Annotated in this window: 47 protein-coding genes (2 of these 47 cut by a window edge); 29 read left to right on the top strand and 18 right to left on the bottom strand. The window is 74.1% G+C overall.

All coding sequences use genetic code 11. The features are described 5' to 3' along the window. Positions 1 to 927 carry the 5' portion of an AMP-binding protein gene (locus ACPC54_RS25365; RefSeq protein WP_498967932.1) on the bottom strand. The gene continues 522 nt to the left of window position 1, outside the view, so 927 of the gene's 1,449 nt are visible here — the first part of the coding sequence; the start codon lies at positions 925 to 927; its stop codon lies off the left edge, out of view. A 98-nt stretch (positions 928 to 1,025) separates the two neighbouring features. Then, a complete protein-coding gene (gene acnA, locus ACPC54_RS25360; protein ID WP_498967931.1) occupies positions 1,026 to 3,686 on the bottom strand; it encodes an aconitate hydratase AcnA in 2,661 nt (886 codons plus the stop codon). Between the two features lie 48 nt (positions 3,687 to 3,734). Here acnA and ACPC54_RS25355 point away from each other — a divergent pair, with 48 nt between their 5' ends. Beyond that, positions 3,735 to 4,778, top strand: a complete 1,044-nt coding sequence (locus ACPC54_RS25355; RefSeq protein WP_498967929.1) for a hypothetical protein — start codon at positions 3,735 to 3,737, stop codon at positions 4,776 to 4,778. A gap of 40 nt (positions 4,779 to 4,818) precedes the next feature. On the opposite strand, the gene ACPC54_RS25350 is transcribed toward ACPC54_RS25355, so the two are convergent. Beyond that, entirely contained in the window at positions 4,819 to 5,940 is a 1,122-nt protein-coding gene (locus ACPC54_RS25350; RefSeq protein WP_498967927.1) for a hydroxymethylglutaryl-CoA lyase-like TIM-barrel protein, read from the bottom strand. Positions 5,941 to 6,191: 251 nt separating this feature from the next. Here ACPC54_RS25350 and ACPC54_RS25345 point away from each other — a divergent pair, with 251 nt between their 5' ends. The 8 genes from ACPC54_RS25345 to dxr all read left to right on the top strand — a co-directional run bounded on the left by ACPC54_RS25345 (position 6,192) and on the right by dxr (position 15,223). Further along, positions 6,192 to 7,022 (top strand): isocitrate lyase/phosphoenolpyruvate mutase family protein, encoded by an 831-nt coding sequence (locus tag ACPC54_RS25345; protein ID WP_498967925.1) that lies wholly within the window; start codon positions 6,192 to 6,194, stop codon positions 7,020 to 7,022. A gap of 60 nt (positions 7,023 to 7,082) precedes the next feature. Next, the gene (locus ACPC54_RS25340) at positions 7,083 to 8,204 is read left to right on the top strand and encodes an isocitrate/isopropylmalate dehydrogenase family protein (RefSeq protein WP_498967924.1); all 1,122 of its coding nucleotides are present in this window, start codon (positions 7,083 to 7,085) and stop codon (positions 8,202 to 8,204) included. A gap of 29 nt (positions 8,205 to 8,233) precedes the next feature. Then, the gene (locus ACPC54_RS25335; RefSeq protein WP_498967922.1) at positions 8,234 to 9,061 is read left to right on the top strand and encodes an AAC(3) family N-acetyltransferase; all 828 of its coding nucleotides are present in this window, start codon (positions 8,234 to 8,236) and stop codon (positions 9,059 to 9,061) included. Further along, complete coding sequence (locus tag ACPC54_RS25330; RefSeq protein ID WP_498967920.1) at positions 9,058 to 10,374, top strand: FrbG; 1,317 nt, start codon at positions 9,058 to 9,060, stop codon at positions 10,372 to 10,374. The genes ACPC54_RS25335 and ACPC54_RS25330 overlap by 4 nt, the downstream gene beginning before the upstream one ends. Further along, complete coding sequence (locus ACPC54_RS25325; protein WP_498967918.1) at positions 10,371 to 12,257, top strand: aminotransferase class I/II-fold pyridoxal phosphate-dependent enzyme; 1,887 nt, start codon at positions 10,371 to 10,373, stop codon at positions 12,255 to 12,257. Before ACPC54_RS25330 ends, ACPC54_RS25325 begins: the two co-directional genes overlap by 4 nt. Then, positions 12,244 to 12,864: an NUDIX domain-containing protein gene (locus ACPC54_RS25320; protein ID WP_498967916.1), complete on the top strand. Its 621-nt coding sequence runs from the start codon at positions 12,244 to 12,246 to the stop codon at positions 12,862 to 12,864. Before ACPC54_RS25325 ends, ACPC54_RS25320 begins: the two co-directional genes overlap by 14 nt. Beyond that, positions 12,857 to 13,876 carry a TauD/TfdA family dioxygenase gene (locus ACPC54_RS25315; protein ID WP_498967915.1) on the top strand — a complete coding sequence of 340 codons (1,020 nt, stop codon included), beginning with the start codon at positions 12,857 to 12,859 and terminating at the stop codon, positions 13,874 to 13,876. The genes ACPC54_RS25320 and ACPC54_RS25315 overlap by 8 nt, the downstream gene beginning before the upstream one ends. Positions 13,877 to 14,008: 132 nt before the next feature. Continuing rightward, positions 14,009 to 15,223, top strand: a complete 1,215-nt coding sequence (dxr, locus tag ACPC54_RS25310) for a 1-deoxy-D-xylulose-5-phosphate reductoisomerase (RefSeq protein ID WP_498967913.1) — start codon at positions 14,009 to 14,011, stop codon at positions 15,221 to 15,223. A gap of 111 nt (positions 15,224 to 15,334) precedes the next feature. On the opposite strand, the gene dhaL is transcribed toward dxr, so the two are convergent. Then, positions 15,335 to 15,994, bottom strand: coding sequence for a dihydroxyacetone kinase subunit DhaL (gene dhaL, locus ACPC54_RS25305; RefSeq protein ID WP_498967912.1), 660 nt, complete (start codon positions 15,992 to 15,994; stop codon positions 15,335 to 15,337). Positions 15,995 to 16,561: 567 nt separating this feature from the next. Between dhaL and ACPC54_RS25300 the strand changes: the two genes are divergently transcribed. From ACPC54_RS25300 to ACPC54_RS25240, 13 genes are all read left to right on the top strand, one after another. Continuing rightward, complete coding sequence (locus ACPC54_RS25300) at positions 16,562 to 17,953, top strand: nitrate/nitrite transporter (RefSeq protein WP_498967911.1); 1,392 nt, start codon at positions 16,562 to 16,564, stop codon at positions 17,951 to 17,953. Between the two features lie 41 nt (positions 17,954 to 17,994). After that, positions 17,995 to 18,978 (top strand): 2,3-diaminopropionate biosynthesis protein SbnA, encoded by a 984-nt coding sequence (gene sbnA / locus ACPC54_RS25295; RefSeq protein ID WP_498967910.1) that lies wholly within the window; start codon positions 17,995 to 17,997, stop codon positions 18,976 to 18,978. Positions 18,979 to 19,034: 56 nt separating this feature from the next. Beyond that, a complete protein-coding gene (gene sbnB / locus ACPC54_RS25290) occupies positions 19,035 to 20,036 on the top strand; it encodes a 2,3-diaminopropionate biosynthesis protein SbnB (RefSeq protein WP_498967985.1) in 1,002 nt (333 codons plus the stop codon). After that, a complete protein-coding gene (locus ACPC54_RS25285) occupies positions 20,033 to 21,709 on the top strand; it encodes an amino acid adenylation domain-containing protein (RefSeq protein WP_498967909.1) in 1,677 nt (558 codons plus the stop codon). The genes sbnB and ACPC54_RS25285 overlap by 4 nt, the downstream gene beginning before the upstream one ends. Continuing rightward, positions 21,706 to 22,923, top strand: coding sequence for an acyl-CoA dehydrogenase family protein (locus tag ACPC54_RS25280; protein WP_498967908.1), 1,218 nt, complete (start codon positions 21,706 to 21,708; stop codon positions 22,921 to 22,923). Before ACPC54_RS25285 ends, ACPC54_RS25280 begins: the two co-directional genes overlap by 4 nt. Before the next feature lie 155 nt (positions 22,924 to 23,078). After that, positions 23,079 to 23,645: a GAF domain-containing protein gene (locus ACPC54_RS25275; protein WP_498967907.1), complete on the top strand. Its 567-nt coding sequence runs from the start codon at positions 23,079 to 23,081 to the stop codon at positions 23,643 to 23,645. 25 nt (positions 23,646 to 23,670) lie between these two features. After that, positions 23,671 to 23,904, top strand: a complete 234-nt coding sequence (locus ACPC54_RS25270; RefSeq protein WP_498967905.1) for an acyl carrier protein — start codon at positions 23,671 to 23,673, stop codon at positions 23,902 to 23,904. Between the two features lie 24 nt (positions 23,905 to 23,928). Next, positions 23,929 to 24,669 (top strand): thioesterase II family protein, encoded by a 741-nt coding sequence (locus tag ACPC54_RS25265; protein WP_498967904.1) that lies wholly within the window; start codon positions 23,929 to 23,931, stop codon positions 24,667 to 24,669. Then, positions 24,666 to 25,529: a PAS domain-containing protein gene (locus ACPC54_RS25260; protein ID WP_498967902.1), complete on the top strand. Its 864-nt coding sequence runs from the start codon at positions 24,666 to 24,668 to the stop codon at positions 25,527 to 25,529. The genes ACPC54_RS25265 and ACPC54_RS25260 overlap by 4 nt, the downstream gene beginning before the upstream one ends. Before the next feature lie 66 nt (positions 25,530 to 25,595). After that, a complete protein-coding gene (locus tag ACPC54_RS25255) occupies positions 25,596 to 27,677 on the top strand; it encodes a molybdopterin oxidoreductase family protein (RefSeq protein WP_498967901.1) in 2,082 nt (693 codons plus the stop codon). Beyond that, positions 27,674 to 29,116, top strand: a complete 1,443-nt coding sequence (locus tag ACPC54_RS25250; RefSeq protein WP_498967899.1) for an FAD-dependent oxidoreductase — start codon at positions 27,674 to 27,676, stop codon at positions 29,114 to 29,116. Before ACPC54_RS25255 ends, ACPC54_RS25250 begins: the two co-directional genes overlap by 4 nt. Positions 29,117 to 29,133: 17 nt before the next feature. After that, positions 29,134 to 29,697: an NADPH-dependent FMN reductase gene (ssuE, locus tag ACPC54_RS25245; protein ID WP_498967898.1), complete on the top strand. Its 564-nt coding sequence runs from the start codon at positions 29,134 to 29,136 to the stop codon at positions 29,695 to 29,697. Between the two features lie 232 nt (positions 29,698 to 29,929). Further along, positions 29,930 to 30,718 carry an IclR family transcriptional regulator gene (locus ACPC54_RS25240; protein WP_498967896.1) on the top strand — a complete coding sequence of 263 codons (789 nt, stop codon included), beginning with the start codon at positions 29,930 to 29,932 and terminating at the stop codon, positions 30,716 to 30,718. 22 nt (positions 30,719 to 30,740) lie between these two features. Here the strand turns inward: ACPC54_RS25240 and ACPC54_RS25235 are convergent, their stop codons facing one another. Next, a complete protein-coding gene (locus tag ACPC54_RS25235) occupies positions 30,741 to 31,484 on the bottom strand; it encodes an AraC family transcriptional regulator (RefSeq protein ID WP_498967894.1) in 744 nt (247 codons plus the stop codon). Positions 31,485 to 31,537: 53 nt separating this feature from the next. On the opposite strand from ACPC54_RS25235, the gene ACPC54_RS25230 reads away from it, so the two are divergent. Next, a complete protein-coding gene (locus ACPC54_RS25230) occupies positions 31,538 to 32,734 on the top strand; it encodes an MFS transporter (RefSeq protein ID WP_498967892.1) in 1,197 nt (398 codons plus the stop codon). Further along, positions 32,734 to 32,976 (top strand): hypothetical protein, encoded by a 243-nt coding sequence (locus ACPC54_RS25225; RefSeq protein WP_498967891.1) that lies wholly within the window; start codon positions 32,734 to 32,736, stop codon positions 32,974 to 32,976. Before ACPC54_RS25230 ends, ACPC54_RS25225 begins: the two co-directional genes overlap by 1 nt. A 69-nt stretch (positions 32,977 to 33,045) precedes the next feature. Here the strand turns inward: ACPC54_RS25225 and ACPC54_RS25220 are convergent, their stop codons facing one another. The 5 genes from ACPC54_RS25220 to ACPC54_RS25200 are packed head-to-tail and all read right to left on the bottom strand — an operon-like array spanning position 33,046 to position 43,334. After that, positions 33,046 to 35,049, bottom strand: coding sequence for a YehQ family protein (locus tag ACPC54_RS25220; protein WP_498967890.1), 2,004 nt, complete (start codon positions 35,047 to 35,049; stop codon positions 33,046 to 33,048). Next, positions 35,046 to 36,188: a VWA domain-containing protein gene (locus ACPC54_RS25215; protein WP_498967888.1), complete on the bottom strand. Its 1,143-nt coding sequence runs from the start codon at positions 36,186 to 36,188 to the stop codon at positions 35,046 to 35,048. The genes ACPC54_RS25220 and ACPC54_RS25215 overlap by 4 nt, the downstream gene beginning before the upstream one ends. Further along, complete coding sequence (locus tag ACPC54_RS25210; RefSeq protein WP_498967887.1) at positions 36,185 to 38,581, bottom strand: DUF5682 family protein; 2,397 nt, start codon at positions 38,579 to 38,581, stop codon at positions 36,185 to 36,187. Before ACPC54_RS25210 ends, ACPC54_RS25215 begins: the two co-directional genes overlap by 4 nt. Further along, on the bottom strand, positions 38,581 to 39,693 hold the full coding sequence (locus tag ACPC54_RS25205) for an ATP-binding protein (RefSeq protein WP_498967886.1): 1,113 nt from the start codon (positions 39,691 to 39,693) through the stop codon (positions 38,581 to 38,583). Before ACPC54_RS25205 ends, ACPC54_RS25210 begins: the two co-directional genes overlap by 1 nt. After that, complete coding sequence (locus tag ACPC54_RS25200; protein WP_498967884.1) at positions 39,690 to 43,334, bottom strand: WGR and DUF4132 domain-containing protein; 3,645 nt, start codon at positions 43,332 to 43,334, stop codon at positions 39,690 to 39,692. Before ACPC54_RS25200 ends, ACPC54_RS25205 begins: the two co-directional genes overlap by 4 nt. A gap of 289 nt (positions 43,335 to 43,623) precedes the next feature. On the opposite strand from ACPC54_RS25200, the gene ACPC54_RS25195 reads away from it, so the two are divergent. From ACPC54_RS25195 to ACPC54_RS25185, 3 genes are read left to right on the top strand one after another with little or no spacing between them, the layout of a single operon-like run. After that, complete coding sequence (locus ACPC54_RS25195) at positions 43,624 to 43,905, top strand: polyprenyl synthetase (RefSeq protein WP_498967882.1); 282 nt, start codon at positions 43,624 to 43,626, stop codon at positions 43,903 to 43,905. Next, positions 43,898 to 44,950, top strand: coding sequence for a polyprenyl synthetase family protein (locus ACPC54_RS25190; protein WP_498967880.1), 1,053 nt, complete (start codon positions 43,898 to 43,900; stop codon positions 44,948 to 44,950). Before ACPC54_RS25195 ends, ACPC54_RS25190 begins: the two co-directional genes overlap by 8 nt. 60 nt (positions 44,951 to 45,010) lie before the next feature. Further along, positions 45,011 to 46,174 (top strand): oxygenase MpaB family protein, encoded by a 1,164-nt coding sequence (locus tag ACPC54_RS25185; RefSeq protein ID WP_498967879.1) that lies wholly within the window; start codon positions 45,011 to 45,013, stop codon positions 46,172 to 46,174. Between the two features lie 27 nt (positions 46,175 to 46,201). On the opposite strand, the gene ACPC54_RS25180 is transcribed toward ACPC54_RS25185, so the two are convergent. After that, positions 46,202 to 46,810, bottom strand: coding sequence for a TetR/AcrR family transcriptional regulator (locus ACPC54_RS25180; protein WP_498967877.1), 609 nt, complete (start codon positions 46,808 to 46,810; stop codon positions 46,202 to 46,204). A gap of 50 nt (positions 46,811 to 46,860) precedes the next feature. Between ACPC54_RS25180 and ACPC54_RS25175 the strand changes: the two genes are divergently transcribed. After that, the gene (locus ACPC54_RS25175; protein WP_498967876.1) at positions 46,861 to 47,379 is read left to right on the top strand and encodes a GNAT family N-acetyltransferase; all 519 of its coding nucleotides are present in this window, start codon (positions 46,861 to 46,863) and stop codon (positions 47,377 to 47,379) included. A gap of 131 nt (positions 47,380 to 47,510) precedes the next feature. Here the strand turns inward: ACPC54_RS25175 and ACPC54_RS25170 are convergent, their stop codons facing one another. Both ACPC54_RS25170 and ACPC54_RS25165 read right to left on the bottom strand, forming a co-directional pair. Then, entirely contained in the window at positions 47,511 to 48,476 is a 966-nt protein-coding gene (locus ACPC54_RS25170) for a LacI family DNA-binding transcriptional regulator (RefSeq protein WP_498967874.1), read from the bottom strand. Positions 48,477 to 48,750: 274 nt separating this feature from the next. Further along, positions 48,751 to 50,691 (bottom strand): DUF8189 domain-containing protein, encoded by a 1,941-nt coding sequence (locus ACPC54_RS25165; RefSeq protein WP_498967872.1) that lies wholly within the window; start codon positions 50,689 to 50,691, stop codon positions 48,751 to 48,753. A 435-nt stretch (positions 50,692 to 51,126) separates the two neighbouring features. Between ACPC54_RS25165 and ACPC54_RS25160 the strand changes: the two genes are divergently transcribed. Next, a complete protein-coding gene (locus ACPC54_RS25160; protein WP_498967871.1) occupies positions 51,127 to 53,064 on the top strand; it encodes an FG-GAP-like repeat-containing protein in 1,938 nt (645 codons plus the stop codon). A 406-nt stretch (positions 53,065 to 53,470) separates the two neighbouring features. Here the strand turns inward: ACPC54_RS25160 and ACPC54_RS25155 are convergent, their stop codons facing one another. The 5 genes from ACPC54_RS25155 to ACPC54_RS25135 form a co-directional block, all read right to left on the bottom strand. Beyond that, the gene (locus tag ACPC54_RS25155) at positions 53,471 to 54,589 is read right to left on the bottom strand and encodes a class I SAM-dependent methyltransferase (RefSeq protein WP_498967869.1); all 1,119 of its coding nucleotides are present in this window, start codon (positions 54,587 to 54,589) and stop codon (positions 53,471 to 53,473) included. Further along, positions 54,586 to 55,788, bottom strand: a complete 1,203-nt coding sequence (locus ACPC54_RS25150) for a glycosyltransferase (protein ID WP_498967867.1) — start codon at positions 55,786 to 55,788, stop codon at positions 54,586 to 54,588. Before ACPC54_RS25150 ends, ACPC54_RS25155 begins: the two co-directional genes overlap by 4 nt. Then, positions 55,785 to 56,636 (bottom strand): alpha/beta fold hydrolase, encoded by an 852-nt coding sequence (locus ACPC54_RS25145; protein ID WP_498967865.1) that lies wholly within the window; start codon positions 56,634 to 56,636, stop codon positions 55,785 to 55,787. Before ACPC54_RS25145 ends, ACPC54_RS25150 begins: the two co-directional genes overlap by 4 nt. 2 nt (positions 56,637 to 56,638) lie before the next feature. Beyond that, entirely contained in the window at positions 56,639 to 56,893 is a 255-nt protein-coding gene (locus tag ACPC54_RS25140; protein ID WP_498967984.1) for an acyl carrier protein, read from the bottom strand. A 68-nt stretch (positions 56,894 to 56,961) separates the two neighbouring features. Next, positions 56,962 to 57,671, bottom strand: the final stretch of a protein-coding gene (locus ACPC54_RS25135; RefSeq protein ID WP_498967864.1) for a beta-ketoacyl synthase N-terminal-like domain-containing protein. The gene runs 3,832 nt beyond the window's last position; only the last 710 of its 4,542 coding nucleotides appear in the window; its start codon lies beyond the right edge, outside the window; the stop codon is at positions 56,962 to 56,964.

Below are 57,671 nucleotides of genomic sequence, written 5' to 3'. Positions count from 1 at the left end.
GGCGACGAGCAGGACGGACGTCCCGGGCAGCGGGTCGCCCAGGGAGACCGCCTCCGGGTCCTTCACCAGGGCGGCGGTCGCCCAGATCGTCGCCTCGGTCGGGCCGTAGAGGTTCCACAGCTCGCGGCCGGCCGGGAGCAGGTCCGCCGCCAGCGCGGGGGAGAGGGCCTCGCCGCCGGACCAGAGCCGGCTGGCCGGGGAGCCCGGCCAGCCCCCGGCCAGGGCGAGCCGCCAGAACGAGGGCGTGGCCTGGACGACGTCCGGCCGGTGGTCGGCGAGGAAGGCGATGAAGGCCTCCGGGTCCACCCGGGCCATCGGCGGGGCGACGATCAGCCGGGCGCCCACCGTCAGGGGCAGCAGGGTCTCGGCGAGCGAGATGTCGAACGACAGGGCGGTCATCGAGACGACGGACTCGCCCGCCGTCAGCCCCGGCACCCGGGCCAGCCCGGCCAGCCGGTCCAGCAGCGCGGTGTGCGGGACGGCGACGCCCTTGGGGGTGCCGGTCGATCCCGAGGTGTACATCACGTAGGCGGTGCCGTCCATGCCCGAGTCCCTGGGCACGACCCCCGGCTCGGACCCGGGTTCGGCGAGTGCGAAGCCGCCGGTCCCGGTGTGACGGATCGTCAGCGCCGGTCGCGCGTCGCGGAGCACGGCCGCGCGGTGGGCGGCCGGGCTCTCCTGGTTGAGCGGCAGGACCGCGCAGCCGGCCCGGGCCGCGGCCAGGAAGGCCACCGCCCCGGCGAAGCCGTCGGCCGCGTCCAGGGCGAGCAGCCGGCCGGGGCCGGTCGCGGCCGCGATCGCGTCGCCCAACTCGGCGGCGAGGCCGGTCAGTTCTCGATAGGACGTGAACCCGTCCCCGCGCTGGACCGCGACGGCCGTGGGGTCGTGGTCGGCCTGCTGCCGCACGACGTCCCAGATAGTGCTCATCTGTCTACTCCACAGGGTGCTGACCACCGGTCCACGCGGGAGCGAACTCCGGTGACCGGTGTCGGGTGGTCTGTCGGCCCGGACGCGGCCGCCGAGGGTCAGGCGTCGGCGTCGAGCAGGTCCGACGCCACCGAGCGCAGGAACCCGCCGCGCCGGACGTACTCCAGCTCGCCCGCGGTGTCCACCCGGGCCAGCATCCGCCACTCGGCCAGCAGCGTGCCGTCCGCGGAGTGGGCGCGGACGGTCACCGTGCCGCGCGGCACCAGCCCGTCCAGCCCGATCACGTCCAGGGCCTCGTGGCCGGTCAGGCCGAGCGTCCCGGCGTCCTGGTCGGGCGGGAACTCCAGCGGCACGATGCCCATCCCGATGAGGTTGCTGCGGTGGATCCGTTCGAAGCTCTTCGCGAGCACCGCGCGGACGCCCAGCAGCGCCGGGCCCTTGGCGGCCCAGTCGCGGGAGCTGCCGAAGCCGTAGTCCTTGCCGCCGACGACCACGACCGGGACGCGGTCGGCGGCGTAGGCGAGCGCGGCCTCGTGGATGCTCATCCGCTCGCCGGAGGGGACGTGCAGGGTGCTGCTGCCCTGGACGTCGGGGGTGAGCAGGTTGCGGAACTTCGGGTTGGCGAACGTCCCGCGGACCAGGACCTCGTGGTTTCCGCGGCGGCAGCCGTAGGAGTTGAACAGCGCCGGTTCGACGCCCAGGGCGCGGAGGTAGCGCCCGGCGGGCGAGTCGACCCCGATGGCACCGGCCGGCGAGATGTGGTCCGTCGTGGTGGAGTCGCCGGTGAGCACCAGGACGCGGGCCGCGGCGAGGTCGGACAGCGGCGCGTGCGTGAGCCCGTCGAAGAACGGGGAGCGCAGCAGGTAGTCGGACTCGCCCGGCCAGTCGTACACCGGGCCGGAGGGGTGCTCCAGGGAGGTCCATTCGGCGCCGCCGGTGAAGAGCGACTCCTTCTCCGACACGAAGTGCTCCCGGGCGACCCGGCCGACCGCCTCCTCGATCTCCTCGGCGGTGGGCCACAGGTCCGAGAGGAAGACCTCCACGCCCTCCGGGTCGGTGCCGACCGGACGGCTGGTCAGGTCGGCGAGCACCGTCCCGGCGAGGGCGTACGCGACCACCAGGGCCGGCGAGGCCAGGTAGGCCGCGGCGACGTCCGGGTGGATCCGGCCCTCGAAGTTGCGGTTGCCGGAGAGCACCGCCGCCAGCCGGACCCCCTCGGTGCGGGCCCGCTCCTCGGCCTCGGGGGCGAGGCCGCCCGAGTTGCCGATGCAGGTGGTGCACCCGAAGCCCGCCACCGAGAAGCCGAGCTTCTCCAGGTCGGGGAGCAGGCCGGCCGCCTCCAGGTAGTGGACCACGGCCCGGGAGCCCGGGGCCAGGCTGGTCTTCACCCAGGACGGGACGGCCAGGCCGCGCTGCACGGCCTTCCTGGCCACCAGACCGGCGGTCACCATCGAGTGCGGGTTCGCGGTGTTGGTGCAGCTGGTGATCGCGGCGATGGCGATGGCGCCGTCGGCCAGCTCGCGCCGGCCCTCGGCGGCCCGCGCGAGCGCGGCCCCGGACGGCTCGGGGAAGCTGGCCGGGACGGTGGCCAGCGGCAGCCGGTCCTGCGGCCGGCGCGGCCCGGCCGCACTCGGCTCCACGGCGGAGAGGTCGAAGTCGAGCACCCGGGCGAAGTCCGGTTCGCCCGCCCCGGCGACGCCCGCGAACAGGCCCTGTTCCTTGCAGTACGCCTCGACCAGCCGGATCTCGTCGGCACCGCGCCCGGTCAGTTCGAGGTAGCGCAGGGTCGTGTCGTCGACCGGGAAGAAGGCCACCGTGCAGCCGTACTCGGGCGCCATGTTGGACAGGGTGGCCCGGTCGGGGACGGAGAGCGTGGAGACGCCCGGCCCGAAGAACTCGACGAACCGGCCGACCACGCCGACCTGCCGGAGGAACTCGGTCATGGTGAGCGCGAGGTCGGTCGCGGTGCTGCCGACCGGCAGCTCACCGGTCAGCCGGACACCGATCACCTGGGGGCTGAGCAGCGAGACCGAGTGGCCCAGCAGCACGGTCTCGGCCTCGATGCCGCCGACGCCCCAGCCGAGGACGCCGAGCGCGCCGACCATCGGCGTGTGGGAGTCGGTGCCGAGGACGGTGTCCGGGGCGATCAGCCCGTCGCCGTCCGGCATCACGACCCGGGCCAGGTGTTCGAGGTGCATCTGGTGCACGATGCCGCGCCCGGGCGGCACCACCCGCAACCCGTTGATCTCCTGCTGGGCCCAGCGCAGGAACCGGTAGCGCTCCCCGTTGAGTTCGTACTCGCGGCGCATGTTCAGGGTGAGCGCGTCGGGCCGCGCCCAGGAGGCCACCTCGACCGAGTGGTCGACCACCAGGTCGACCGGCAGCGCGGGCCGGGCCAGCCGCGGGTCGAGGCCGCGGTCGGCCATGATGGAGCGCAGCGAGGCCAGGTCCGCCAGCACCGGAATACCCGAATGATCCTGCAGGACGAGTCGGGTGGGCCTGAATTCGACCTCGCTGACCGGCCCGTTCGCGGTGGCCGCCGAGATCAGGGAGTTCGCCGACAGAACGGCCTGTCGAAGGGAATCCTCCGCACTTCCGACCTTTGCTGTCGCAGCTGCCCTTAGGGTATTCTCCACCAGCACCCGGAGGCTGCGCGGTGCGCTGGATATGCCGACCAGCCCAATTTCTTCCGCGGCCGAGAGACTGACGAAGCGGGCGTCCCGATCGGGCAGTCCCAGGTTCCGTAACAGGTCGTGCATGTCTGAGTCTCTTTTTCTCTTCGGATCTTCAACGAAATCGAGGGTGAGATGACTGTTTCGCAGAACGTGGACGTCGCCGTCTGGAGCGATTCGGCGAGCCCGGAGGCCAGCGTGCTGCCGGTCGCCCTGGAGCTGCTGGAGTCGGCCGGACTGCGCGCCGACTGGCGGATCGTGGCCGGTCAGAGGCCGGACGGGGACGGCAGCCGCGCGCCGGAGGCGGGTCTGCTGCCGCCCTTCGCCGAGCCGGGGGCGACGGCGTACGGTCTGGCCCGCGCCGCCCGGCACGCCTGGGGCGGCACGTTCAGCCTGATCGAGCGCAGCGGCGGCCTGGTGCGTGCGGACGGCATCGTGAACGTTCTCCTGTTCCGCTACGAGCTCGACATGAGCGATACCGGGATCGAATTCGAGAGCGACTCTCCCGAACACCTCGGACTGGTCAAGATAGCCGCTGAACTCGGGCCCCGGGCGATACCGGAGCAAGCCGCCCTGGGAATTCAGGCGATCGCCCCGGACGGAGTTTCCGAGTTCGTCGGGACGGTCGTCGAATTCTGCTCCCGACTGGGCGTCGACGATCTCGTCGTGGCCCACAAGGGGAATTCGATCAAACACACCGACGGACTCTTCGCGCTGACCGCGGCAAAGACCCTGGAAGGCCTCGCCGGTTCGGCCGGGATCTCCTGGCGGAGCCTGATCATCGATCACATGGCCGCCGAGCTGGTCCGGAACCCGCTGGGCTACCGGGCGATCCTCACGCACAGTTCGTTCGCCGATCTGCTCGCCGCCGCGCTGGCCGGCCAGGTGACCACCGATCAGCTCGGCGTCTGCACCACCTTCGGCCCGGCCGGCCGGCCGCTGTTCGGTCACGACCCCGCCCTGGACACCGCCGCCCCGGACGCGGACCCCGAACGGTGGCGGGTCCGCCGGCTCGCCTCGACGCTGGCGGCGGGCGCGGCGCTCGCCGAACACCTGCGCCGGCCGGAGGCCGGCCGCGTCCTGCGCCGGGCGGCGGCCGACCTGACGCGCCGCGGCGGCGCCCCGGTCGGGTGGGACCGGGCGGTGAGCACGGCCCGGCAGGTGCTGCGCACCCGCTAGACCGCGCCTCCCGCCCGACCCCGACCGGCGGTCAACAGGCTCAGGCAGCAGCCTTGTTGTAGATCTCCACGAGCTGCTCGTGGGAGACCGCGCCGCCGATCCTGATCGACAGTGCCCGGACCTCCTCCAGGCAGTGCGGGAGCAGCTCCTCGCGCGGGGTGATGCCCTCCTGCTCCAGCGCCCAGGCGACCAGTGCCCGGCCGGAGTGCTTGCCGAGCACGTACCGGCGCTCGCCGCCGACGTGCTCCGGCGGGAAGGGCTCGAAGGAGGAGGTGTCGCGGAACATGCCGTTGGCGTGGATGCCGGACTCGTGCGCGAACACGTTGTCGCCGACGATCGGCTGCCAGGGCAGCACCCGGTGGCCGGCTGCCTCGGCCACCAGGCTGCTGACCTTCTTCAGCTTCGTCAGGTCGATGCCCAGGTCGCGGTCGTAGAGCTTCTTCAGCGCGACGACGACCTGCGCGAGGTCGGCCATGCCGGCCCGCTCGCCGATGGCGTTGACGGTGACGTGGAAGTAGCGCGCCCCGGCCTTGAGGCCGGCCAGGGTGTTCGCGGTGGCCAGGCCGAAGTCGTTGTGCGCGTGGCACTGCACGTCGATGTTGGCCGCGCTCAGCACCGCGGCCACCCGCTCGCCGTAGGACTCCGGGCCGAGCAGGCCGACCGTGTCGGAGAGCCGGAGGCGGTCCGCGCCGGCCTCGGCGACGACGCCCGCGTACTCCTGCAGGAAGGAGATCTCGGTCCGGGCGATGTCCTCGGCGCTGATCGACACGAACGCGCCGCGGTCCTTGGCCATCTTGACCATGTCGCGGGCGGTCGCGAGGAGCCAGGTGCGGTCCTTGCGCACGCTGGCCTTGAGGTGGCCGGCCGAGGTCGGCAGGCCGACGTGGACGGACGTGAAGCCCAGGTCCAGGGAGCGTTCGACGTCCTCGCGGACACCACGGTGCCACACCACCAGGCGGGCTTCGTCCTGCCGGTCGACGACGGACTTGATGAAGTCCAGCTCCTCGCCGCCCATGGCGGGGATGCCGATCTCGATCGACGTCACCCCGGCCTCGATGAGCGCGTTGAGGATCGCCGTCTTGGTTTCCTTCGAGAACGCCACGCCGGGGGTCTGTTCCCCGTCGCGCAGAGTGGTGTCCTCGAGCACTAAGTCGTTGCGCATCTTGCGGAATCCTCCCTGATGGACAACTTGCATATCGGTGCCGATAGCAAGGCAAGATCAGCGGAATCGGACATAACGGGCCGCGGATGATACGTGGCCGGACTCCGGCCGCCTTCGAATCTCCTTGCCAACCCCTGTGACGGGTGGTTAGCTAGCATAGCTCGTGAGGTCGGTGGCGTACATGGGTTGACTGTCCCCCGACACTGAGATGAACGGTTGGCGCGTCATCCATCTTCGGACTTGGAGATACCTTGACCAAGCGCACCTTGTTACGCACGGCCATCGCCCGCGGCGGAATGTCGATCGCCGCCGGTGTCCACGACGGTCTCAGCGCGCGAATTGCCCAGGACGCGGGATTCGATGTTTTGTGGGCGAGCGGTCTGGGAATATCGGCCGCGCACGCCGTCCCGGACGACAGCATCCTGACGATGACGGAATTCCTGGAAGCGGCCAGGGTCATGAACGACAGCACCGACCTCCCGGTGCTGGCCGACTGCGACACCGGGTTCGGCGACGAACGCAACGTGGCCCGGATGGTCGAGCAGTACGAGCGGGCCGGCATCGCCGGCGTCTGCATCGAGGACAAGGTCTTCCCGAAGCGCAACTCGCTCGGTGACGGCGCCCAGGACCAGGAGACGATCGAGGGCTTCGCCGCCAAGCTCGCGGCGGCCAAGAAGGCCCAGCAGACCGAGGACTTCGTGGTCGTCGCGCGGATCGAGACCTTCATCGCCGGCGGTGCCAAGGAGGACGCGATCGCGCGGGCCGACGCCTACGTCGCCGCCGGTGCGGACGCCATCCTGATCCACTCCAAGTCGCGCGACGGCCTGGAGATCCTGGACTTCGGCCGGAGCTGGCAGCGCAAGGACGTGCCGCTCGTGGCCGTCCCGACCACGTACCCCGCGGTGACCGCGGACGACCTCCACGCGGCCGGCTTCTCCCTGGCGATCTACGCCAACCAGGCGCTGCGGGCCTCCATCACCTCGATGCGCGAGAGCCTGCGCCAGATCACCCGCGACCGCTCCAGCCTGCAGATCGAGCCCAAGGTCGCGAAGCTCTCCGAGGTCTTCGAGCTCCAGCGCTGAGCCGCCGTCCACCCACGGCGTCGAGCGGTGCGGCGTCGTCCAGCCACGGCGTCGAGCGGTGTGGCGCCGCAGACACGAGAAGCCATGCGTAAACACACAGTCACTCTGATTCCGGGGGACGGCAGCGGCCCGGAGCTGGTCGCCGCCGCCCGGACGGTTCTGGACGCGGCGGCGGGCTCCGCGGGATTCCACCTCGACTGGGACCTCCGGCCGGCCGGCCAGGGCGCGCTCCGGTCGGTGGGGGAACTGCTGCCCGCGAGCACGCTCGACTCGATCGGACGCAACGGGGTGGCCCTGAAGGGGCCGACCACGACGCCGATCGGCGTGGGCCACCGGTCGGTGAACATCACCATCCGCCGGGAACTCGACCTGTACGCCTGCGTACGGCCGGTCCGGGTCTGGCCCGGAGCCGGGGCGGTCGATTCCGGCATCGACGTGGTGGTGGTCCGGGAAAACACCGAGGACGTGTATTCCGGGCTGGAGTACCCGGCGGATTCGGACGGGGCGGCGGCGGTTTCGGCCGCCCTGTCGGAATTCGGCCACGCCGATCCCGGAGTCGCCTTCTCGCTGAAGCCGATCACCCCGGGTGGAAGCCGCCGGATCGTCGGCTTCGCGCTCGACCACGCCCGGAAGAACGGCAGAAGAAAAGTCGAAGTGGGTGCCGATGTCTACCGGTATCCGCGGACCGAAGGGCTTTTCTTCGAGGCGGCGCGGGAGCTCGCCCCGGAGTACCCGGACATTGTCACCGAGACCGTTCCGGTCACCGTTCTGTGCGATTCCCTGGTGCGCGATCCGGCCGACCGCGACGTGCTCGTCCTGCCGAACCTGTACGGCGACGTCGTCTCCGATGTCACCGCCGCACTGGTCGGCGGTCTCGGGATGGCACCGGGCGCCAATATCGGCGACCGGACGGCCGTCTTCGAAGCCACCCACGGGTCCGCCCCGGAATTCGCCGGAAGCAATCGGCTCAATCCCACGGCGCTCATCCTGTCCGGCTGCATGCTGCTGGACCACCTCGGTGAGGCGGCGACGGCGGCCCGGATCCGGACCGCCGTGCGCGGCGTGCTCCAGGAGGGCCGGACCGTCACGTTCGACCTGCTGGCGCCCGAGCGGGCGGCGGAGGCCGTGAGCACCACGGCCTACGCCGAGGCCGTCGTCGAGCGCCTGCGGGACACCCGATGATCCGTCACATCGACGCGAGGAGGGAAGGCTTGGAGCAGGAACGTCAGGAGAGAGAGCTCATCACCAGGGACCGGCTGGCGTCGGACCTGGCCGCGCTGGGGGTGCGCCCCGGGGGCGTGCTGCTGGTCCACGCGTCGCTGTCCGCGCTGGGCTGGGTGTGCGGAGGTGCCCAGGCCGTCGTGCTCGCCCTGCAGGACGCGGTCGGCAAGGAGGGGACGCTGGTCATGCCGACGTTCTCGGGCGACCTGTCGGACCCGTCCACCTGGCGCCGCCCCCCGGTGCCCGAGGACTGGTGGCCGGTCATCCGGGAGCAGATGCCCCCCTTCGACCCCGACCTGACGCCCACCCGCGGGATGGGGGCCGTCGCCGAGTGCTTCCGCCGCGCCGCCGGGGCGGTGCGCAGCGGCCACCCCCAGAACTCCTTCGCCGCCTGGGGGGCGCACGCCGAACAGGTCGTCGCCGAGCACGGTCTGACGGAGCGTCTGGGCCGGGGCTCACCCCTGGAGCAGGTCTACCGGCTCGACGGCCAGGTGCTGCTCCTGGGCTGCGGCTTCGAGAGCAACACGTCCTTCCACCTCGCCGAGTACCGCACCGCGTACCCCGGCCGGCGCAGCCACCGCAGGTGGGTGCCGGTGCCGGAGGACGACCGGGTGCGCTGGGTCGAGCAGGAGGACATCGTCTACTTCGAGGAGGACTTCCACACCATGGGGGAGAGCTGTCTCGCGCGTACCCCGGGGCACTCCCGGGGGACGGTCGGCGAGGCCGGGGCCGTGCTCTACGGTCAGCGCGCCTTCGTCGACCTGGCCTGCGCGTGGATGACGTCGCACCGCGACCTCACCGCGGCGGTGGGCGCATGACGCACTACGCGACCGTCATCTGCGGCGGTGGCCCCGCGGGCGTCTCGGCGGTGGTGGCCGCCGCGGTCCAGGGGCGGCTGGAGGAGTTCCTCGACCGGGGCGTGCTCCTGGTCGAGGCCGGCGGGCAGGCGGGATCGGGCGCCATCCCCCACTACGGGATCCGGGCCAACTCGCTCGGCTCGGCCTTCCTGGAGTGCCTGGACGGTGCCGCCGGGAGCGGCCTGCTGGCCGGGCTGGCGGACAGCGCGGAGGCCCGCGAACTGAGGGACTGGGCGGCGGAGTACCCGCCGCTGCCGCTGGTCGGCGCCTTCCTGACCCGGGTCGGCGAGCGGGTCGTCGACGCCCTGCGCGCGCACCCGCGCTGCGACGCCCTGCTGGAGCACGCGGTGGCCGAGGTCAGGACCGGGCCGGAGCGCGCGACGGTGCTGCTGTCCGGGCCGGACGGTGAGGTCGTGCACACCGCCGACCGGGTGCTGCTGACCATGGGCGGGGCGGAGCGGACCGAGCTGCCCGGGGGCGCGCTGGCAGCGCTCCGGGCGGCCCGCCCCGACCTGCGGATCCAGCCGTCCGGTGCGGTCATCACCGACCCGTCCTGGCACCCCGACGCCGACTCGCCGCACCGCGCGCTCGGCAGTGTGGCCGTCCTCGGCGGCGCCCACAGCGCGTGGGCGGTGGCGGCCCACCTGGCCCGGCTGGCCCGTGCGGGCTGGTTCGCCGGGCCGGTGGAGGTGACGGTGGTCGAGCGCCGGCTGCCCCCGATCTTCTACTTCTCGGCGGACGAGGCCGCGGCCGAGGGCTACCACTGGGACGAGGCCGACGTCTGCGGGCCCAGCGGCCGGGTGCACCGGTTCGGCGGACTGCGCGGACCGGCCCGCGAACTGGCGCGGCAGGTCATGGGTCTGGCGGCGGAGAAGGCGCCGGACGGCTTCGGCCAGGCCGTCCTGGACGGTCCCTGGACGGCCGAGGCCCTGGAGGCCGCCGGCGTCGCCTCGGCGGACCTGGTCATCACCGCGCTCGGCTACGACGCGCGCCTGCCCCGGCTGCTCGGAGCGGACGGCCGGGAGCTCGAACTGGCCCGCCCGCGCGGCGCGGTGGACACCGGCCGGGACGGCCTGCCGGGCCTGGCCGCCGGCGGCAGCGCCGAGCGGCTGGTGATGTACGGACTGGGCGCCGGGCTCGTTCCGTCGGAGGAGACCGGCGGCGAGCCGGGGTACCGGGGGCGCCTCGACGGCGTCTGGGTGTACCAGCACGACATCGGCGCCGTGATCCTCCGCGCCCTGCTCGCCACCGATCGTACGGAGGAGGCGCGTTGAACGAGATCCTGACCCCCGCGACGCCGGACGCGGTGCCCACCAGGGCCGTGGTGCTGGCGGCGGGACTCGGGTCGCGGCTGGGGGAGCCCTCCTCCCGGCGGCCCAAGCCGCTCACCCCGGTGGCCGGCCGCCCGATCCTGGCCCACACCCTCGGCCACCTGGCCGGCGTCGGCGTCCAGGAGGTGGTCCTCGTCGTGGGCCACCTGCAGGAGGCCGTGCGGGAGCTCGCGGGCACCGAGTACGCGGGCATGAAGATCCACTACGTGGTCAACCCGGAGCCCTCGACCACGAACAACCTCCGATCGGTCCGGCTGGCCCGGGAGTTCCTCGACCAGGACGTCTTCCTCCTGGAGGGCGACGTGGTGTTCGAGCCGGCCGTGCTGGACCGGCTGGCCGCCGGCCCGGAGGCCAGTGCGGTGGCGGCGAGCCGGCCGCTGCGGCCGCTGGCCGGCACCGTGGTCCGGGCCGACGCGGACGGCGTGCTCACCGACTACGTCGACGACCGCCGCCAGACCGGGGCGTTCGACCACCCCGGGGCGCTCAAGACGGCCAACCTCTACCTGCTGCGGGCCGGCTTCCTGCGGGAGCGGTTCGTGCCGGCCCTGGAGGAGCTCGACCGGCGGCTGGCGGGCCAGGGCTACTACGACTACGCGGTGAGCGCCGGCCTGGAGGCCGGGGGCCACCCCTGGCGGGTCGCCGACATCAGCGACCTGGCCTGGTACGAGGTGGACGATCCGGGCGACCAGCGACAGGCCGACTTCCGGTTCAGCCCGCCGCGGGAGCAGCAGCGGATGCTGGAGTCGCTGCACGGCGGGTACTGGCGCTACGGCGTGAAGGACCACGCCCTGCTGTACAACGTGCACTTCCCGCCCGCCGAGATGATGGACATCCTGCGCTCGGACTTCGACGCGGTGGTGCGCAACTACCCGTCGGCCCACGCGCCGCTCACCGAGCTGGCCGCGACCATCGCGCGGCGGCGGCCGGAGGAGGTGGTGCTGGCCAACGGGAGCTCGGAGATCATCAAGATCCTCGCCCGCCTCCGCGGGAACTGGACGGTCCCGGTCCCGGGCTTCAACGAGTACGAGAACGTCGTCGGCGCCGACCGGGTGCACCGCTACCAGCTCGACGCGCCGGACTTCCGGCTCCCGGTGGAGGACTACGCCGCCTTCATCCGGCGGACCGGCGTCGACACCGCGGTCGTGGTGAGCCCCAACAACCCGACCTCGGTCGGCGTCCCGCTGGCCGATCTGCGCCGGCTCGCCGACCTCGTGGGCCCCGACGTGCTGCTGGTGATCGACGAGTCCTTCGTCGACTTCGCGCCCGCGCCGATCGCCTCGATCGGCCCGTTCCTGGACCGGCACCGCAACGTGCTGCTGCTCAAGAGCATCAGCAAGGTCTACGGCGTCGGCGGGATCCGGCTGGGCTACGCGGCCACCGCGGACACCGAACTGGCCCGGACCGTCCGGGCGGAGCTGCCGATCTGGGACATCAACGGGTTCGCGGAGGAGTTCCTCCGGGTGCTGCCGCACTTCCGCTTCGCCTTCGCGGACAGCTGCCGGCGGATGCGGGAGAACACCCTGGCGCTGGCCGAGGGGCTGGCGGCGCTCCCCGGGGTCCGGGTGGTGCCGCCGGACGCGAACTTCGTCCTGGTCGAGCTCACCGGCGGGATCCGGGCGCCCGAGCTGGCGCACGAGCTGTTCCGCCGGTTCCGGATCCTGACGAAGGAGTGCTCCGGCAAGTCCATGCCGGGCGGCGACGCCTACCTGCGGGTCTCCAGCCGGAGCCGCGAGGAGAACGAGGCGGTGGTCGCGGCGATCGCCGGGATCGTCGGCGGCCCGCGCGGCGCCGCCCGGGCGGAGGGGGCGGGCCGTGGCGGCGAGTGAGGACGCGGCGCAGGTGCGCTGGCGGGGGCGGGGCGAGCGGGTCGTCCACGACAGCCGCTTCCTCACCGTGTCGGTGGCCGACGTCGAGCTGCCGGGCGGGGAGACGGTCGAGCACCACTTCGTCCGGGCGCCCGGCGCGGCGATCATCGTCGTGCAGGACGAGCGGCGGCGGATCCTGATGATGTACCGGCACCGCTTCGTCTCCGACCTGTGGGGCTGGGAGCTGCCCGGCGGCCTCGTCGACGACCGGGAGGACCCGGCGGTGACGGCCGCCCGCGAGGCGGAGGAGGAGACCGGCTACCGCCCGAGGAACGTGCGCCACCTGCTCACCTACCAGCCGATGGCGGGCATGGTCGACAGCCCGCACCACATCTACCTGGCGGACGGCGCGGACCTGGTCGGCGGGCCGACCGAGTGCACCGAGGCGCAGGAGACGCGGTGGATCCCGCTCGACGAGGCGGCCGAACTCCTACGGTCGGGGCGCACGGTGACGTCCGGTACGGCCATCGGCCTGCTGGCGGTGCTCGGTCCGGCCGGTCACCGGCCCGGCGGGGAGCAGGAGCAGGGAATGAACGAATCGCACTCAGGAGGGACAGTTCGTGGTTGAGATTCTGAAGAAGCCCGTCACCGGCCCCAGCGTCTGGCAGCGTGCGCAGGTCGAGGACGCGTCGCAGTGGACGTACGTCCTGGACGAGGGGATGCGGGCCGAGATCCTGGAGGCCGCCGAGCGGATCAACGGCCAGGGCCTGACGGTCTGGGACCTCGACCGCCGGTCGGTTCCGCTGGAGCGGGCCGGGAAGCTCGTCGCGGAGTGCGTCGAGCAGCTGGAGCACGGCTTCGGCCTGGCCATGCTGCGGGGCGTGCCCACCGAGGGCCTGAGCGTGGCCGACGCGCAGGTGGTGATGGGCGTGATCGGCCTGCACCTGGGCACCGCGGTGGCCCAGAACGGGCACGGCGACCGGGTCGTGTCGATCCGCGACTACGGCAAGGGCCGGCTGAACTCCAAGACCATCCGCGGCTACCAGACCAACGAGTCGCTGCCCTGGCACAGCGACGCCCCCGACATCGCGGCCCTGCTGTGCCTGGCGCAGGCGAAGCACGGCGGCGAGTTCCACGTCGCGAGCGCCATGCACATCTACAACACCCTGCTGGCGGAGGCCCCCGAGCTGCTCGGGCTCTACTACGCCGGCGTGTTCTTCGACTACCGCGGCGAGGAGCCGCCCGGTGAGCCCCCGGCCTACCGCAACGCCATCTACGGCTACCACAACGGGCAGTTGAGCTGCCGCTACTTCCTGCGCAACTTCGCCGACTCCGGTACGGCGAAGCTCGGGTTCCAGCAGCCCGAGGTGGAGAAGCTCGCCCTCGACACCTTCGAGGAGATCGCCTCCCGGCCGGAGAACCACGTCTCCATGCGCCTGGAGCCCGGCGACATGCAGCTCGTCGACGACAACGTCACCGTGCACCGGCGCGGCGCGTACAGCGACGAGGAGGACGGCAGCACCGACAGCTCCCGCCACCTCCTGCGGCTGTGGATCAACGTGGAGAACGGCCGCGAGTTCCCCACCTCGCTGTCCACCCACCGCTGGGGCATGAAGGCGGCGGCGAAGCCGACGAACTGACCGCCGCCCCGCTCGGACGACGGACGTCCCGGTGATCCGGGACGTCCGTGCGGGCCCTGCGGAAGGCGTCGCCCGCTGCGCGGAGTTGACGAAGTGACGGGACGTCAAGCGATTCGCGATACGCTGCCGAGCGTGACTTCTTTCTCGAACGACCCTCGCAGCGTCGTCATCCTGGGCTCGACGGGGTCCATCGGAACGCAGGCCATCGACGTCATCCAGCGCAACCGCGGGCGGTTCCGCGTGCGGGCGCTCTCGGCCGGCGGCGGCAACCTGTCCCTGCTGGCCGGCCAGGCGCTCGACCTGGAGGTCGAGCAGGTGGGGCTGGCGGACAGCGGTGCCGTCGAGGACTTCCGGGCCGCCCTGCGCGACGAGGCCGCCAAGCGCGGTCTGAAGTCCGGCGACTTCAAGCTGCCGGACCTGCTGCACGGCCCGGAGGCCTCGACCGAGCTCGCGGCCCTGCCGTGCGACTCCGTGCTGAACGGCATCACCGGCTCGGTGGGCCTGGAGCCGACCCTCGCGGCATTGAAGTCGGGCAGCAGGCTCATCCTGGCGAACAAGGAGTCGCTGATCGTCGGCGGGCCGCTGGTCAAGAAGGTGGCCGCGCCCGGCCAGATCCTGCCGGTCGACTCCGAGCACTCCGCGCTGTTCCAGTGCCTGCAGGGCGGCAAGGAGCAGGACGTCCGCAAGTTGGTGGTCACCGCGAGCGGCGGCCCGTTCCACGGCCGCGGCCGGGCCGAGATGGCCGACGTCACCCCGGAGCAGGCGCTGGCCCACCCGGTGTGGAACATGGGGCCGGTCATCACCATCAACTGCGCGAACCTGGTGAACAAGGGCCTGGAGGTGATCGAGGCGCACCTGCTCTTCGACATCCCGTTCAGCCGCATCGAGGTCGTGGTCCACCCGCAGGTGATGGTCCACTCGATGGTCGAGTTCACGGACGGCTCCACGCTGGCGCAGGTGAGCCCGCCGGACATCCGGCTGCCGCTGTCCCTCGGGCTCGGCTGGCCGGACCGGGTGCCGGACGCGGCGCCCTCCTGCGACTGGACCAAGGCCTCCACCTGGGAGTTCTTCCCGGTGGACGGCGAGGCGTTCCCGGGTGTCCAGCTGGCCTACGAGGTCGGCGAGGCCGGCGGCACCGTGCCCGCCGTCTTCAACGCCGCCAACGAGGAGCTGGTGGCGGCGTTCGTCGCGGGCCGGCTGCCCTTCCTCGGCATCGTGGACACGCTCGGACGGATCGTCGGGGAGCACGACCGGGTGCCGAACGACGCGATGACCCTGGAGGCGATCGCCGAGGCGGACCGCTGGGCGCGGGCCCGGGCGAAGGAGCTCGTCGGCCTGGCGGGCTGACGCGACGAACGGACGCCACGCACCGAAGCGGTGTCACCCCGCCCGGGGTTCCGGGCCGTGGGTGGCACCGCTTCGGCTTTGCGCACCGCGCGCCGGGCCGGGTGGGCCGGATCACCCGCCGGACGGGCCGCGGGAGCGCCTGGGGCCGATCGTGTCGGCGAGGGCGCGGAAGACGAGCACGGTGGAGGCGGCGCCGGGATCCTGGTGCCCGATGGTGCGCAGCCCCAGGTAGGAGGCCCGGCCCTTCCGGGCCCGTAACGCGATCGTGGTGTCCAGGGCCGCTTCCGCCGCATCGGCGGCGGCCCTGGCGGCCGCGGGGAAGCCCCCGCGGGCGTCGGCGGTGTCCCGGAACGCGGCGACGGCCGGGGCGTACGCGTCGACCATCGTCTTGTCGCCGGGCGTCGCGGCGCCGAGTCTCTGGAGCACGTCCAGCCCGGCCTGGAGGGCCTCGGCGAACCGGGCCTCGTCGGTCTCGGCCGCGGCGCCGATCGCCGTGCCCATGGCCCGGAACGCGCTGCCGTACAGGGGGCCGGCGGCGCCTCCGACGGTGGAGATCAGGACGCCGCCGGTGCGGTCCAGGAGGCCGCCGACGGTCTCGTCCGTACGGGGTTGCGCGCCGATCTCCAGGGCGGCCCGGGCGAAGCCGCGGGCCAGATTGACTCCGTGGTCGCCGTCTCCGATGACTGAATCGAGTTCCGTCAGACGGTCACGGTGTTCTTCGAGTGTCAGTTTGATGCTGGTAATCCAGCAGTGGACGAATGCGACATTCACCGACTCTCTCCTGATGCGACGAGCGAACCGAATCTGTGCGGGATGTCCGGAAGAGTGAAGATCTCACATGTCGGGGCCATGGTGAGAGGTCTGAAGTGACGGTCGATCATCATCCAAACTCATGGCCCTGGTTACGTCAAGGTCACGACGGCCCTGAGGGCAGGTTGGGGCGGAGGGTGAGCCGAGGGGTGCCCTGAGGGTTCTGTTGCCTTCCTTGCGTTCCCCATTGTGGAACGCCGTTCGGTAGACCTATCCTTCCGGTGTACCGAAGTGCTGACCCATGACCTGCCCGAGCCGTCGCACGTGAGCAGCCGTCACCTCGTACCGGACGTGCCCCCGTCCCGGCCCCGAAGGCCGCAGGACCACCACGGCCGTCCACGGCGTCGTCCGAACCGGACCGCCGGCACCGCACCCGCGAAGCCTCACCCGCCCGGGATCCGTCGCGCCGTCAGGACCCGTCAGGACCCGGCAGGACCGCCCCGCCCGCGCGCCGCCCCGGCACGCGGGCGGACCGTGCACCACGCGCGACCGCCCCTTCCGCGAGCCAGGACAGGAGACCAGACCGCCATGCCGAGCAAACAGTCCGTCCGGGGACGGTGGATCGAGGGCTGGGACCCGGAGGACGAGGACCTCTGGGAACGCTCCGGCCGGCGCATCGCGCACCGCAACCTCTGGCTGTCGGTGCTCTCCGAACACATCGGGTTCTCCGTCTGGAGCATGTGGTCGGTGCTGGTGCTGTTCATGTCCCCCGCCATCGGGCTGGGCTTCACCGCGGGGGAGAAGTTCCTCCTCGTGGTCACGCCCACCCTGGTCGGGGCCCTGCTGCGGCTGCCGTACAGCTACGCGGTGACGCGCTTCGGCGGGCGCAACTGGACGGTGTTCGCCTCCCTGCTGCTCTTCGTGCCGACCGTGCCGGCCGTCTGGTTCGTCCAGCGGCCGGGGACACCGCTGTGGGTGTTCCTGGTGATCGCGGCGACGGCGGGCGTGGGCGGCGGCAACTTCGCGTCCTCGATGACGAACATCACCGGCTTCTTCCCGCAGCGCCACCAGGGCTGGGCGCTCGGGCTCAACGCGGGCGGCGGCAACCTCGGCGTCGCGCTGATCCAGCTGCTCGGCCTCCTCGTGATCGCCACCGCCGGCGACACCCACCCCGCCTACGTCATCGCCGTCTACCTGCCGCTGATCGCCCTGGTGACGGTCCTCGCCGCGCTGCGGATGGACAACGTGGACGTGGTGCGCGCCGCGCCGGGGGCGCAGCGCGAGGCCCTCCGGCAGCCGCACACCTGGTGGATCTCCCTGCTGTACATCGGCACCTTCGGCTCCTTCATCGGCTACGGCTTCGCGTTCGGACTGGTCCTGAAGACCCAGTTCGGCTCGTCCTCCCTGCAGGCGGCCGAATTCACCTTCCTGGGGCCGCTCCTGGGCTCGGCGGCGCGGCCGCTCGGGGGCCGGCTGGCCGACCGGTTCGGCGGTGCGCGGATCACCCTGCTGACCTTCCTCGGGATGGCGGCGGGTGCCGGCGAGCTGATCCTCGCCTCCCACGCCCAGTCGTTCGCGCTGTTCGTCGCCGGCTTCACCGCCCTCTTCGTGCTGAGCGGCGTCGGCAACGGCTCCACCTACAAGATGATCCCCGCCGTCTTCGCCGCCCAGGCGGAGGCCGCGGTGGCCGCGGGCGAGGACGCCCGCGCCGAGTTCGAACGGTCGCGGCGGCTCAGCGGCGCGGTGCTCGGCATCGCCGGCGCGATCGGAGCCCTCGGCGGAGTGGCCGTCAACCTGGTCTTCCGCGCCGCCTACGACAGCCCCTCGGGCAGTGGCGTGCACGCCTTCGTCGCGTTCCTCGGCTACTACGCCCTCTGCGTGGCCGTGGTCCGCGCCGTCTACCTGCGCCGTGACCGCGCGGCGGGGGAACCGTCGCAGCCGGCTCCGAGGGAGCCGTCCCGCATCACGACTCGTCCGTGAACCGGCCGCTCCCACACGGACGAAGGGAAGGATCCGAACGCATGGCCGTGATCACCGCCGCCCATGAACTGATCGAGAGCGACATCTACATCGACCTGCGCCACAGCCTCGGCATTCCGCTCGTCCTCAAGTGCGAGGGGCTCAACCTCGCGGGCTCGATCAAGATGCAGCCCGCCGCCCGGATGGTCTCCGCGGCCCAGCAGGAAGGGATCCTGGGGCCGGACTCCGTCCTCATCGAATCCTCCTCCGGCAACCTCGGCGTCGCCCTCTCGGTGATCGCCGCCTCGCGCGGACTGCGGTTCGTCTGCGTCACCGACGTCAACTGCAACCCGACCACGGTCACCCTGATGCGCGCCCTGGGCGCCGAGGTCGTCGTCCTCGACGAGCCCGACCCCGTCGACGGCTTCCTCGGCGCGCGCCGGGCCCACGTGCGGCGGCGGTGCGCGGACGACCCGTCCTACGTCTGGCTCAACCAGTACGAGAACCCGGCCAACTGGCTCTCGCACTACGAGAACACCGCCGCCGTGATCGCCAAGGACTTCCCGGGCCTGGACACGCTGTTCGTCGGCGTCGGCACCGGGGGCACCCTGATGGGCTGCGCCCGGTACTTCCGCGAGCACCGGCCCGGGGTGCGCATCGTCGCCGTCGACAGCGTCGGCTCGGTCAGCTTCGCCGGGGAACCGGGCAAGCGCTACATCCCGGGCCTCGGCGCCGGCGCGCCGATGCCGCTGATCGCCCCCGAGCTCACCGCCGGGCTCGTCGACGAGGTGATCCGCGTCCACGAGATCGACACCATCCGCACCTGCCGCCAACTCGCCGGCCGCGGAATCCTGCTGGGCGGCTCCTCGGGGACGGTGACCTGCGCCGCCGCGCAGTGGCTCGCCCAGCACGGCGCCTCCGTGGACACCGCCGTGGCGATCGCCCCCGACCTGGGAGAGCGCTACCTCACCACCATCTACGACGACACCTGGGTCACCGACCACTACGGACGGGCCGACTTCGACCAACTCCTGGAGAGCTTGTGAACCCTCAGGCCGAGAAACCGAGTTTCGCCGTCATCCCCGGCCGCACGGTGCACCGGATGCTGGACGGCCGCCAGCGCGAGCTGATCGACCTCGTCGAGCGGACGTACCTCCTGCACGGTGAGCAGCGGACGGTCAACCCGCCCTCGTACTTCCTGCGCTTCGCGGACCGGCCCACGGCCCGCATCATCGCCCTGCCGGCCTCGGTCGGCGGCGAGCGGCCCGTCGACGGCATCAAGTGGATCTCCAGCTTCCCCTCGAACCTGGGCCGGGGCCTGCCCCGCGCCTCCGCCGCGCTGATCCTCAACGACCCGGTGACCGGCTACCCGTACGCCTGCCTGGAGAGCTCCATCATCAGCGCCGTCCGCACGGCCGCGTCCGCGGCGGTGGCCGCCCGCGCGCTCGCCGCCGACCGCCCCCGGCCGCGCAGCATCGGCTTCATCGGCACCGGGCTGATCGCCCGGTACATCCACCAGTACCTCGCCGCGCTCGACTGGAAGCCCGAGGAACTCGGCGTCCACGACCTGTCGGCGGACTACGCCGGCGCGTTCGCCCGGCACCTGCGGACCGTCTGCGGCACGGACTCGGTCCGCGTCCACGACTCCGCCGAGGAGCTGATCCGCTCCAGCGACGTGGTCGTCCTCGCCACCACCGCGGCGACGCCGCACCTGGCCGACCCGTCCTGGTTCGCCCACCACCCGCTGGTGCTGCACGTGTCCCTGCGGGACCTCGACACCGAGGTCGTCCTCGACAGCGTCAACGTCGTCGACGACGTCGAGCACGTCCTCAAGGCGGACACCTCGGTGCACCTGGTGGAACAGCGCACCGGCAACCGGGACTTCCTCGCCGGCACGCTGGCCGACGTGCTCACCGGCAAGGTCGTGGTGCCCCGCGACCGCACCGTCGTCTTCTCGCCCTTCGGGCTGGGCGTCCTCGACCTGGCGGTCGGCGAGCGGGTGTTCACCCGGGCCCGCGACGCCGGCGAACTCGTGGTCGTGGACGGCTTCTTCCACGACCTGGACCGGCACACCGCACCGACGACGGAGGCCGGCACCCGATGACGACCGACCAGCGCCCCGCCGCCCCCGGCCGGGTCTGGGCCGAACTGCCCCTGGCCCCCGGCGCGGTGGCCCGGGCCGCCGGCCTGGCCCTGCGCAACGGGCGGCAGGAGGACACCCGGACGGCGGTCCTCGACCACGTCATCCGGTACGCCGAGACGGACCCGGAACGCCCCGCCGTCGTCGAGGGCGACCGCACGCTCGGCTACCGGGACCTGCTCGGACAGGTCGCCGCCACCCGCGACCTGCTGCTCGCCCACGGGGTGCGGCCGGGCGCCGTCGTCGCCGCGGTCGGCGCCCGCAGCGCCGAGACCCCGGTCGTCCTGCTGGCCCTGGAGGCGCTCGGCGCCTCCTACCTGCCGATCGACCCGGGCTGGCCGGCCGTCCGGGTCCGCGACGTCCTCGGCCAGAGCCGGGCGGACCTGCTGCTCGACTACACCCGCACCCCGAACACCGCCCACGCGGCCCGCTCGTCCGCGGTGGCGGAGCGGATCGCCGTCGTCGACCTGCCCGCCGGCCTCCGGGCCGGCGCGCTCCCGGAGAAGGACGGCGGCGACCGGTCGACGGAGACGCGGTACACCATCTTCACCTCCGGCACCACCGGCCGCCCCAAGGGGGCCACCGTCGAGCACCGGGGGATGCTCAACCACCTGTGGGCCAAGGTCCACGACCTGGCGATGGGGCCGCAGGACGCGGTCGCCTTCACCGCTCCGCTGGTGTTCGACATCTCGATCTGGCAGATGCTCTGCCCGTTCCTGGTCGGCGGGCGCGTCGTGGTCGTCCCGGACTCCGCGCTGCGCTTCCCCCGCTCGCTCATCGGCGCCCTCGACGCCGCGGGCGTGACCGTGGTCGAGCTGGTGCCCACCATGGTCGGCTGGCTGGTCGACGAGGCGAAGCGGCTCGACAACGGCTGCCTCGGGACGCTGCGCCACCTGCTGTCCACCGGCGAGGAACTGCACCCCTCGCTCGCCGCCCGGGTCCTGGAGGTCCTGCCCGGGGTGTCCGTCGTCAACGCCTACGGCCCCACCGAGTGCTCCGACGACATCACCCACCACACGGTGACGGCCGCGGACCTGACCCGGGGCCGGATCCCGGTCGGCACACCCGTCCTCGGGACCACCCTCTACCTGCTGGTGCGGACCGAGGACGGCGACTGGCGGGCCGCCGAACCCGGCGAGACCGGCGAGCTGTTCGTCGGCGGCACCTGCGTCGGCCTCGGCTACCTCAACGCGCCCGAGACCACCGACCGCGCCTTCTTCCGCGACCCCTTCGACCCGGCCTCCCCGACCGGCCGGCTCTACCGCACCGGCGACCTCGCGGCCTTCGACGCCGGGCTGGTGCACTACTTCGGCCGCAGCGACCGCCAGGTCAAGGTCGCCGGCGTGCGGATGGAACTCGACGAGATCGAAGCCGTGCTGAGCCGCCACCCGGGCATCGAGCGCTGCGCGGTCGTGGTGTCCGGCGAAGGCGACCACGGCGAACTCGTCGCCCACTACTGCCTGCGCGCCCCGGTGCCGGCCGGCGAACTCCAGCAGGCCCTGAGCGCGACCCTGCCGCCGGCGATGGTGCCGAGGCGCTGGCGCGCGTGGGAGGCCCTGCCCCTGACCCGCAACGGAAAGATCGACCACCAGGCACTCCGGGCGGCCGAAGCCACTCCTCGGAAGGACCCGCGATGAGTACGGACGAGACCAACGGCCCCGACCCGACAGCGGACCGGCACGGGCCGCCGGACCGGAACACGGCGAGCCTGGCCGAGCGGGCCGCCGCCGTCGCCCGGGTCGCCGAGGAGCACCTGGCCCGCACCGAGCGGGACGCGCTCTTCCCGGAGCACGCCCTGACGGAGCTGCGCCGCACCGGCCTGCTCGGCCTGCTCGTGCCCACGGCCGACGGCGGCCTCGGCGGCACCGTCGCCGACCTGGTCGACGTCACCCTGCGGCTGGGCCGCACCGACATGTCGCTGGCGATGATCTTCGCGATGCACTGCCAGCAGTCGGAGGCGCTGGTGCGGTACGCGCGCTCGCCGCTGCGGGAGAAACTGATGGCCCGACTGGCCGCGGGCGAGCTCTACCTGGCCTCGGTCACCACCGAGGCCGGCAAGGGCGGCCACCTCTTCAAGTCGTACGCCCCGCTGCGCGGGACCGACGAGCGGCTGGAGATCGACCGGACGGCGCCGATCGTGACCGGGGGGACCCACGCGGACGGCTTCCTGATCACCATGCTCAGCCCGCACGCCACCGCCGACCACCAGGTCTCGCTCGTGTACGCGGACCGCACCCAGCTCACGGTGGAGGCCTCCGGCCGGTGGGACCCGATGGGCATGCGCTCCAGCCACAGCCTGCCGATGAAGCTGACCGGCGAGATCCCCGGGGACCAGGTGATCGGCGAGCACGGCGCGTTCCACCGGATCGCCCAGTCCGTCTTCGGCCCGCTGGCCCACCTGGGCTGGTCCGCGGCCTGGCTGGGCACGGCCGCCGGGGCGATGTCCCGGGTCGTGCGCCTGTTGCGCGACCCGACCGCCCGCAAACGCTTCGACCTCGGGTCCGAGCTGCTGCTGACCCGGCTGTCCCGCGCCCGGCAGCGGCTCGACACCGTCCACGCCCTGCTCCGGCGCACCCAGGAGCTGGTCGAGCGGCAGACCGACCTGTCCGCGCCGAACAGCCAGCTCCTGCTGAACGCCCTGAAGATCACGGCGGCCGAGGAGTGCCACGCCGCCGTCGACGACCTGGTCGACGCGGTCGGGCTGCGCCACGGCTATCTGAAGGATTCCCCGACCGGGCTGGAAAAGGCCCTGCGGGACCTGCGCTCGGCCGCCCTGAATTACGGCAACGACCGGCTGCACCTGGCCGACGGGCAATTGTGCCTGCTGGATCCGGACGTCACATTCCGGTGACCGGCAATTCGTCTTGCCGCCGCCGGAAGACATTGCTAGGGTGGAAATCGAATGTGCCCGCGGGAATTCTCCCGGCGGCTGCTCGGCGTCGCGAACGGTCTGTTTCGCTTGAATTGTGCCGGCCCTATCACATCTCATTCATTCGAGGTCTCATCGTGTCCGGAAACACCGAAAACCCCACCGGGGACTGGACCACCGCCCTGCGGTACATCGCGGGGCGCAAGACCGCGGAGGAGTCCCTGGGATTCCTCGCCCACGTCAGCGCCACGGTCCGGAACACCCCGGAGCTCCTGGACGTCGTGCCGGCCGCGGCCAAGGCCTGCGTCCCCTTCTTCGCCACGGCCGTCCTCCTGGAGGCGCCGGCCGTGCACGCCGACCCCGTCGTCCACGGCCCGGAGGAATCCCGGCCGGCGCTGCGGGAACTGCTCGGCGCCGCGGCGGGCACCGAACCGCGGCTCGTGGTCAGCGGCCACGAGGGCCTCGCCGCCCAGTCCGATCCGCAACTGCGGGCGCGGCTCGGCGAGTGGGGAGTCGACTCGGCGGCGGTCCTGCGGCTGGAGTTCCGCGGGGTGCCGGGCGGCCGGCTCGTCGCGGTGCGCGGCGCCACCCACCGGCGCGGGCCGTTCAGCCCGGGGGACCTCGCGCTCCTCGGCGAAGTGGCCGACCGGATCGCGGCGTTCAACGCGTTCGCCGCGCACCTGACCGGCCGTGCGGGCCGCTGACCCGGAGCCGGAGGAGAGAGCCGCGATGACAGCGACCTGGACGGACGTCCGCGACTGGATTCTGGCGCGGAACCCCGACGTGACCGAACTCGACGCGGAGACCGACATCATCGACACCCGCGTCATCACCTCCCTGCAGTTCGTGGAGCTCGTCCTCCACGTGGAGGACCTCCGGGGCCGGATGCTGGAGTCGAGCGACGTGGACCTCGACGCCTTCCGCACCCTCGGCAGCATCGAACGGAACTTCCTTCGTCAGTGACACCGGCCGGCAGGGGAGCCCCGGATGACCTCCGAACGATCCATCGTGCTGCAGGGCGACACCGAACACGCCGACGAGGTCGTGGTGTTCCTACCGCCGGCGGGCAGCACCACGTCCCCGTACTTTCCGCTCGGCGCCCTGCTGCCGCCCGAACTCCCGGCGGTGCACTGCGAAGTGCCCGGCCGCGGCCGGCTCGCGGACCAGCGGCCGGCCGACTCCGTGCAGGAGGCCGCGGACCGCTGGAGCGAGGAACTGGCCGAGGCCCTCCCGGGCCGCCGGCTGCACCTGTTCGGGCACAGCCTGGGCTCGCTGTTCGCCTTCGAGACGGCCGCCCGGTTCCTGGCCGACCCGGTGTGCCGGGTGGGCGGCCTGATGGTCTCGGCGGCCCGCGAGCCGGGGCACACCCCGAGGGCCGCGATCGGCGCGGCCTTCGCGGCCCTGAGCCGGGAGCGCCGCGCGCCGGACGCGGAGGGCGACGCGGACGGCGCCCGGCTCGCGACGGACCTGCGGATCCGGCGCGCGTACCGGCCGGGCCCGGAAACGCTCGCCGTCCCGCTCGCCCTGCTGTGCGGGCGGGACGACAAATTCGTCCGACCCGAGGAAATGTCGGCCTGGCGGGAATTCGTCACCGGCCCCTTCCTCGGACTCTTCACCTTCGACGGCGGGCACGATTACTGTCTGGCTCGCCCCGAACCCATAGTCTCCGTGATCGAAAGAATCACGGAAATCAGTCGGCATTCGACGCGAACTGGGAGCGAGAAATGACGATCGCCACCAACGGATTCCCCACCAACGAGCAGCTGATCGACGTCATCGGTGACAGCTCGGTCGGCATCGCGGTCACCGACGGCGCCGGCGCCGTCGTCCTCCACAACAAGGCGCTCTCCGTCCTGATGGGCGGGGAGGCGAGCCACCTGAGCGGTCGGGTCGCCGTCGACGGTGCCGTGGACGGCCTCGCCCACCTGCTGGAGCTGCTCACCAAGCAGGACCGGATCGAGCACGTCAAGGTGACCCTGCGCAACACCGGGGGCCACCAGCGGACCGCCTACGTCAACGCCGTGCGGGTGGGCGAGGGCGCCGGCACCCGCATCCACTGGGTCAGCCGGCCCGAGCTCGGCAAGCGCCTCCCGGTGTCGAGCACGTCGGAGGAGGACCAGGCCGCGTCCGACGCCGCGGCCTGGATCCGCTCGGTCGACGAGGCCGCCCACCCGTCCCTCGCGCCCAGCGAGGACAAGGTCGACGTGATGCGCGAGTTCTACCGGGTGGCCCCGGTCGCCATCCACCTGATCGGCGTCAACGGCGGTGTCATGCACGCCAACCCGGCGGACATCGCCCTGGTCGAGTACACCGAGACGCCGAGCGAGTACGTCGGCCAGCACATCCGCCGGATCTACGAGGACCAGGGCCTGCTCGACGACTTCCTGGCGCGGTGGGACGAGGACTCCCCGATCATCAACTTCCGCGCCAACTTCGTCACCAAGGACGGCGCGCCGCGCCCGGTGCTGATCTTCTCCACGGCCCAGGCCGCGGGCGGCAGCGTCAGCAACACCCGGTGCTTCGTGTTCAACGACCCGGAGCCGGGCCGCGACCGCGACACCGTCAGCGCCTTCGGCTGGCCGGCCTGACCCGGACGGCGGGCAGGCCCCGGTGAGCCTGCCCGCCGGATCCGGATCCCCGAACGAGGAGCTGTGATGGTCAGAACGCACTGCCCGTACTGCGCCCTGCAGTGCGGCACCCGGTTGGAGGCCTCCCCGTCCGGCGGCCTGACGGTCCGCCCCGACGAGGAGTTCCCGGTCAACGCCGGCCGGCTCTGCGTCAAGGGGTGGACGGCACCGGGCGTCCTGACCGCACAGGACCGGCTGACCGTGCCGCTGCTCCGGCCCCGGCCGGGGGCGGCCCGGCAGCCCGCCTCCTGGGACACCGCGCTCGACCACGTCGGCCGCGAACTGCGCGGGATCGTCGCGGAGTCGGGGCCCGACGCGGTGGCGGTCTTCGGCGGCGGCGGGCTGACCAACGAGAAGGCCTACACCCTCGGGAAGTTCGCCCGGGTCGCGCTGGGCACCTCGCGGATCGACTACAACGGCCGGTTCTGCATGTCCTCCGCCGCGGCGGCCGGCTCGGCCGCCTTCGGCGTGGACCGCGGACTGCCCTTTCCGGTGACGGACCTCGCGGCGGCCGAGGTGGTCCTGCTGGCCGGGGCGAACGTCGCCGAGACGATGCCCCCGCTGATGCGGCACCTGGAACGCGCCGACCTGATCGTGGTGGACCCGCGCCGATCGGCCACCGCGGAACGCGCCGCGCTGCACCTGCGCCCCGCTCCGGGCACCGACCTGGCGCTCGCGCTGGGCCTGCTGCACGTCGCCGTGGCGGACGGCCACCTGGACCGGGCGTACGTGGCCGGGCGGACGGCGGGCTTCGACGAGGCCTGGCGCCGCGCGGCCGAGTGGTGGCCCGAGCGGGTCGAACGCGTCACCGGCGTGCCGGTCGCCGACCAGCGCGCCGCCGTCAGGCTGCTGGCCTCGGCCCGGCGCCGCTACCTGCTCACCGGCCGGGGCGCGGAACAGCACTCCAAGGGCACCGACACCGTCTCGGCGTACATCAACCTGGCACTCGCGCTCGGCCTGCCGGGCCGGGAGGGCTCCGGGTACGGCTGCCTGACCGGGCAGGGCAACGGGCAGGGCGGCCGGGAGCACGGGCAGAAGGCCGACCAGCTGCCCGGCTACCGCCGGATCACGGATCCGGCGGCCCGCGCACACGTGGCCGGCGTGTGGGGGGTGGACCCGGACGGTCTGCCGGGGGAGGGGCCCAGCGGCTACGAGCTCCTGGACTCGCTCGGCCGCCCGGGCGGCCCCCGCGCGCTGCTGGTGTTCGGCTCCAACCCGGTGGTGTCGGCCCCGGCGGCCCGCCGGATCGCCGACCGGCTGGCCGCCCTGGACCTGCTGGTGGTGGCCGACTTCGTGCCCTCGGAGACCGTGGAGCTGGCCGACGTCGTGCTCCCGGTGACGCAGTGGGCGGAGGAGGACGGCACCATGACCAACCTGGAGGGCCGGGTGCTGCGGCGCCGTCGCGCCCTCGACCCGCCCCCCGGGGTCCGCAGCGACCTGTGGGTCCTGCGGGAGCTGGCCGTCCGCCTGGGCCAGGCCCCCGAGCGGTTCCCCGACGACCCCCGGACGGTCTTCGCGGAGCTGCGGCGGGCCTCGGCCGGCGGCCCCGCGGACTACTCCGGCGTCGACTTCGACGCGCTCGACACCCCGGTGCACTGGCCCAGCCGGGCCGCGGGCGAGTCCACGCCCCGGCTGTTCCTGGAGCGCTTCGCGCACGCCGACGGCCGGGCCCGGTTCCGCCCGGTCGCCCACCGGGACGCGGCCGAACTCCCCGACGCCGACTATCCGCTGTACGCCACCACCGGCCGCGTGCTGGCGCAGTACCAGAGCGGTGCCCAGACCCGCCGGGTGCCCGAGCTGACGGCGGGCGCGGGCGAGGCCTTCGTCGAGGTCCACCCGGACACCGCCGGGCGCGCCGGGGTCGCGGACGGCGACCTCGCTCGGGTGGTCAGCCGCCGGGGAGCCACCGTCGCCCGGGTGCGGACGGTGGCGTCGCTGCGCGCCGACACCGTGTTCCTGCCGTTCCACTTCCCCGACGCCGGCCGGGCCAACCTGATCACCAATCCGGCGCTCGACCCGGTGTCGCGGATGCCGGAGTTCAAGGTGTGCGCCGCGCGGCTCGAACCGCTGGACGGGCAGTCGGCCGCGACGGACAGCGGTCGGTCGTGAGCCGCGTCGTGATCGTCGGCAACGGCCCGGCGGGCTACCGGCTGGCCCAACTCCTCACCACCCGCGCTCCGGAGAGCGAGGTCACCGTGCTCGGGGAGGAGCGCGAGCCCGCGTACAACCGGGTGCTGCTCACCGAGGTGGTCGCGGGCCGGCTCGCCGCGGAGAGCACCCACCTCACCCCGCTCGACGGCCCGGGCGTGCGGGTCCGCACCGGGGTGGCGGCGGTCGGCATCGACCGGCGGCGGCGGCTCGTGCGCACCGGCGACGGCGCGCTCCACCCCTACGACCACCTGGTGCTGGCCACCGGCGCCCGGAGCTTCCTGCCGCCGGTGTCCGGCCTGGTCGGCGAGGACGGCGCGCTCGCCCCGGGCGCGGTCGCCGTGCGCACCCTGGCCGACGGCCGCCGGCTGGAGCGACTGCTGCGCGAGGGCGGGCGCGCGGTCGTGCTGGGCGGCGGCGTGCTGGGCGTGGAGCTGGCCCGGGCGCTGACCGAACGGGACTGCAAGGTCGACGTCGTCCACCGCGGACCGCACGTGATGGACGGCCAACTCGGCCCGGAGGCCGGCCGGGTGCTCTCCTCGGTCCTCGAACGCTTCGGCATCCGGGTCTTCGCGGGCCGCAACGCCACGGCCTGGACCGGCGACCGCCTGGAGCTCGACGACGGCTCCCGGCTGCCGGCCGACCTGCTGGTCGTGTCCGCGGGCGCGGTGCCCGAGGTCGAGCTGGCCCGGCGCGCGGGACTGCGGGTCCGCCGCGGCATCGTGGTGGACGAGTACCTGTGCACCGACGATCCGGCGGTCCGCGCCCTCGGTGACTGCGCGGAGGTCGCCGGCCGCGTCAGCGGTCTGGTGGCGCCCGCCTGGGAGCAGGCCGGGACGCTCGCCGAGGTGCTCGCCGGCGCGGGCGGCCGCGGCTACTCCGGGACGCCGACCCTCACCCGCCTCAAGGCGCGGGACGTCGACCTGGTCGCCATCGGCGAGGGCGACCGCGAGGTGCCCGGCAGCGAGGTCGTCACGGTGGCCGATCCGGCCCGCGGGCGGTACGCCCGGATGTCCGTACGGGGTGAACGCGTCGTGGGCGCCGTCCTGTTGGGATTCCCCGGGAGCGCCGCCACGGTCAGCCAGCTGTTCGACGCCGGGGCCCCGGTGCCGGCCGACCGGATCGCCCTGCTGGTCGGGGCCGGGCCCGTCGAGGGCGCGGGCGAGCCCGGGGTGATGCCCGGTCAGGCCGTCGTCTGCCGCTGCAACAACGTCACCAGGAACGACCTCGTCGCCGCCTGGCGCGACGGGGCCCGCGAGCGGTCCGCGCTGGCCCGGGCCACGCGGGCCACCACGGGCTGTGGTGGCTGCCGCGACGCCGTGCAGGACATCTGCCGCCGGCTCGGCACGGTGGACGAGGTGGCGCGCCCGGAGCCGCTGACGCAACCGCTCACCCCATGACACCCCAGGAGAAGGTCATGCCCAGCATTCTGGTGATCTCCGGCAGTCCGTCACCCGCCTCCAGGACGGAGCGGATCGGCGCCCTCGCGGCGGACTGGCTGACCGAGGAGGGCTTTCGCACCGAGCACCTGAGAGTCCGGTCGCTGCCCGCCGGCCCGCTGCTCGGCGCGGACGTGTCCCATCCGGCGATCTCCCGGGCCGCGGAGCAGGTCGCCCGGGCGGACGGCGTCGTCCTGGCCACGCCGACGTACAAGGCCAGTTTCTCCGGCCTGCTCAAGGCCTTCCTCGACCTGCTCCCGCAGTTCGGGTTCGCCGGGAAGGCGGTGCTGCCGCTGGCCACCGGCGGGAGCCTCGCCCATGTGCTGGTCCTGGACTACGCGTTGCGCCCCGTGCTGCAATCGCTGGGGGCCAGGCACGTGGTGCAGGGCCACTTCCTGATCGACAAGCACGTGGAGCTCAGGGACGGGAGGCCGTGGATCCTGCCGGAGAGCAGGGCCGGGCTCGACGCCGTACTGGAGCAGTTCCGCGAGGCGCTGCCCGCCGTGCCGGCCGGCCGGCCGGTGAGCGGACTCGCCCGGTAGGGCGCGCGTGGGAACGGAGCACCCGGCGAGGCACCCCGAACACGGGTGCCTCGTCGGCGTTTGCCGGTGCGGCGGCCGGCCGTCCGTGGCGGGTGACGACCCGGCCGTACCCGATGCACCGGCCGAATTGTCCGGTGTATCGGGGAGGCCGTATGATGCCGAACCAGCGTTCCCCGAACACAATTCATGGACTCCACAAGGCGTTCAGCAATGGCGTACAGGAGAGGGCCTCATGATCCAGGCGGTGCAGCGGGCGATCCAGGTACTCAAGGAACTCGCCACGGGGACCCAGCGACTTGGCGTCAGCGAACTGGCCGACCGCCTGGGCGTGGCCAAGCCCACCGCCCACGCGCTGCTGCGGACCTTGCAGGCCGAGGGGATGGTCAGCCAGGACCGGGAGACCAGCAAGTACCAGCTGGGGCCCGGCCTGGTCAGCCTGAGCAACGCCTACCTGGACTCGCACAAGCTGCGGACCAGGGCGGTGACCTGGGCCGACATCCTGGCGACCCGCACGGGCTTCGCGGTCTGGGTCGGCGTCCTGGTCGACTGTCAGGTGCTGGTGATCCACCACGCGCTCCGGCCGGGCGTCACCGTCCAGACGCTGGAGACGGGGGCCGGCCTGCCCTGGAACGCGTGCGCCCTCGGCAAGGCCATCGCGGCCTTCCAGCCGGCCGAGGAGCGGGACCGCCTGCTGTCCGGCGAACTGTCCCGGCTGACCGGTGCCAGCATCGACGACCCGGCGGTGCTGGAGGGCCAGTTGCAGGGCGTGCGCGACATCGGGTACGCGGTCGACGAGCAGGAATCCACCCTTGGGGACGCCTCCATCGCGGCCCCGGTGTTCGACGAGACCGGCAACGTCGCCGGCGCCATCGCGCTGGTGGGCGCGGTAGAGCGGCTCTTCGACGAGTCCGTGCGGCGGGAGAGCGCGATCGCGACCCGCGAGGTCGCCAGAAGCCTCTCCCGCGATCTCGGCGCCCCGCGCAACGCGGGTCTGAGCGCCGGTCGGCCCTCGCAGTCCTGATCGCCCGCCCGGGCGGTGCGGGTCAGCCCGGCTGGTGCGCGCCGGGGGTGTGGCCGAAGGCCCGGCGGAACACGTCGATGAAGGCACTCGGGGAGGACCAGCCGCACTGGTGCGCCACGGCGGTCACCGGGATGTCCTCGGCCAGCAGCACCAGGGCGCGGTACAGCCGCAGTTGGGTGCGCCACTGCGGGAACGTCATGCCGACGTCGGCCTTGAAGAGCCGGGACAGCGTCCGGTCGCTCGCCCCGACCTCCTTGCCCAGGTCCGCCAGCGTGCGCCGGTCGGTGGGGTCGGCGCGCAGGAGGTCGCAGACCCTCCGGAGCCGGGGGTCCGAGGGTGCCGGGATGTGCACGGGCCGGTGCGGCGAGGCCGCCAACTGGTCGAGCAGGACGGCCCGCAGGCGCAGCCGCTCGGGGCTCTGGTCGTCCGGGGTACGGGTGTAGGCGAGTATCAGCTCGCGCAGCAGCGGGCCGACGGTGAGGACCGTGGGCGCGTCCAGGCCGAGCGGGTTGTCCGTCGTCGGCAGGCCCACCAGGCGCAGGTCGAGCGCGCCGTGGGCGTGATGGGCGTGCACCGTCCCGGCCGGGACCCAGATGGCGCGGGTCGCCGGGGCGATCCAGGTGCCGTGGCCGGTGGTGACGGCCAGCACGCCGCGGGCGGCGTAGACGATCTGGTGGTCGTCGTGGCGGTGGGCGTCGATGTCCCGGCCGGAGGGCAGTCGCTGGGTGCGGGTCGGCGCGACCGGCTCGTGGCGGATTTCCTTCATCAGCTGGCAGAATATCGGAAGCGTGACAATCGGCCGGCCGCAACGATGGCGGAGTGTCCAAGAAATACGTGATCACGCTGTTGTCGGTCGGCCATGCCTGCGTCGACGTGTACCAGGGAGCCGTGGCGTCGCTCGTCCCGTTCTTCGTCTCCGAGCGCTCCTACACCTACGCCGCGGCATCGGGCATCGTGCTGGCCGCCTCCCTGCTGTCCTCGGTGGCGCAGCCACTGTTCGGAGCCCTCACCGACCGGCACGCGATGCCCTGGCTGCTCCCGTCCAGCACGGTCGTCGGCGGTCTGGGCATCGCCCTGAGCGGCCTCAGCGGGTCGTACGCGCTGACTCTGTTGTTCGTGGCGATCTCCGGGGTCGGCGTGGCGGCGTACCACCCCGAGTCGGCCCGGGTCGCCCGGCTGGCGAGCCGGGGCAGCCACGCGGCGATGGGCTGGTTCTCCCTGGGCGGCAACATAGGCTTCGCCCTCGCTCCGGTGCTGGTGGCCGTCGTGGTCGGCACCGGCGGGCTGCACCTCTCGCCCCTGCTCGTGGTGCCGGCCCTCGCCGGCAGCGTGCTCTGCCTGCCCGTGCTGCGCGGCCTGGAGCAGGCGCGCGCGGCGAGCGGCGCCACCGCCGCCGCCGCGGAGCGGGCGGGCGTCGAGGACCGGGCGTCGTTCGTCCGGCTCGCCCTGGCGGTGGTGTGCCGCTCGATCGTCTTCATCGGGCTGAGCACCTTCGTCTCGTTCCACGTGAAGGAGCGGATGGGCGGCAGCACGACGGCCGGGACGGTCGCGCTCTTCGTGCTCTACCTGGGCGGCGCCGTGGGCACGGTCGTCGGGGGCCGGCTGGCCGAGCGCTGGGACCGGGTCACTGTCGTGCGCTGGTCCTACCTCGCCACGGTGGGCGCGGTGGCGGGCGTCGTCTTCGTGCCCGGCCCGGCCGTCTACCTGTTCGTGGCGCTGGCCTCGGCCGGCCTCTACGTGCCGTTCTCGCTGCAGGTCACCCTGGCGCAGGACTACCTGCCGACCCGGGTCGGCACGGCCAGCGGCATCACCCTGGGGCTGACCGTCAGCATCGGCGGGCTGGCCAGCCCGGTGATCGGGCGCCTCGCCGACGTGACCTCCCTGCAGACCGCGCTGACCCCGCTGATCGTGCTGCCCGCCCTGGCCTGGCTGCTGTTCCGGAACCTCCCGGAGCCGGTCGCACCCGAGCGCCCCGCGCCGGAACCGGTGCGGGCCCCAGAGAAGGTGGAGACGTGATGGCCCTACCGGACACTTCCGCACACCCCGCCCCGGCACCGGACACGAGCCTCCTGCCGGACGCGTGCCCGCTGCGGCACCTCGGCTGCCGCGCCCTCCTCACCGACCCCACGTGGCGCCTGGCGTTCTCGCGCGCGACCGCCGAGGGCGAGGCCGAGTACTGCCGGTGCTCGTGCGGCTCCCTGGTGGTGCTGCGCAACGGCGAGCTGTGCGGGTTCATCAGGCCCGAATGTGGTTCGTGAGGGCACTCCTGTTCGTCAGCCAGGCCGAACGGGCGGTCACCGGCGGCCCGCTCCGGGCGGGCGCGTCGCTCAGGGGTGGCCCGCGGTCTCCCGGCGCGCCTCGACGGTGACGGCGACCCGGACGGCCGCGTCCGCCCACGTTCCGGCGGCGGCGTTGGGGTCGCCCGCGCGGATCGCCTCGGCGAGGGCGCGCAGGAGCCCGGCGGTGGTGGCCAGGCCGCCCCGGTGCAGCCGGGCGGCGGTGCGGTCCAGACGGGCGAGGGCGGCCGCGTCCGGGTGGCGCAGGCCCCGGTGGGCGGTGTCGGCGAGCGCGGCGAGCGCCTCGGCGAGGTCGGCGGCGACCGGGTCGGCCACCGGCGGTGCGGCCCGGGTCAGGGCGGCCGAGCCGGCGCCGGGGGCGAGGTCGGGGACCACCACGGTGTCGCCCGCGAGGAGTGCGACGGGCTCCAGGACGGTCTGGCCCGCGACGCGCCGGACGGTCGCGCTGACATGGGTGACGGTGCCCGCCCCGAGTGCGGCGGCGAGCGCGTCGAGGGCGCCGGGGCAGGCCGGGTCGTGGGTGGCGGCGATGGTGGCCGGGTTGCCGGCGGCGTCGCGGACGGCGGCCTCCAGACGCTGCTCCGCCGGGTCGTACCCGAGCTCCTCGACGGCGGAGAGCCGCACCACGTGCAGGGACTCGGCGGCGATCCGGGGCCGGATCAGCCGCGGCGGTCGGCCGTCGAGGGTGCGCAGGTGGGCGTCCACGTCGGTGAGGAGCAGCGGGGCGGGCAGGTCGGTCCAGGAACCGCCGACCGGGGTGACGCCGGTGGCGGCGATCCGGCCCCGCCCGAGGCCGAGTTCGCGGGCGGGGCTGCGGACGGCGCTCTCGCTGACCACGTTGCCGGCGGCGAGGGCGTCGAGGCGGTGGCCGGCGATCCGGCGGGCGGCCAGCGCGTGGCCGGTGGGCGGGCGGCCCTCGGCGGGGACGTCCCAGCCGCGCCGCAGCACCAGGACCGTCCCGGCGGCGGGGTGGGCGAGGTAGACCTCGGCGGACCGGGTCGTCGCGGTGCCGCGGATCCGGCAGCCCAGCGCGGTGAGGCGGACCCGGCGCAGCGGGGTCTCGGCGGCCTCCCGGACCCCGAGCACGTCGGAGCGGGACCCGCCCGGGTGGCCGCTCGCCCGGTGGCGGGCGTGCAACTCGGCCAGGAGCAGGGCGAGTTCCTCGGGCCGGTGGTCGGCGGCCCGGGCGGCGTACGCGTCCAGCTGGCCGATCAGGTCGGCGAGCAGGCCGGCCGGCCAGTGCAGGGAACGGTCGGCGAGTTCGCCGCGCACCCGGTGGAGACCGGCGGTGAGGACCGGCCCGGCGTGCACGGCGCCGTCGAGCAGCAGCTCGCGGGCGAGGCCCAGCGCGGCGTCCAGGGCCGGCGGGGCGCCCGGACCGGACTCGGGAGCGGCGCCGAGGGTGACGCTCGGGCGGCCCTCGGCGGCCCGGAAGGCCCAGACCGCGAGGGCGATCATCTCGCCGCGGCGGTCCTGCGCGGCGTCGGTGAGCGCGAAGCCCAGCTCGCCGGGGACGGGGAAGCGGACGGTGCAGGCGGCGAGTTCGGCGACCGGCTGCGGATCGTCCGGGCGCCCGTGGTGTAGCCGCGCGGTGTAGCCGCGCTCCAGCGTCCGGCGGGCGGCGGCCACGGCGCGCGGGCCGACGGCGGCGGTCAGCGCCTCGTCGTCCAGCGCGCCGGGGGACCAGACGGGGGCGGGTGCCGGGGTGTCGGCAGGGCCGGCGCTGTCGGTGGGGGAGGCGGGGGCGGTGTCGGCGGCGGCGCGCTGGTGGGCGAGGACCAGCGCGATCCGGTGGCGGCACACGCCCGGGGCTGCGCAGGTGCAGCTGCCGCCGTCCAGCCCGGTGCCGGGCGGCAGCGCGACGGTGCTGCCGTCCGGGCAGGTGCCGCGCAGCGTGCCGTCCGGATCGAGCGCGGGCACCGGCCCGTCCCCGGCGGCGAGTTCCCGGGCGGCGCGCTTGACCAGGCCGCGGTTGGCCAGCGCGGCCAGCGTGTCGGTGTCCAGGGCCAGCAGGTCGGCGCGGGCGGCGGTCACCGGCCGAGCCTCTCGGCGACGAACTCGGCCAGCATCCCCGGAGTCATGGCGCCCACCTGCGCCCCGGCGTCGGCGAGCCGCCCGGCGAGCTCCCGGTCGTACGCCGGGGCCGCCTCCTCGTCCAGCGCCGCCAGGCCCAGCACGGTCACGCCCTGCCCGGTCAGCGAGCGGACGGTGCGCACCAGCCGGTACGCGTCGCCGCCCTCGTAGAAGTCGCTGATCACCGCGAGGATCGTGCGCCGCGGGTTCTCCACCAGGCGGGCCGCGTAGTCGACGGCGCGGGCGATGTCGGTGCCGCCGCCGAGCTGGACCCGCATCAGCAGCTCCACCGGGTCCGTCACGTCGGCGGTGAGGTCCACCACCTGGGTGTCGAAGGCGACCAGATGGGTCTTCAGCCCCGGCAGGCTCCACAGGCAGGCCGCGGTCACCGCGGAGTGGATCACCGAACCGACCATCGAGCCGGACTGGTCGACGAGCAGGATCAGCTGCCACTGCTCCAGCTGCCGGCGGGTGCGGGAGTGGAAGTGCGGGCGCTCGATCAGGATCCGCCGCTCGGCCGGGCGGTAGCGGCCGAGGTTGGCCCGGACGGTGCGGCGGAAGTCGAAGTCGCGGGCCAGCGGGCGCCGGCTCGGGCGGGCGGAGCGGGCACCGGTGAACGCCTGGCGCAGCTCCGGGGTGAGGCGCTCCATCAACTGCCGGACCACCGCCGCGACGATCCGGCGGGCCTGGCCGAGCAGCTGCGCGTTCATCAGGTGCTTGGTGCGCAGCACGGCGCGCAGCAGGGCCGCGCTCGGCTCGACCCGCTCCAGCACCGTCGGATCGGTGACGATCTCCTCGATGCCGTACCGCTCGACGGCGTCGCGTTCAAGCCGCTCGATCGTCTCGCGGGGGAAGAGGCGGTGGACGTCGTCCAGCCAGTCGACGGCGGTGACCCGGGAGGGCCCCAGGCCGGCGCCGCGGATGCCGCGGCGGGCGAGGTCCTCGTCGCGGCCGTACAGCCATTCGAGGGCGGCGTCGCGGGCGGCGGCCTCGGCGCCCGGGTGGCCGGTCCACGGCTCGGCGGGGGCGCCGAGGACCAGGCGCCAGCGCTCCAGGGCCGGGTCGGGGACGGTTTCGGGGGCCGTCCCGGGCGGGGTCATCGGGCGCTCCGCAGGCCGTGGCGGTCGAGCAGGGCGGTCACGTTCTCCTCCAGGGCGCGGGCGGCGGCCAGGTGCAGGGGGTCGGCGGTGGTGCGGAGCAGCCCGCGGGCCGAGCCGCGCAGGCCGCGGCGCTCGATCAGCCGCCGGGCGATCCGTTCGCGTTCGCGCGGCGGGAACCAGGCGAACGCCTGGCGCAGCGCCGGAAGGGCGATCAGGAACTCGGCGTCGGTGAGCTCGGCGAGGACGGCGTCCACGGCGGCGAGCAGGGAGTTGTCGCCGGTGTCGGCGGTGACCTCCTCGCGGGCGAGGGCGAACAGTCCGCCCAGCCAGTCACCGAGTGCGCCGGGATCGCCCGCGGCGCTCCGGGCGGCGGCGGCCAGGTCGGAGCCCGGAGCGGGGTCGGTGGCGGTGGCTTCGGCGGGGGCGGAGCCGGGGGCGAGGGTGAGGTGCAGGCCGTGGGCGGCGCCGCGGAGGTCGGCGGGGGCGTGCGGGTCACCGGCGACGCGCCGGGCGAGGGCGGCGGCGTCCCCGGCGGTGACGGTGAGCAGCTCGGGGGCGTGGCGCAGCGCGTCGCGGACGGCGGCGAGCGCCGCCAGGCGGGCCGGGTCGGCGCCGGAGCGGCCGTGGGCGCCCTCGACCAGCCACAGGACGCGGGCGACCGCGCCGTCCAGGACGGCGGCCAGCAACGGGCTGCGGGCGGTGCCGTACACCCGGTCGTGCCGCCAGAGGCCGAGCGCGGTGGCGAGGACGGCGCCGAGGGCGCCCGGGTCGGGGTGGCGGGCGAGGGTCGCGGTGAGCGTGCCGAGGAGACGGTCGGTCAGGGCGGTGGCGCCGCACAGGACGGTGTCGAAGAGCAGGGCGGCGAGTCCGGCGTCGGACGGCCCGGTGGTGCGGGCGCGCCCGGCGAGGACGGTGGCGGCGGCCTCGTCGAGGGTGGCGCCGTACGCGCCCGCCTCGATCAGGGCCGCGTCCCGGCCCGCGTCCGGTCCGGCCTCCCAGCGTTCGGTGGTGACCGGGTCGGCGCCGTGCGCCGGTCCGGCGGTGCGGTGGTGGCCGGGCACGCCGAGGAGGCGCAGCCGGTGCAGGGTCCGGCTCGCCGTCAGGCCCTCCTCGGTGGTGAGGTCGCAGGTGAGCGTGCGGCCGCCGGTGGCGCCGATGGCGGCGAGCCGGGCGGCGGCGTCGTGGACCAGCGGCGGGGCCGGGGTGTGGGGGTGCAGTCGCCCGGTCCGGGTCCCGCTGCAGGCGGCGACCATCTCGACCACCACCGGGTGGCTGCCGGGCGCCAGCGGGGCGCGCTCGGACCAGGGCAGCGGCTGCGTCAGGTCGTCCTTGACCAGCGCGCCGGCCAGGCCGTCGAGCACGTCGGTGCGGGCCGGCACGGGGTGGCCGCGCAGCGCGGCCAGGCCGCCGGTGAGCGTGGCGGCGGCGACCAGGTCGGCGGTGGAGACGGGGTGGCGGCGCCCGCGCAGCCGGGTGACCACGGACTGCCGCAGGTGCTCGGCGGCGGCCCCGGGGCCGTCCTCCCACAGCCGCTGGTAGTAGGCGGGCGAGGGCATGCCGGACTGGTAGCCGGCGAAGGCGTCGAGCTGCCGGAACGAGTACGGCACCAGGTAGCTGCCGGAGACGGCGCCGGGCGGCGGGGCGGGCAGCGCGGGCCGGCCGGGGGACTGCGCGGGGTGCGCGGCGAGGGCGCGCAGGGCGGGGGTGTGGAAGCCGCCGGTGACCACCAGGACGGTCGTGCCGCCCGGCCCGGCGTCGGTGTCGGCGTCGGTGTCGGCGTCGGATGTGGCTGGGGCCCGGGCCTCGGCTTCGGCTTCGGCTTCGGCTTCGGCGAGGACGGCGCGGACCCAGTCCGCCATGTACGCCTCCCGGGCCCGGTCGCCCTCGTCCGCCGCGGACTCGCCGCGGACCAGGTCGAAGTAGGCGTCCAGGCGCTCGGCGAGCCCGTCCGCCGGGGCCACCTCGAACAGCCCGTCCCACAGGGCGTCCACCGAGCCGGTGCCGAACCGCTCGCACAGCCGGGCGGTGGCCTCCGCGTACCGGGCCTCCGCGTCGGCGTACCGGTTGGCCCGCAGCTCGAACGCCGGGTGCCAGGACGGCAGGTCGACGAAGAGCACCTCCGCGCCGACCGCCCGCCCCTCCCGCAGCGCCACCCACTCCGGCGAGTAGTCGCACAGCGGCGCCCAGGTGGTCGCGGTGCGCTCGGCATCGCGGTAGTGGCTGAACACGGCGATCGGCAGCTCGTGACCGAGGGCCAGTTCGTCCAGCCGGCCGTTGAGGTCGGCCGGGCCCTCGACGAGCACGTAGGCGGGCCGCAGCCGGCGGACGGTGTCCGCCACCAGACGGGCGCAGGCGGGGGAGTGGTGGCGGACCCCGAGGAAGACCGCGGGCATCAGCCGGCCAGCAGGTGGCGGGCGTCGTGCACGGCCTGCCAGTGCGCGCCGCGCCGCCGCGGCACGCGCTGCTCCAGGTAGCGGCGCAGCCGGGCCAGGTCCTCCGGGCTGTCCTTGGCGGCGGTGCCGGCCAGGCTGGCGACCAGGTCGGCCGCGTTGCCGGCCTCGCCGCGCAGGTACCAGCCGCGCAGCCCCACCGCGTGGGCGACCGAGACCGCTTCGGCGGTGCTCAGCACCGCGGACGCCCGGTCGCCGCCCTCGCCGGCCCGCAGCTCGCGGAACGCGGTGACCAGCACCTCCAGCAGGTCCCGGTCGGGCGCCGCGGTCACCCCCGAGCGGCGCAACAGGTGCCCGGACTCGGCCTCGACCAGGGCGAGTTCGGTGTCCAGGTCGGGGATCGGGAAGACCGTCTCGAAGTTGAACCGGCGCTTGAGCGCCGCGCTCATCTCGTTCACCCCGCGGTCGCGGGTGTTGGCGGTGGCGATCACGTTGAAGCCCTGCTTGGCGAAGACCATGCCCTCCGGCCCGTCCAGCTCGGGGATGGCGACGACCCGCTCGGAGAGCAGGGACAGCAGCGAGTCCTGCACCTCCAGCGGGCAGCGGGTGATCTCCTCGAACCTGACCAGCCGGCCCTCGGCCATGCCGCGCAGCATCGGCGCGGGCACCAGCGAGCGGGTGGAGGGGCCCTCGGAGACCAACAGGGCGTAGTTCCAGGAGTACTTGATCTGGTCCTCGGTGGTCGCCGCGCCGCCCTGCACGGTCAGCCGGGAGGTGCCGCTGACCGCCGCCGCGATCAGCTCCGACAGCAGCGACTTGGCGGTGCCGGGCTCACCGACCAGCAACAGGCCGCGGTTGGTGGCCAGGCTCACCAGGGCGCGCTCGACCAGCGCCGGATCGCCGACGAACTTGCGGGCGATGCCGGCTTCCGCGTCGCCGACGATGAACCGGCGGGCCGCGCGCAGGCTCAACTCCCAGCCCGGTGGGCGGTGGTCGCGGTCGTCGGCGCGCAGCGCCGCCAGCTCCTCGGCGTACCGGACCTCGGCGGGCGGCCGCTGGAGCTGCTCCTCGGCGGTGGTGGTCATGGTGGCCTTCCGGGGGCGGATCGTGCTCATGGCGTGGTCAGTTCGGTCAGGTCGGCGATCACCTCGGAGGCCATCACCGGGTCGAGCTCGGCGAAGGTCGGGAAGGTCCGGTTGCGGGTCCAGTAGTCGCCCGGGTGGGTGTCGATCCACACCGTCTCCACCCGCTGCTCGGGATAGACGTCGTGCACGCCGACCGCGATGCCGTGCTCCGGGGCGAGCACCACGTAGCGCTCGGGCCCGACCCGGCGGGACAGCCAGCGCTCCACGCCCGCGTCCTGCGGCTCGCCGCGCCGCCAGCCGTGCCGCTCCATGCCGACCAGCCGGCCGGTGGGCAGCGCCGGACCGTTCTCGAAGCGGGTCAGCCGGTGGCCCGCCCGCTCCTCGTCGGTCAGCGCGTACACCGGGCGGCCGAGCTGACGGAACGGCTGCAGGATCTCGTAGTCGGCGAACAGCTCCGACCAGGCGGCGAGGTGCTCACCGAGCAGCAGCGGGTGGGCCAGCCGGACGGTGGCCCCCGCGGGCAGCACGTACACCTCGTCCGCGACGTCCGCCAGGGTGCGGTCCTCGGCGACCCGGAACGCCGTCGTGGCGCCGTCCGCCTCGGCCAGCCACACCAGCCGGCGCACCAGGTGCCACAGCAGCGGATGCCCGACGAAGAGCTGCTCGAACTCCTCCGCCGTCCACGAGCGCTGGGTGACCATCGCGTCCTCCAGGCGGCGGATCTGGTCCCCCGCCACGGTGCGGACGTCCTTCTTCAGCGCGGCGAAGCGCTTGCGCTCGGCCGGCGCCAGCTCGGCGTCGTCCCGCGCCCCCGGGGCCGGCAGGTCCTTGCGGCGGGCGCCGTCGCCGTCCAGCACGTACGGCTTGAGCTGCTCGTCGAAGCCGACCGTGAAGGTCCGGGCGCCGTAGTCGACGACGGTCGTCCCGTCGGCGTCCAGCCCGAAGTCCGGCACCAGGCGGTCGGACAGCTGCTCCCCGGACAGGCCGAGGCCGGCCGCCACCTCGGCGATCTTCTCCTGCGCCCGCGCCTTGAGCGCCTTGAACTTCACCCGCTGCGCGATGCCGTGCAGGTGCAGCAGGGCGACGTCGCTGCCGATCCCGGCCAGCACCTCCAGGCCGTCCACCGCGCGGTGGTGGGCGCCCTCGCCCGGCCACGCCCGGAGTACCGGCGTCAGCCGGCGGACCGTCTCGTCGTCGCCCAGCCGGCCGAGCGCGTGCAGCGCCCACCCGTCCTGGGCGGGCATGCCGGCCAGCCGCCACTGCTCGAACACCGCCCAGCCGAAGTCCGACAGCGACCGGGGCTCGCACACCTGCGCCACCTCGTCGAGGCCCGGGTAGAACGCCCCGGGCTTGGACAGCGAGAGCATGGTGAGCACGTGCCGCACCGCCTCGGCGGGCAGCGCGCCCGCGCCGCCGCGCACCAGCAGCTGCGGCAGCATCATCGGGTCGGCCCAGTCGCCGAGCCGGGGCAGCTTCGCCGGCAGCACGTTCACCAGCGGGTCGGCCGACAGCAGCGCGCCCACGGCCTCCTCCGCCTCCGGCCCGTACCCGCCGGCCACCGCGCACACGGCCGCAGCGCCCTCGGCCGCACCGATCAGCCGCAGGGCCTGCTCGGCGCCGCGCCGGGCCGCACCGGCCTTGCCGACCGCGGCGGGCACCAGCAGCCGGGCCGCGTCCAGCCCGTGCCGGGTGAACCACGAACGGGCGGTGTCCCCGGCCGACTTGAGGCGCACCAGCCAGTCCGCCATGGTCTCGGCGACCCGGGCGTCCAGGTACGGCAGCAGGAGGGACGCGTGTGCGGCCGGGTTCTGCAGTGCGGCGGCCCGCATCGGCTCCAGCGCGTCCGGCCCGAAGCGGGCGGCGACCCGGCGCAGCGCGCCCGTGGCGTCCCAGAGGTACTCGTCGCCGCGCCACTGCGCGATCAGCGGTCGGCCCAACTCCTCGTCGCCGTACGCGAACAGCGCCAGCTCCTCGTGCCGGTTGGAACGGAACCGCGCGGTGCCGGACTGCCCGATCGCGGCCCGCAGCGTGCCGGCGGTCCGCGGCCAGTCGCCGTCCGACCAGCGCGCGTACCAGGACTCGGAGGCCGCCCACGCCTCCCGCTCACCCGGCAGCCAGCGCAGCCGCGGCTCCTGCGGCTCTTCCGGCTCTTCCGGCAGGGTGAGGCCGGTCAGCACCCGGGGCTTGGCGGTGGACCGCGGCCGGGTCCACGGCGGGCTGGCGAGCAGCTCCGGCAGCGACTCGGCCGGGACGTCCGGTACCCGGTCGCCCGGGTCGGTGAGCGGCTCGACCACGGCCGCCTGCTCCGGGGTCAGCTCCGGCAGCAGCTCCAGCGCGGCCGCGCGGTGGGCGGCGACGTGGGGGGTGAGCAGCTGGTGGGCGAGCCGCCGCGCGGCCGGATCGGCCGGCGCCGCCGCGGCCTCCGCGAGGAGGCGCAGCGCCCGCCGGGGGTAGCGGCGCATGGCCGCCACCAGGGCTCCACGGGCGGCCTTGTCGTTCTCCTGATACGCCAGCAGCCCCCGGAAGCCCTCGTCGGAGGGAAGCTCGGCCACCGCGTCCAGCAGTTGCTTCCGCTTGTCGCTGTAGAGGTGGTTGCCCGCCAGGGCGTGCAGCAGCAGCGGAGCGCAGGCGCCCCGGAGCCCCTCCGCCACGGTCGCGATGACCGCGGCGGACCAGCCGTCCCAGCCCAGGTCCGGCAGCCGGGGCCGCTTCTCCAGCGGCTCGGCCGAGGAGAGCGAGCACAGCAGCATCGACCACTCGGCCGGGCCCAGCTGCGCGGTCGGCGTCACGCACCGCTCGGCCCAGTCGGACTCGGACGGCACCAGGTACGCCGCCACCACCCGGCGGGACAGGTCGCTCCGGCACCCGGCCAGCGCCTCGACGGCCGCGCGGTGGGTCTCCTCGTCGCACGCCGCCAGCAGCGAGCGCACGCGATCCGCGGCGGGGCGGTGCACCGCGGTCGCCCGGGCGACCGCGCGCCGCACGCGCGGGTTGGCGGGGCGTGAGTTGTTCCAATCGGTCTCGACGGCCACCGTGAGCAGCTCGACGGTGGCGCTGGCCGCGAACGGCAGGCCGAACTCCGCCACCCAGGCGTCCACGGCCGTCCGGATCCTGTTGTCGCCGGAGACCGCGAACGCCGCGGCCAGCACCGCCGCACCGACCGGGCTCCGACTGCCGGCCTGGTGAGCGCGGGCGGCCGCCACCAGGTCCGCGTTGCTGCGGTTCGAGGCGAGCGCCTGCTCCAGCCAGGCGTCCATCCGCCCCAGCGCGTCGTGGTACGCGGTCACCGCGTCCTTCGCCGGCGCGCTCGGCGGCCGGGGGACGCCGCCCCGGCGGGGGATCAGCACCCGCCGCCAGGCCTCCGGCAGGACGAAGGCGTCCTCGTCGACCGGGGCGTCCACGGGCTCGGGGGCGACGGCCGGCGCGAGGGCCGGCGTGACGGGCGCCGTGACGGGCGCCGCGCCGGCGCCGGTCTCGCGGTAGCCCTTGCGCTCCTTCTCGGCGACGGTCCTGGCGAAGTGCGCCCGCGCCGCCTCCGCGGTCGGGAACTCCTTGCGCTGCTCCCGCCCGGCGGTCCCGGACCGGCCGTACCGCACGGTCACCGCGGCACCGTCGACCGCGGCCTCCCAGAACTTGTCCGAGCCGCCCTCGACGAACTCCCAGCGCCGCACAGCTCCGCCCCTCTCCTCGAACGAATGACCAGGTGAGGAACAGTAGCGAGCCCCACCGACAGCCCCACCGGCCGCCCACCCGGCGGACCGCCGGCCCCCCTCGGGCGGATCCCCGGCACGTCAGCAGCACCGCTTCCACGTGATCGGGGCGCGATGGGGCGAAAGCCCGTTCCGCCGTTCACCCGAAGGTGTATTCCGGGCACGAAGGACGCGATGGCGCGGCTACGTTGAACCGGCGGCACCGCAGGCCGGCGGGTGCCGCGATCCACCGACCTGGCAGGGGACCGGTATGACATCGACTCCGGAGAATCCGGGGCTGGAGCAGCAGGCGCTGCTGCTCGCCGCGGGTCTGGCGGACCTGGCGGTGAGTGCCCTCGGCTCGACCCTCGGGGCCGTGCAGCAGTTGCTGCGGCGGTCCGACGGGCCCGAACTCGCCCGGGACGCGCAGCAGGACCTGATGGCCCGCGGCCGCATCGCGCTGGACCGCGTCGCCTCCGCCCCTCCGCCCCACCTGGAGGTGCTGGCCCGGCATGTGGCGGCCGGGCGGGAAGCGCCGGGCGGCGATGTCTGACCACTGGGACCCGGCCGGGTTCAAGGACCGCGTCGACGACCTGCTGGACGGCTTCCTGGCCGCCGAGGCCGAACGGATCCGCGCGATCGACGAGGTCCTGGAGCCGGTCGCCGAGCAGCTGCGGGCGGCCGCGCGGCACGGCAAACGCCTCAGGGCGGCGTTCTGCTACTGGGGTTGGCGGGCGGGCGGCCAGCCCGACAACGACGGCCTGCTGCGTGCGGCCGCCTCGATGGAGCTCGTGCACGCCGCGGCGACCGTGCACGACGACCTCATCGACGACAGCCCGCTGCGCCACAACCTGCCCACCGCCCACGTCGCCCTGCGCGCGGCCCTCGCCGGGCGGCCACGGGCGCGCGGCGCCGCCCGCTCGCTGGCCATGCTGGTCGGGGACCACCTGATGGCGCTGGCCGGTCAGCTCTTCGCCGCCAGCGGTCTTCCCGCCGCCTACCTCGCCCGGGCCCGGCCGATGTGGGCGGACCTCGCGCGGGACCTGATCGCCGGCGAATGCCTGGAGATCCTGGCCACGGGGACCAGGCCGGACCCGGACGTGTCCCTCAAGGTCGTCCGCTACAAGACCGCCAAGTACACCGTCGAGCAGCCCCTGCTCATCGGTGCCCTGCTCGCCGGCGCCTCCCCGGACCTGCGGGGCGCCCTGTCCGCCTACGGCCTGCCGCTGGGCGAGGCGTTCCAGCTGCGCGACGACCTGCTCGGTCTGTTCGGCGAGCCGGAGCGCACGGGCAAGGCCGGCCTGGACGACATCCGCACCCACCGACCCACCGCGCTGCTGGCCATGACCTGGCGGGCCGCCGTGCCGGCGCAGCGCGAGCGGCTGGCCGGCGTGCTGGGGCGCGGGGACCTCGACGAACGGCACCTGCGGGACGTGCGCGAGCTGATGGTCGCGCTGAACGCCCCGGAACAGGTGGAGGAGATGATCGCCGCCCGGGTGCGGGACGCCGTCGGCCACCTCGGCGGGCTCGACCTGCCCCGGCCCGCGCACCGGGCCCTGACCGCGCTCGCGCGCTCCGCCACCTACCGCCACGACTGACCCGCGCCGTGCGACGGCCGGTGCGCGGCGCCGTGCGGCCGGTCGGGAAGGACTGCTGACATGACGTACACCGAAGCCTCCATGAACGCCCTGCGCCACCACGGCGACGAACTCGCCGACGCGGTGGTGGCCACCCTGTTCGAGCGGGGGGAGGTCGGGAAGTTCAACACCCTGATGCGCTACGTCTCGACCGTCGGGACACCCCTGCCGGACGGACTGCCGGAGGTCGCCCGCGAGTACCTCCACACCACCGGCGTGCCGCCGTCCTGGGTCGACTGGGGCGAGATGGAGAAGGCCCGGCTCTTCTTCATCGACAACAACGTGCACATCAGCACCGCGCTGTCCTTCGCCGCCATGCCCGCCTGCTACCTCGTGCCGCACGTCGCGCGGCTGCTGTCCGCCACGCACGCGCTGGACTACCCGTCCAAGCGGATGGCGGAGACCGGCCAGTTCACCGTCCACCTGATGCAGCCCGACGCCTTCGAGGCGGGCAGCCGCTTCGTCCCCGCCGTGCAGAAGGTGCGTCTCCTGCACGCCTCCATCCGCCACCACCTCGCGCGCGAGGGCCGCTGGGACGTCGGGGCCCTGGGGACGCCGATCTGCCAGGAGGACATGATCGGCGGGCAGATGTTCTTCTCCCTGCTCGTCCTGGACAGCCTGCACCGGCTCGGGATCCACATGTCGAACGAGGGCGCCGAGGCGTACTACTACGCGTGGCGCGTGGTCGGCGCCATGCTCGGGGTCGACCAGGACGCCGTGCCCCGGACCCTGGACGAGGCCAGGCAGTTCCTCGACCTCTACATGATCCGCTTCATGGGCCCCTCGGAGGAGGGCGCCCGGCTGACCCGGCAACTGATCGACCTCTACGAGGAGGTCGTCCCCGGCACCTTCTTCGACCCCATCGTCTCCGCGCTCGTCCGCTACCTCGTCGGCGACACCAGCGCCGACTGGCTCCAGGTCCCCCGCACCGGCTGGGACAGCGTGGTCAAGGCCGTCCCCGTCCTGCTCGGGGTGCTGGAGACGATCGAGGACCACTCGCCGCTCGGTGCCTGGGCCCTGGACCGCCTCGGCCACCTCACCACGGTCCTCGAACTGTCCTCCCTCACCCGGGGTCGCGTCATGCACTACGCGATCCCGGAGGCGTTGCGGAAGGACTTCGGGGTCAGCGGCACCGTTCCCCCCACCCGCCGCTGGACCCCTCCCGCACCCACCGTCGCGACCTGACGGCGCTCCCGGGGTCGTGGAGCCCGGTCACCCGGTGCGGGACTTGAGCGGTTCCCGGCCCACGACGGTGTCCAGGAAGTCCCGCCAGGCGGCGTGCACGCGCCGGGTGCCGGCCTCGCTCTCGGTGGCGAGCAGGTCCAGCAGCAGCCCGCGCAGGACGGCGAGCACCACGGTGGCGTTCGCGCGGGTGCCGTCGAGCACGCGGGCGAGCGGCGGCAGCCATTCGTCCAGCGAGGCGGTGCCGAAGTCCCGCCAGGGCTCGCAGCGGCCGAAGGCGCGGACGTACCCCTCGAAGAACAGGCGCAGCGCGCCCCGGTGTTCGGGGGCCGTCAGCCACTCCCAGAGCAGTTCGAGGGCTTCCCGGGGGCTGCCGCCCTCGGCCTCGGAGCGCTCCAGCAGGGCCAGTTGTTCGCGCCGGCCGACCGCGAGCACCTCGCGGACCAGTTCCTCCTTCGAGCCGAAGAGGTAGAGCAGCACGCGCGGGCTGGTGCCGATCCCGGCCGCGAGCGGGCGCAGCGAGAGGTCGGAGACGTTGTGGTCGGCGACGTAGCGGACGGTCGCGGCGAGGAGGTCGTCGCGGCGCACGGACGGGCGGCGCGGCGACGGGTCGGACGGTGCGTCGGCTGGGTTGGGCACGTGGTCTATCCTTCCACTGAAACGAGTGTTTCAGTGGAAGGGATGCTGTCATGGCCACCACCGCACCCGGGACCGCGACCGTCCGCGAGGCCGACCGGCCCGGCGACCTGGGCGCCGTCGCCGCCCTGCACGGCGTCCTCTACACCCGCGAGTACGGCATGGACGCCACCATGGAGGCCTATGTCGCGGCCGGCATGGCCGAGTTGGTGCTGGCCCGGGCCGCCGAGGGCGGCCCGGCGCCCGGCCGGCTGTGGGTCGCCGAGCTGGACGGTCGGGTGGTCGGCGCCACCGGCCTGGTGCGGGCCGAGGAGCGCCCGGGCTGGGGACAGCTGCGCTGGGTGCTGCTCGACCCGGCCGCCCGGGGCCGCGGTCTGGGCCGGCGGATGCTGGAGACCGCCCTGGCCGAGGCCCGCGCCCGCGCGTACGACGGCGTGCTGCTCTGGACGGTCACCGGCCTCGACGCCGCCCACCACCTGTACGCCGAGGCCGGCTTCGAGCTCACCGTCTCCCGCCCGGTCCACAAGTTCGGGCTCGACACCGTCGAGCAGCGGATGGACCTGCGCTTCTGAGCCCGGCCGACCCCTCGCCCCGCCTCCGGCGGCCCGGGTCACGCCATGCGCGACCCGGGCCGCCGGGCGGTGGTCGCCGCCGCCGGGCGGTCCCGGCGGCGACGGACGCGAGGGTGCGGCCGACCGCTGGGTCAGCTGTGGTGCCGGATCCTGGTGGAGCGGGGCCGCGGACAGCGCCGGCGGCGCCGGCAGCACGGACCGCTCTGACCGACCGCCGTCACCGGCACGACCATCAGGACCACCGCGGACGGCTGCTCGTCCGCCACCGCGCCCCCCGCGGCCGGCGTCTCACCGCGGCTCGCGCCCGGCTGATCGGTCCCGCTGCCCGGAACGGCCCGCGCGGCCCGCAGGAACCCCTCCAGGCGTGAGGCCTCCAGGCCGAGCGCCGCCGCGAGCTGCTGGACCGACCGGCGATGCGGTCGGCGCACCCGGCCCCGCTCGATGTCGCTGATCGTCCGGACACTGGCGGCCTCCATGTCGAGCGGCCCCGTGATGGTGGCCACCCTGGTGCTGCCGCGCGCGACCAGGTGCCGGACGGCCGCCCGGGCCCCGCCCGCGTTGTCGGCGTTGACGTAGCTCAGCGGTTCCCGCTCGGAACGGCGACCGCCCAGCACGGTCGGCATCTCCAGCCATTCGAGCAGGTCGGGCAACGGGTCGTCGTGACGCACCGAGACCAGGAGCACGCCGTCGACCCGCCGCGCGGTGAGGTAGCGGGTCAGACGCTCGCGCTCGTCCTCGGTGCGGACCATGGCCAGCAGCAACTGCAGGTCGGTCGCGGCGAGTTCGTCGGAGATCCCGGTGATGACGTCCGAGAAGTACGGCTCCGACCTGAGCCGCGCCGCGCTCTCCGGGACGACCAGGGCGATGACGTCGGTCCGCGAGGTCACCAGGGACCGTGCCGCCTGGTTGGGGACGTAGCCGAGCTCGGCGACGGCGCGCTCGACGGCCTCCCGCGCCTCGGTGCTCACCTTGGGCGAACCGTTGATGACCCGGGACACCGTCCCCCGGCTGACCCCGGCGCGGGCGGCCACGTCCTCCACCGTCGGTCGCGCGCCGGACCGGGCGGTTCCTGGGCCCGGCCGTTCGGTTCGGGGCATGATCACACTCCGGCGTGGCTCACCGGGCGATCGTCCGGAACGGGGCGACGGAAGTGGTCCACGAGGTCGACTGTTCGGGAGACGTGCTCGCGCACGTTCGGGGGCGGCCATCCTACACGGCGTGAGAGCGCTCCCACCGGGTGCCACCGGCCGTTCGCCCACCCAGCCCGCCATCCGGGGCCCGCCGACCCGGGGCGCGTCGACCCGGCGCCCGCCGACCCGGCGCCCGCCGGCCGGTCGGGACTGCTCCCGACCGGCCGGCGAGACCCCGCCGTCAGAGCGGCATGCCCTGCCAGCCGCCGAAGCCGGTGGCCGAGGTGCCCGCACGGAAGTAGACGCGGCCGTCCGTGCCGATGGCGAACACGTGGAGGACGCCGTTGCCGTCGACGATCGCGGCCGGGTGGTCGAGGACGGTGCCGCCGAGGTCCTGCCAGCCGCCGTAGCCGGCGTTCGGGGCGGTCTGGGCGGTGGTGCTCACGCCGCCACCGCCGTTGCGCTCGAACAGGACGACCTGCCCGTTGAGGTTGGCCATCGCCGGCTCGCCCGCGCCCGCGTGGCCGCCGAGGTTGGCCGGGGACTGGCTCCACGCACCGCCGAGCTGGGTCTGGTAGCTGACCAGCATCGCGCCGGTTTTGGCCTCGCGGTAGGCGAGTTCGATCCGCCCGTCCTGGTCGAGCGCGGCCTTGGGCGGGCTCGCCGGGCGGGAGTTCGGGATCGTGACCGGGCCGTTGATGGCGTCGTTCGGGGCGGTCTGCCACCAGTTGAGGACCTCGGCGCGGGTACTGGCGAAGATCTCGATCCTCCCGGCACCGTTGCGGATCGCGGTGACCGGGTCCTGGATGTCGGTGCCGCGCAGGTCCTCCCAGGTGGTCGTCCAGGCGCCGTTCGGGGTGGTCTGCCGGATCGCGCTGAGGCCGCCGCCGCCGTTCTTGACGAAGAGTTCCAGCCGGCCGTCCTGGGAGGAGACCACCGCCGGCACACCGACCTGGTCCGCGTTGTTGAGCCCGGCGTTGGGGCTGCCGAGGTCGGCCCAGCTGTTCCGCCACACGCTGTTGGGGGCGACCTGCGGCACCGAGACGATGTGGTGGTCGGTCAGGCGGCGGGCGAAGACCTCCATCCGGCCGTCCGCGTTGGTGCCGACGGCGATGCCCGGAGCCAGCCGCCCGCCCGGGTCGGCCATCGGCGCCGGGCCGCCCCAACTGCCGTCCCCCTGGCGCCAGTACGTGTAGAGGGAGCCGGCCCGGACGACGAAGACCTGCGGCCGGCCGTCCTGGTTCAGCCCGGCCCAGCAGGTGCCCCGCGACCAGCGGTAGTACATCCGGGAGAACCAGGCGGTCTCGTAGTTCCCCGAGTGGTCGTGGCTGGCGTACTCGGAGACGAACAAGGCCTTGGTGCCGACCGTCGCCGGGTCCAGGTTCTCCGGGGCGTCGCTGATGTTGTAGTCCCGGTAGTTCACCTGGATCAGCGAGCCGCCGTACTGGCTCGCCGCCATGCCCGCGAACTTCGCGGCGGAGATGTGGTCCGCGTGGTCGCCCTTGTAGCGGGTGTCCGGGAGTTCGTCCTGAGCCCGGAGCACGGTCGGCTGGTACGTCACCATGATCTGCCGCAGCACCTCGACGACGTCCGCCGCCGTGTAGGTCGACGGCCCGGACAGCGGGCTGTCCTTCGGGACGACCGTGGTGTCGGTGCCGCCGTTCAGCACGCCGGCGAGCCCGGCGTCGTGCAGGTTGAGGAAGATCAGGTGAACCGACCGGTCCCTGAGCATGTACCGCTCGACCTGCTTGCCCGCGACCGTCCAGGCCTCGACGATCCAGTGCCCGATCTCGTCGGTCGACGGGTCGTTGTCACCGACCCCGGCCATCCGGGAGTAGGCGTTGACGGCGCCCATCTGGCGGTTCCAGGTGCGCAGCGGATCGCCGGCGGGGTCGTCGCAGCCCCCGCTGCACGGGTCGCCGGTGATGTTCCCCGCGGTGACGAACACCGTGACGGACGGCGTGCCGTTGGATATCGCGTTGGACAGGTCCGGGTTCATGAACAGGATGTCGTCGTCCTCGTGGGCGACGACCTGCATGAACAGCGGGCCGGAACCGGCGGTCAGAGCCGTGCCCGTGCCCGTGGCCGCGGCGGCGCGGGTCGCGGCCCCCTTGGCCAGGACGGGTGCGGCGAGCGCGGTGACTGCGAGGGAGGCGAGGAGTTGCCGTCGTCCGATTGCCATGTGAATGCCCCTCATTCAAAGTCGGCAGGTGATCACGCCGGGAGGTGATCGGCGGATTGTCGAACAGGAAATGCCCGAGACGGTATATCGCAAATTCGCCGGGCGCAACAGTCGGCTGACGTACGATCAGGCCACGCTGTCCGCTTCCCGCTCATCCGGTTCGGCTCCGGACGAATCCGCTCCTCCGTCGAACCGTGCACCACCGGCGGATCATGCCTGGTGGGGGCGTTTCTGCGGGAACTTCCCCATGCTTTCCGCCTGGTGTTCCACCTGGCGGACGCCGGGCCGGGAGTGATTGCATCGTGGGGTGGCGGACGAACTCCGGGAGTTCTCGCCGCCTATCGGATTTCCTCGTCCGGAAAAGGGGGCGCCGCCATTGTCCGTCGCCTGGACCGCACGGGAAAAGGGTTTTCCGTACCCAGCGAAAGGATTCCTGTGCACGTCGCCCACCGCCCGCCGCGGGGCCGCCTGTCCGCCCTGACGGCAGCCGCCGTCGTCGTCGGCGCGTTCGTCACCCTGCCGCCCACGGCCCCCGCGTACGCGACCACCGGCTGCGGGTCGGGGCCCCTCGCGCTCGCGTCCGGCCCGAGCGCACCCCGTCCCGCGTCCTCGGCCTGGACCGGGAGTTGGGGCACCGCCATGAGCCTGGCCGGACCACCCGCGTCCTCGGGCGTGACGGGCCGGCAGACGCTGCGCATGGTCGTCCACACCAGCATCGGCGGCAGCTCCGCCCGGATCCGCCTGGCGAACACCTTCAGCCCGGACCCGGTGACCATCGGGCACGTCACCATCGCGGCCCAGGACGGGACCGCGACCCGGAACGGGAACCCGGCCACGGCGGCCGCCGCGCCCGTCACCCTGACGTTCGGCGGATCAGGCCAGGCCGTCATCCCGCCCGGCGGCGAGATCTACAGCGACCCCGTCGCCTTCCCGGTCGCCGCGGACGCGAACCTGCTGGTCAGCCTCTGGCTCCCCAACGGGATCACCACCGCGCCCTACCACCCCTACACGCTCACCACCTCCTACACCTCCGCCCCCGGCGACGGCGCCGACCACAGCCAGGACACCGACGGCGCCAACCTCCCGGCCAGGTACGACTACTGGGCCTACCTCAGCGGTCTGGACGTCACGGCCGCCGGCAGCGACGGGACGGTCGTCGCCCTCGGCGACTCCCAGGTGGACGGCGGGCACACCTACCAGGACTCCAACACCCGCTGGACCGACGACTACGGGCGCGCCCTCAGGGCCCAGCCGACGCCCGAGGGCATCGTCAACAAGGGCATCTCCGGCAACCGGATCCTCACCGACGGGACGGGAGGACGCGCCGGGTTCGGCCAGAGCGCGCTCAACCGCTTCGACCGGGACGTGCTCTCCCAGACCGGCGTGCGCAGCGTCGTGCTGTACGAGGGCATCAACGACATCACGATGGACGACGCCTCCGACACCGCACTCGTGTCGGGGATCCGGCAGCTGGCCTCGCGCGCGCACGCGGCCGGGCTCCGCTTCACGGTGGCCACCATCCCCGCCTTCCAGGGCTACGGCGACTACACCCCCGCCCGGGACCAGGTGCGCCGGTGCGTGAACAACTGGATCCGCACGACGACGGAGATCGACGGCTTCCACGACTTCGACGAGGCGACCCGCGACCCGATCAACCCGAGCGCCGCGTTCGCCGGCTACGTCGACTCCGACCGCCTGCACTTCACCACCAACGGAAACGCGGCCCTCGCCGACGTCCTTGCCCCCCGGCCCGCCCCGGCCAGGCCCTCCCACACCTTCTCCCAGACGACGGCCGGAGCCTTCCACGGCAAGGGCAGCGCCGACCTCGTCGCCCGCGACGACTCGGACGGCCACCTGTACGAGTGGGCGGGCCTGGGGGACGGGTCCTTCGCCGCCAGGACCGACCTGACCCCCGGCTGGGGCGCGTTCTCCGAGACGGTCGCCGGTGACTTCCGTGGCACCGGCCACGCGGACCTGATGGCGCGGGAGGATGCGACGGGCATCCTCTACCTGTGGGCCGGCAACGGGGACGGTACCTTCGGTGCCCGCGTCCGCGTCACGGACGGCTGGGGTCCGTTCTCCCAGACCGTCGCGGGTGACTTCCGTGGCACCGGCCACGCGGACCTGATGGCGCGGGAGGACTCGACGGGCGACCTCTACCTGTGGGCCGGCAACGGGGACGGTACCTTCGGCGCCCGCGTCCGCGTCACGGACGGCTGGGGCCCGTTCTCCCAGACCGTCGCCGGTGACTTCCGCGGCACCGGCCGCGCCGACCTCATCGCCCGCAACGACACCTACGGCGTCCTCGACACCTGGATCAACACGGGCGGAGCCTCCTTCACCCACCCCTACCGCCTCACCGACGGCTGGTGACCACCGAACCAGGACGACACCGCAACGGCCGGCCGCCCCGACACCCTGTCGGGCCGCCCGGCCGTTGCGCCGTCCGCCCCCCCGCGCCCCACTGCCGAGGCACGGCCTCCGGCCCCACAGGCCGGTGGGGTGAGTGGGGCGGCGGCAGCCGCGACAGCCGGTGCCGATGGCGCAGGAGGCAGGCGTGTGCTCCTCGGCGGAGACGACGTAGGCGGGCAGAGGGAGTTGCTCGCCCCGCTGCGCGAGCTGTGATCGCCGCCCGCCCGCCGGGCGTGACAACGCGTCGGGGCGGCCGGTCGCTGCGCTGATCGCCGCAGCGGCAACGCACTGCCGACTCGCGGTCTGACCGAGGCGAATTGAGCGACGGAGTCCTTCAGGGCCCGAACACCCGCCGGTCCGCCGGCGTTCATGAGCCCGGTTCGGTGCGGCGGGCGAGCAGCCGGTAGGCGTTGGACAGTCCGGTGCGGCCCGCGACGCGGGCGATCAGGCGGTCGAGGAGGGCGGCCAGCAGGAGGACGGGCGCGCCGGCCAGGAGGACCGCGGTCCGCAGCGCCCGGCTCGGGCGGCTCGGCGGGCTGCCGGGCAGCCAGGGGGCGTCCTCGCGCGGTGCGATCTCGTCCAGCAGGAGCCAGCAGGCGGCCAGCAGGTCGATCGGGTCGTGCGGTTCGCGGTGCTGTTCGAGCAGGACGGTGAAGCCCAGCTCGCCCAGGCGGCGGCGCAGGTTGGCCACCGGCACGAGATGCAGGTGCTGGGGTTGCAGCCAGGGCAGCCACCAGCGGCCGAGCAGCCGGGCGTAGCGGCTCCCGGGGTCGGGCACCTCGATCAGGAGCAGGCCGTTCGGGCGCAACGCCTGGCGGGCGGCGGCGAGTTCGCGGGCCGGGTCGGTGCTGTGCTCCAGGTAGTGGAACATGCTGACGACGTCGTACTGCCCGGCGAGTTCGGGTGCCAGCGCGGGGAAGGAGCCCCGGAAGCCGCGGCGCAGTCGGCCGTGCCGCTCGGCCAGCTCGACGCCCTCGGTGAGGTCCAGGCCGTCGAAGGCGGTGTCGGGGAAGAGCCCGCGGGCGGTCTCGCAGAAGTGTCCGTGGCCGGTGCCGACGTCCAGCCAGCTGCCGGGGGCGGCGGCGAACGGGGTGACGGACCGTGCGCGGTTGCGGTAGGCGGCCGCCCGGGTGCCGAACATGCCGCCGAGGCGCTGCTCGCCGAGGCCGTCGTAGAAGTCACGGTAGTAGAACTCCAGGCCCGCGCTGCTGAGTCGGGGGTTCTGGAAGACGTGCCCGCAGTCCTGGCAGGCGTCCAGCACGAAGCGGCCCGGCTTGTGCTGGAGCAGGTCGGTGGTGCGCAGCCGGACGGTCAGCCGGGCGGACTCGCACCATGGGCAGGTGGCGCGGCGCGGTTCGAAGAACCGGCCGGTGCCGTCGGCCAGTTCGGCCAGTTCGGCCAGTTCGGCCACTTCGGCCTGGTAGGCGGGACGCCGGGCGGCGACCTGCGCGCCGCGGTCCGCGGGCCCGGTTTCGGCGGTGGTCAACGCGTTCTCCTCTCCGACACCTGCGGGACCTCGCTGAGCAGCCGTTCCACCTGGGTGGCGGCGCGGGCCGCGCCGCCGGCCGCCCGGAAGGAAGCCGCGATACGACGGGCGGCGGCGCGGTGCCCGGGGTCGTCCAGCACCATGTCCACGGCCTGGCCGAGGCGGTCCGCGCGGCCGCGGCCGAAGCGCACCCGCACACCGGCGCCGGCCGCCACCACCTGGCCGGCGACTACCGGCTGGTCGTCCCGGATCGGTGCGACCACCAGCGGCACGCCGTGCCACAGTGCCTCGCAGACCGTGTTGTGCCCGGCATGGCAGACCACGGCCGAGCAGTGCGCGAGCAGCTGGAGCTGCGGCACGAACGGCAGCACCAGGACGTTCGGGTCGGCCGCCGGCTCGCCGAGGACGCCGCCGGGGTCGACGATCACCGCCTGGAGGCGGTCGGACCGGGCCCGCAAGGCTGTCCGACCATCCGCCAGGAAGGCCGCGCCGACGTCGGTGTTGGCCGTGCCGAGGGTGACCAGCACCGTGGCCCGGTCCGGGTCCAGCCACTCCCACGGGAACGCCGTGGAGGCCGGGCGTCCGGCGATCGAGGGGCCGACGAAGCAGACCTGGCGGTCCGCCCGCGGGCCGGTCAGCTCGGCCGTGGTGAAGGCGAGGACGAGGAGCGGGGAGAAGCGCGGATCGGCGGCGCCGGCCGGAACGCCGAGGCGGTGACGCAGGTCGGTCAGCAGGCCGGAGATCCAGGCCTCGACCAGCGGCATGCCGTCCAGCGCGCCGGTGAACTCGGCGGAGGTGGTCGCCGAGGTGGCCCACGGCAGGCCGAGCCGCTCGGCGACCAGCGCGCCGGCCAGCGCCTGCTGGTCGACCACCAGGAGGTCGGGCTCGAAGTCGGCCACCGCCGAAGCCACTCCGGGAGCCATCGCCTCGGCGAGCGGGACCAGGAAGTCTTCCCAGAGGAACTTCAGCGCCGCCGTGCCGCGCAGCTCCGGCGGCCGGCGCACGGCGCTGCCGGGCTCTGCTCCGGGAGCGACCGCACAGGGGAACACCTCGGCCGCCGGCCCGGCGAGCGGGCGGACCAGCTCCGGCAGTCCGGCCCAGGCGACGGTGTGCCCGCGGGCGGCGAGCCCGGCCGCGACGCCCACGGTCGGGTTGACGTGTCCGACCAGCGGCGGGACGACGAACAGCACCCGGCTCACACCAGGCTCCTCTTGGCCACCGCGGGTTGCCGCCGCCGCCCGGCCTGCGGGCCGCGCAGCGCGACGCCGTGCCCGGCGAGCCAGGACAGCGTCAACTCGCGTACCACATGCGGGGCTTCGACGAGGATCGAGTGCTCCTGGCCCGGCACCACGACGCTGCGGCAGTCGGGCAGCAGGGCGTCCAGCCAGGCGGCCTGGTCGGCCAGGTCGGACTCGCTGCCGTAGACGGCCAGGACCGGGCAGTGGATCGCCCGCAGTTCCGCTTCGGCGGGCAGCCGGCTCGCCGGGATGTCCCGGGCCAGCGAGGTGCCGGCCAGCAGCGCCCCGGCCGAGCGGGCCAGCCGGGCGGTGTGCGCGCCGCGCTGGGTGGCGACCCAGGCGAGGGTGTCCTCGTCGCGCAGGTGCTGCTCGGAGCGCCGCAGGATGCCGTCCAGCTTGCCGGCCCACCCGAGTGAGGCCGGCTCCGACTCGATCGCGAGGATGCCGGCCACCTGGGACGGCCGGCGGGAGGCCAGGCCGAAGGCCACCGTGCCGCCGAAGGAGTTGCCGACCAGGTGCACCCGGTCGGTGACCGCCAGCCGGTCCAGCAGCCGCTCCAGATCGCCGACGAACTGCTCCAGCCGGTAGCCGGCGGGCGGCCGGGCGGTGCGGCCGTGGCCGCGCTGGTCGTACATCAGCACCTCGACGCCGGCCGCGGCGAGGGCGGGAGCGAGGGTGAAGTAGAAGCTGGCGAGGCTGTCCGTGAGCAGCCCGTGCAGCAGGACGGCCGTGGCGGCGGGCGGCCGGCCGTCCTGCGGGCCGAGCCGCTGCACGTGGCAGCGCAGGCCGTCGAGGTCGACGAAGGTCATGGTCAGGCCCGCTCTCCGGGCTGGAGCCGGTCGACCACGTACTCGACCAGGCGGCCGACGGTCAGGCCGATGATCTCGTCGAGTTCCATGCCCGCGACGAACTCGGCGAAGTTGATCCGGTCGCCCCAGCGCTCCCGCAGTTGTCCGGCCAGTGTGACCAGGTCGATGCTCTCCAGGCCGAGGTCCTCGGTGAACCGCGTCTGCAGGGTGACCTCCGCGTCGTCCAGGCCGCAATCGTCGAGCACCACGGTCAGCATGCCGGCGAGCTCGGCCAGGACCTCCGGCTCGGTGGGCGGGCGCAGGCCCGTGGGCTGTTCGCTGATGGTCACTTGGCTCGGTTCCCTTCAGGGCGCTCGGGGTGGTGGGGATGGTCGAGGTCGTCGGCGGTCCAGGCCACCACGTACTGCCGGGGCGGCAGGTCGGGTGGGCTGCCGAGGCGGGCGCAGCGCACCCGGTGGGTGCGGGGGCCGTCGGGCCCGTCGGCGACGACGAGCAGCGCGGACGGTTCCGCGGCGACCACCGTGAAGTCGCGCGGTCGGCCGCCGAGTCCGGTCCGCTCGGCCTTGGCGGCGGCCTCCTTCGCGGCCCAGAACCGGGTGAACCACAGGGCCTCGGTCTCGCCGTCGCCGGCCCGGCAGGCGTCCAGCAGCTCCAGCTCCGCCCGGCCGAGCGCGACCCGGAGGGTTTCGGCCGGGCGCGGAGCGACTTCCTCGACGTCGATGCCGATGCCGGGTGCGCCGGCGGGCCGGGCCGGTCTGGCGACGGCCACCGCGATCTCCGGGCGGTGGGCCAGCGAGACCTCCAGCTCGGGCAGTCGCAGGCCGTGCAGGCCGCGGACCAGGGGCCGGCCGGACGGGTCGTTGAGCACCTCGATCTCGGCGGGGAACGGCCGGCGCCCGTCCTCGGCCCACAGCAGGCGTCGGATCGCGTCCTTCGCCGCGATCCGGCCCAGCAGCCAGGCCCGGCGCGTCCGGGGAGGCTGCTGCTCGTAGCGGGCGCGCTCGGCGGAGCCCAGGTGGTTGCGCATGACCAGGT

It is taken from the genome of Kitasatospora sp. NPDC094028 (assembly GCF_049543595.1).
Classification (GTDB): Bacteria; Actinomycetota; Actinomycetes; order Streptomycetales; family Streptomycetaceae; genus Kitasatospora.
This window is presented reverse-complemented; position numbering and strand designations above follow the sequence as displayed.

Bases quoted from the DNA above. Each gene is read 5' to 3' on its own strand.
- acnA (WP_498967931.1), bottom strand. From the start codon at position 3,686: ATGCACGACCTGTTACGGAACCTGGGACTGCCCGATCGGGACGCCCGC.
- ACPC54_RS25355 (WP_498967929.1), top strand. From the start codon at position 3,735: ATGACTGTTTCGCAGAACGTGGACGTCGCCGTCTGGAGCGATTCGGCG.
- ACPC54_RS25350 (WP_498967927.1), bottom strand. From the start codon at position 5,940: ATGCGCAACGACTTAGTGCTCGAGGACACCACTCTGCGCGACGGGGAA.
- ACPC54_RS25330 (WP_498967920.1), top strand. From the start codon at position 9,058: ATGACGCACTACGCGACCGTCATCTGCGGCGGTGGCCCCGCGGGCGTC.
- ACPC54_RS25300 (WP_498967911.1), top strand. From the start codon at position 16,562: ATGCCGAGCAAACAGTCCGTCCGGGGACGGTGGATCGAGGGCTGGGAC.
- sbnA (WP_498967910.1), top strand. From the start codon at position 17,995: ATGGCCGTGATCACCGCCGCCCATGAACTGATCGAGAGCGACATCTAC.
- sbnB (WP_498967985.1), top strand. From the start codon at position 19,035: ATGCTGGACGGCCGCCAGCGCGAGCTGATCGACCTCGTCGAGCGGACG.
- ACPC54_RS25285 (WP_498967909.1), top strand. From the start codon at position 20,033: ATGACGACCGACCAGCGCCCCGCCGCCCCCGGCCGGGTCTGGGCCGAA.
- ACPC54_RS25280 (WP_498967908.1), top strand. From the start codon at position 21,706: ATGAGTACGGACGAGACCAACGGCCCCGACCCGACAGCGGACCGGCAC.
- ACPC54_RS25270 (WP_498967905.1), top strand. From the start codon at position 23,671: ATGACAGCGACCTGGACGGACGTCCGCGACTGGATTCTGGCGCGGAAC.
- ACPC54_RS25265 (WP_498967904.1), top strand. From the start codon at position 23,929: ATGACCTCCGAACGATCCATCGTGCTGCAGGGCGACACCGAACACGCC.
- ACPC54_RS25260 (WP_498967902.1), top strand. From the start codon at position 24,666: ATGACGATCGCCACCAACGGATTCCCCACCAACGAGCAGCTGATCGAC.
- ACPC54_RS25255 (WP_498967901.1), top strand. From the start codon at position 25,596: ATGGTCAGAACGCACTGCCCGTACTGCGCCCTGCAGTGCGGCACCCGG.
- ssuE (WP_498967898.1), top strand. From the start codon at position 29,134: ATGCCCAGCATTCTGGTGATCTCCGGCAGTCCGTCACCCGCCTCCAGG.
- ACPC54_RS25240 (WP_498967896.1), top strand. From the start codon at position 29,930: ATGATCCAGGCGGTGCAGCGGGCGATCCAGGTACTCAAGGAACTCGCC.
- ACPC54_RS25235 (WP_498967894.1), bottom strand. From the start codon at position 31,484: ATGAAGGAAATCCGCCACGAGCCGGTCGCGCCGACCCGCACCCAGCGA.
- ACPC54_RS25225 (WP_498967891.1), top strand. From the start codon at position 32,734: ATGGCCCTACCGGACACTTCCGCACACCCCGCCCCGGCACCGGACACG.
- ACPC54_RS25215 (WP_498967888.1), bottom strand. From the start codon at position 36,188: ATGACCCCGCCCGGGACGGCCCCCGAAACCGTCCCCGACCCGGCCCTG.
- ACPC54_RS25210 (WP_498967887.1), bottom strand. From the start codon at position 38,581: ATGCCCGCGGTCTTCCTCGGGGTCCGCCACCACTCCCCCGCCTGCGCC.
- ACPC54_RS25205 (WP_498967886.1), bottom strand. From the start codon at position 39,693: ATGAGCACGATCCGCCCCCGGAAGGCCACCATGACCACCACCGCCGAG.
- ACPC54_RS25195 (WP_498967882.1), top strand. From the start codon at position 43,624: ATGACATCGACTCCGGAGAATCCGGGGCTGGAGCAGCAGGCGCTGCTG.
- ACPC54_RS25190 (WP_498967880.1), top strand. From the start codon at position 43,898: ATGTCTGACCACTGGGACCCGGCCGGGTTCAAGGACCGCGTCGACGAC.
- ACPC54_RS25185 (WP_498967879.1), top strand. From the start codon at position 45,011: ATGACGTACACCGAAGCCTCCATGAACGCCCTGCGCCACCACGGCGAC.
- ACPC54_RS25175 (WP_498967876.1), top strand. From the start codon at position 46,861: ATGGCCACCACCGCACCCGGGACCGCGACCGTCCGCGAGGCCGACCGG.
- ACPC54_RS25170 (WP_498967874.1), bottom strand. From the start codon at position 48,476: ATGCCCCGAACCGAACGGCCGGGCCCAGGAACCGCCCGGTCCGGCGCG.
- ACPC54_RS25165 (WP_498967872.1), bottom strand. From the start codon at position 50,691: ATGGCAATCGGACGACGGCAACTCCTCGCCTCCCTCGCAGTCACCGCG.
- ACPC54_RS25145 (WP_498967865.1), bottom strand. From the start codon at position 56,636: ATGACCTTCGTCGACCTCGACGGCCTGCGCTGCCACGTGCAGCGGCTC.
- ACPC54_RS25140 (WP_498967984.1), bottom strand. From the start codon at position 56,893: ATGCTGACCGTGGTGCTCGACGATTGCGGCCTGGACGACGCGGAGGTC.